A 56,046-nucleotide genomic window follows, 5' to 3' on the forward strand; every position below is an offset into this window, starting at 1 on the left:
GACAGGTCGCCATCATGCAGCGCACCAACAGCTTCCGAGACAAGTTCGAGCGTTACATCGCCAAAGATCGGCAAAACACCCATTTACGCCGAAAGCCGTATACCGCAATCGCCGCAAAGATGGCCCGCACCGTGCACGGGATCATCAAAAGCGGTGAACCTTATCGTCCCTTCTTTGAGGGATGATCGACAGCCGAAGGACCTTTCTCTGTAAGGGCCGTAGAGGCGAGCATCGACCTCGTAGATAATGTTCAGGCCTTCTGCTCAACGACCCGAAGATCTCGTCTTCAGGACGGTGAGAGCCGCAAAAGCGTACTCTGTGTTTGTTATGAGAGAGACATGTTGTTGACCAAAATGCCGAACTGACACACATTCAAACATGCTGGGACGCTTCAGCACGACAATGACCTGATGCCAAATCAGCCAATCATTCCGCGCATAGGACGTTGTCGACCCTGATCGTCCTTGGGTATCCGATCCGTCCACAGACCCGTTCGAGCGTCTGCACGCCGTCTTCACCACGATAGCGGAACCGCGGATCAGCCGCCGGACAAAGGCGCGAGTGCGTATCAACAACCGTCAGGGTTCGGAGCTTCTTACCAAGCGAGAGCTCATCGTGAACAAAGCCCATCGCCCAGATATCGTTTGGCCCGACCGCTTCCTGACGGTCTTCGCGCAGCTTTGCCTTCACCCGCCGTTTCGGATGCTTGTTGCAAAGCTGAAGATCCAACTCGTTATAGATCCTGCGCGTCTTCTTCATGTTGATCATCCAGCCCTCGCATCTCAGCAGCACGTGGACGTTCCGGTAGCCATAGCGCACACGGGTCTCAGCGATCTCTTTGATCCGTCGTTCGACAGCAGCCTGGCCCGTCCACCGGGACTTGAAGTGGTAGGTGGACATGTCGAAGCAGATGGCGACACAGCCCTTCCGGATCGACACGCCCCAAACGACGCAAGTCTCGGTAACGATCTCGCGCAAAAGGCCAGGCTTCAGAGCTTTCGCCGAATGACGTCCTGAAGTATTTATGATTCAGCGTCACGTCCGCCACCATCTTCTTCAGTCGGGTGTTCTCATCCTCGAGCGCCTTCAAACGACACATCTCATCTGGCAGCATACCAACATACTGCTTCTTCCTGTTGAAATACGTCACCTGGCTGATCCCCGCCTTGCGACAGAACTCCGCGAGCAGCGTGCCTTGCCCGCCTTGCTTCAGGGAGAACGCCTTCTGCACCTCCGTGAACTTCGGTGCTTTCTTGCGACTCCGCTCCTCTGCCAGCCAGGGAAACCAAGCGAAATACTCCAGCTTCAAACGACACAGTTTCAGGGTATAGAGCGACGTCTTTGATAGTCGCCCTTTGTCTTCATCGCCCAGCTCACAAATTCCTCCTCAAACTGGGCTTCAGAAGTTTTTCCAAGCATCGCTTTTAGCTTGGCCTCGTCTATCATCTGCTCCGCCAGCATCTTCTCCAGCTTGGCGTTCTCGGCTTCCAGCGTCCTCAATCACCGGGCATCCGACACTTCCATGCGGCCAGCCTGCCGAATGCCGATAGGTTGCTCTGAGATCGCGGATACGATGCCGTTTGGTTTCGAGAAGCTCCGAACAACAAGGGGCTACGCGCCTACATCCCTTGACGGAGACAGCGCAAGAAACCCCTGAAAACCACAAGCCTCGCCATAACCGACGCAATTAGATCTGGCTAACATCCGGCAGATTGAAAGATTGGCGGTGCAAGCCCCCCCACGACCGCTGCCCCAAGGCCTTTCTCTCCACCATCACCTCTGCCGCAGTCATTATCTGCTGGCCATGCGTCCCGGCTTAAGCGACTTAATAAAAAGCAACTCTATTACGGCCGAATTTTCGCAACTGCCTATTTGCAACCTCTAAAGAAATAGAGCGCTGAATATTCGAATAAAGGCACAAACACTCTTCCAAAATTTCCCTAACCTCAATGAGCTCGGAACATTCCGCAGCGGACAGTGGGACAGAGGCCACCATCACACCAAGATCCATTTGCGACTGTTGAAGTCCCCTCATGTCCCCAGACAGCAGAAGCAATCGAATCTCTTCAAGAACGCCTTTTAAGTCATAAGCACTCACTTACTCCACTCCAGATGAACGTAATAATTCAATAAATTCAGACTGCAAACCAATAGACTTAGATTCAACAATCAATTCCGCATATTCCCGCCTCATCAAATAATCAAATTCAGTGCCGAATGATCCGAATTTTTCACCACCTTCATCAAAGCTGGGCCAGGACGCCTTTAATAGCTCCTCAACCAACACAACCTCCAAGTCATGCGCCTTTTTAAGTTCATCTCTCGTATCACGAAATTGCGGGGCTACCAAACTCACACGAAGATCAGTCATCTCACCTCCTAGACTAGTCACTCTGAGGTCAAGAAAGCACTGTACGGTAAAGATTTCGTAACGAAAACACAGTAGCATTGACAAAATTTTGTAGCAGGTATGCAAATGAACCTATTAAACCATGTACACACAATCCCACCGCCTCAAAATCAAAAACGAACAGAGACAAATCAATTGGATTTCTCGCCGCGTAAAGAAGGCGAAAATGAACAAGCATTTGAGAATAGCTTTAATCACGAGGCTGATGGCGTAGAATCTCAAACCCTTGAGGAGACTATGATCGTTACGAATGACGTTACGATATCAAATGATAAAAATTTCCCCCTTGACGACCCAAACAGACTCATTGGGAGCCAGCTTCAAGATGCATTATCTCAAATCGAAAATCTCTCTACAATCCTCGACGATCACCAATATTCCTTTAGTGGCGAATCGGCCAGACTCCAACATGTCCATACACCTAATCTACAGGGCCCATCACTTGACATCACACAGGAAACCCTTGACACCGCCCAGATTGCCTTTCGCCTTCAAAATACCCAAAGCGATCATTTTTTAGAATATCATTTTTCAGAATATATTGAAATCCCAAAGCTAAAGAATCAGCAACCGACTCATATATCACAGGCACTTACTTTACCCCAAACCACTATCATTGGAGAAGTAAACCCTGCACATACTGATCATAAAATGGTCGGAACCACAGATTCTATAGCGGGGACTCGCGCACGAGACGTTCCCCAGTCAAAGTCTGTAATGCAAGCTCAACACTTTGCAGTCGATACCCTGCCTCGCATTAACGAAGATATCCTCAGTAAGCTCAATTATAGTGAGCATTCTAAAAATTCAATAATTCGCTACTCTCGAACTATGGATCCAAAAACACAACATGAGAGACTACCCATCCAAGAATATACAGAAAATTCTCATTTTATTAAAGATGTGGAGTACCCACGCAATTTTCCTGATATCCCAGAATATGATCTAAAAACGGACAGAAACCCACGAAATACGCCCACTGCGAACAGTCTAAGACCCACCAGCAGTACTCAGGATAATGCGCCTTTCAAATTAACGAATACGCATAGCAATGTAGCAGATTTAGAAGTAGAGACTATTACACCCCCCAACTCTCAGAACGCTGACCTAAGCTCCAGAAATATCGAGGTAAATCAAGCTGCTACATCAAAGATAAGAATTTCTCCATTAAAAAATAGCAATACCTCAAATACAGAGCATACAACGAATAAATCCGTAATTGCGCGCCCCATCCAAATCAACAACACAGAAAATTTGAGTGCCTCCATAAAAGCAAGCATAATCCACGACACGGAAGCTAAAAAATCGCAAATTGAGCGTGTCAACTCACCTCAACAGCCGCAAAAGTCATTTGCAGAAAGAATTTTTAATAATAATTCCTCAAAAGACTATTTCGCCGAAATCTCCCCGAATATGTCCAAAAATAGAGGCCATACATACCTTGAGCGCTACGATCAAGAAATATTTGTTGCCATTCCATCCAAGTCGAATAGCAACACAGAAAATGAGCCACCACACAACGAACACAATACTTTCGACTATCGCCTTGCCAATTCAAAGAAAGGGCTTGCCGAACGCAAATCCACTAGCGAGAAGATAATTAAAGAGCATGACCCTTTGTCGTTCAGAAATAAATCTCATCATTACTATAGAAGTGGCCCTACAACCCACTACCAAATCGAAATTGAAGCACAAGATGACACTAGATCCAATACTGTAGAAAAAAATAAAAACCCGACCATTCCTGTGAGCGTCACCGAACTAAAGTTACCAGCGACCAAACCAAGCTCTAGCTTCAAGTCTACAGCATTCAACAAACGCGATGACGCCTTGACAAGTCATGGCGAAAGTTTGCCCAAAAACGCAGACTACCAAACACCTCGAATTCTGACCAAAGAGCTGGCCGCTACTGTATTTGAGGCGCCACAAAGCGTCACGGATAGCCCTCCAGATCAACGGATTACTACACTACCCGATAGCAAAGATCATAACTCCAGTATCTTCAAGGGAGGCTCAGAGCGCGTCCTTGGCGGCAGCACCGCACGCAACATCGATAATGCTAGCTTTCATTTTTCAATAGCCGCAAAGTTCGCGAATGTCGCGGAGAGAAGTTTCCCAGACAATCTTACGATTGCACAAGTACCGCCAAATGAAAACAAAATTGATCAAACTATAAAATCCAAAGAGGAGGCTTCAATTCCAAATAGCCTTAATAGACCACAAACCCTAGTCGACAGCGGCCCCATAACGCTTAGTGAAATAAATACCCCTACAACGAAGTTCGCATTAGCTAAAAGCTTAGCGCACATTGAATCGATACACCCGGAAAAGCCGGGTATCGTCCAAGGCAATAATGCGACTGCTGACCAAAAGCTTTCTCCAAATTTTATCGAGCCATCACAAAAATCTGATCCGCTCAATACCTCTATAGACAAACAGCAATATTCGGACGCCCCCCAAAATAAAGATAATCCTTCGCTCAAATACTATCCTCCTAGAAACCATCAATCGCATCTAGATGGACAAGTTGCACCGCCTCACAATCACAAAATCAACGTTGCCCCGGACACCTACAAGCAAGTGGACAGGAAGGTAGCCTATGCGCTTGATGAGGTACACCGGGAACCATCCAGGTCTTTCGATCAGAACGCGCGTGACGCAAAGCAGATATTAGTCGATCCGCTTAAATCACAAGTACCTCCAAGATCACGTGACAGACAAACGAAAGAAAACCTTGATCAAACAACTCGAGAACCACGACTTGGTAGTACAAAAGTACAACAGCCATCGAAACCAGTAACTGGCCTTATCCAATCTAAGGCCATGCCTGTGTTAGAAAGCGATATCGGACATCATCCGCCATCGCCGCTCAATGCCAGCGAGGCTCAACCGACAGAGGCCAATCTTCCCCCTGAACGACTAGAAAACCGAACCGCATCACTACGTGTAGACAATATGGCCCAAGTGCATCAAAACCAGCTTGTCAAAAATTCCAATACTCCAATTCCTGCGCAAATAGTTGAAGCCATTAAGACGTCTTCCTACAAGAATGTCGAAGTTAAACTTTCTCCAGAAGAACTTGGCGTGGTTCGGCTACAGTTCCATCAAGGAGAAGCAGGCATTCAGGTTCATGTTTTCGCAGAGAAGCCGGAAACGCTAGAGCTGCTGAGGCGAAATATCGATGTATTGTCCCAGAATTTGGCGGACCTAGGCGAAAACCTGACGGGGTTTTCTTTTGGAGACCAAAGAGAGTCGCCAAGAACCAAAACTGATGTCGCGCCTAATATACTGGAAGCTGAGGCAAACACATTGGAAACAGTCTCTCGACCTGGTCAAGCTCGTCACAGTGGCAAAATAGACATCCGCATATAGGAGCAGATATGATAGAGCAAATTTCTACACCATCATCAAGCGTCGCGAACCGTTTGTCTGAATCGCAAGTTGGCAACGATCAGGCTTTAAGCTCCGATTTTGATACATTTATTCGAATGCTAACAGTTCAAGTAGAGAACCAAGACCCCCTCAATCCAATTGACTCGACGGATTATGCCACACAACTAGCGACTTTTTCGTCTGTTGAGCAACAAGTCCTTACAAACGATCTCCTCAAGGACTTGGGCGTCGCTCTTGGCGGTACCGCCCTTCAGCAGGCAGGATCATGGATTGGCCTTGAGGGATTGGTCCGTGCTCCGGCGCAGTTCGATCGGTCTTCGCCAGTGTCTGTTTATCCGGATGTGGTGCAAGACGCCGATACAAGCGTATTGGTGGTCAGAAACAGCGCAGGCGATGTCGTTGAACGAGCCATACTGGAGCCCGATACGGACTTCGTCACATGGGACGGTGTTGATGAGTCAGGGGGTAAACATCCAGCGGACAACTATCGCTTCGAAGTCGAGAGCTATCGTGACGGGGAGTTACTGGATACGACCGTCGCGAAGGTATTCAGCCGTATCGAGGAAGTTCGCAGCGTGAATGGAGAAGTGCTTGTCCGTTTTGCCGATGGCACAGAACGTCCGTCCTCGCTGATTACGGGCCTACGCTCTCCTTCATGATCAGACTTGATGGGCTTCTCAAAATGTCCAGCGAAGTTGCTGCAGGGTCAGTCTAAACAAGCATTGAGAGATCGCGTCAGGCTGTTTCATGGAATGCGCTTGCGGCAAGTATCCTTACGCATTCGATCACCGCTTATCAATAAAGCGGTGATCGATTTATCAAGCAACTTGGCGCTTATCAGCCGATGATCGCGTTCAGCGTTGGTGAGGGACGCATCACATCGGCGGTTTTCTTCGCGTCGGTGTGATAGTATCCGCCAAGATCCGCAGGCTGGCCCTGCACTGCAGCCAACTCCGACAAGATCTCTGCTTCCCGCTCGGTCAAGGCTGTGGCGATTGCCGCAAAATGCTTCGCGAGTTCCACATCCTCGGATTGCTGGCTAAGAGCTTCGGCCCAATAACGCGCAAACCAGTAGTGGCTATCGCGGTTGTCGGGTTCGCCGACCTTGCGCGAAGGCGAACGGCCGTTGTCAAGAATACCCTGGGTCGCCGTATCGACCGCCTCTCCGAGTATCCGGGCGCGGGCGTTTCCGCGCGCATCAGCGAGAAACTTCAAGCTTTCTCCCAATGCACAGAATTCACCGAGGCTGTCCCAACGCAAGTGGTTTTCTTGAACCAATTGCTGCACATGTTTTGGAGCCGACCCACCAGCGCCGGTTTCAAACAACCCGCCCCCCTGCATCAACTTCACGATTGAGAGCATTTTGGCAGATGTGGCCAGTTCGAGAATTGGGAAAAGGTCGGTCAGGTAATCACGCAGAACATTACCCGTGATAGCGATAGAATTCTCTCCCTTTCTGATGGTCTCGAGCGACCGCCGGGTTGCTTCGCGCGGCGCCAGAATCTCAAACTTTTCCGCGACACCCTGCGCTTCGAGGATGGGCTTCACATAAGCGATCAGCTGCGCGTCATGTGCACGGGTTTCATCCAGCCAAAAGATTGCCTCGCACCCTTCCGCGCGCTGACGGTCTATCGCAAGCGCGACCCAGTCTTCGATCGGCGCACGCCGCGTCGAAGCGGAGCGCCAGATATCGCCCTGTTCAACCTTGTGCTGGTGAATGATCGTCCCATCCGCCAGTTCCATGCGCACAACACCGTCCACGGGAACCTCGAATGTGGTCGGATGTGAACCATATTCCTCGGCCTTTTGCGCCATGAGACCAATATTCTGCACCGTTCCAGCTGTGGACGGGTCGAGTTTTCCCGTTTCCTTGAAATAGGAAATCGTCTCGTCATAGATCGGCGCATAGGAATTGTCCGGGATCACACAGGTGGTGTCATGCTCCGCGCCATCTGGCCCCCAGCCCTTGCCGCCAGCACGGATCAGAGCCGGCATGGACGCATCGATGATGACATCGGACGGCACGTGCAGGTTGGTGATGCCCTTATCAGAATTGACCATGTACATCGGCGGTCGCTCTGCCGTAACGGCCTCGATATCGGCAAGGATCTCCGGGTTGCCTTTGACTTGTTCAAGGAGATCGCCAAGGCCGGAGTTCGGATTCACACCCAGCGCTTCCATCGCCGGCCCATGCTTCTCAAAAACAGGGGCCAGCCACGCTTTGACCGCGTGACCAAAGATGATCGGGTCAGAGACCTTCATCATCGTCGCCTTCAGATGCAGCGAGAAGAGCGTGCCGTCGGCCTTGATTGTTTCGATTTCGCGCGCGAGGAACTGGTTCAAGGCCTTGACGGACATGAACGTGGCATCCACAACGGTGCCCGCCGGGAATTCCAATCCATCCTTGAGGACATGCTCAACACCATCGGCTCCGGTCAGCACGATCCGAACCGTCGCCTCGTTCTCCAGCGTCACAGACGTCTCATTCGACCGAAAATCGCCGCTCTCCATTGACGCAACACGGGTCTTGCTGTCCGCGCTCCAATCACCCATGCGATGCGGGTTGGCTTGTGCGAATTTCTTGACCGCGACCGCGGCACGGCGATCCGAGTTGCCTTCGCGCAAGACGGGGTTCACGGCCGAGCCCTTGATGGCATCGTAGCGCGCGCGCACGCTTTTTTCCTCGTCAGACTGCGGGTCTTCGGGATAATCCGGCAGCGCATAGCCCTGCGATTGCAGTTCCTTGATGGCACCGACAAGCTGCGGCACGGAGGCCGATATGTTCGGCAGCTTGATGACGTTTGCTTCGGGAGTCTTGACCAGGGCTCCCAACTCGGCGAGGTCATCGGGCTGGCGTTGATCGGCGCTCAGCCATTCCGGAAACGCCGCGACGATACGGCCCGCGAGCGAAATATCCTTTGTGCCGATCTTCACATCGGCTGCGGCAGCAAAGCTGCTGATCACGGGAAGCAAGGACGCCGACGCCAACTCCGGCGCTTCGTCGACCTTGGTGTAGATGATGTCTGGGGTTTGGCTGTCGGACATGTCGAAGACCCTTTCTTGCGTTTGGCACTCCCTTAGGCCAAATGCGGGCGCGCGTCTATGGCATACATCGGTATACCGTTCGTCATAGTGTCGCGCATGAAGGTTTTTTGAAGCTGAATGACATGATGCCCCCGGCACCGTCGCACCAAGCGCCCGAAAGAATCACGCGTCCCGTCCGTATCGTGTCAGTTACCAAGACGTTCCGCACGGCACGGGTTGCGCGCCGCCCTTCGGGCATGAACGCCTGTGCTCTGCGCCCTCTCAACAAGAGCAAAGCGCGGCCCGCAGGGTCTGCGGGCTTTCGCCTGTTTCCAGACTGATAGCAGATTGAAAGCGTGATCTTCATTAGAACGCCTCTCAAGATTGCGCCCGTTTTTCCTTGCACCGCGTGGACGCGCGTCCCCGGTCAGTTTCGACAGCACCTGACCCCGGTTCCGTGCCGATCCTCTCGCTCACGCCTGCGAACGGCCTTCCGACCGGCATACATCCTTAACACAGGCAGCCGTAATCCCCGTCCCCGACCAGATCCATTGGCGACATTGATCGATCGCGGAACAGATGGCCTATGCCATGCGCCAAGGGCAGCCTGATTGTTCTGCGGCGAGCCGCCGAGCATGAGGACCGCCTTCATGGGATGGCCGCGACACAGGGGCTTTCAGAGCCGCTATTCGTGCGCCGGGCGGCCATGGACCGCCTGGAACACAGGAAAGCCCAGAAGCCCCCGGAACACAGGAAAACGCCCCGACCAGTTGACCGGGGCGCAATCACTCTTGCAAGCGCGGAACAAGCCGCCGGTTCGCCGATCACTCGGCCGGTGTCGAGACCGCTTCAGGGGGGTGCGTGGTGGCAATCCCGACTTTCTCCCGGCGCCCGTCATTGTAGATTGCCTTGATCAGCGCGAGCCCCATCAGAACCATGACCAGCGAAAACGGCAACGCGCCGATCACCATTGCTGTCTGGATCGCACCAAGGCCGCCCGCCACAATCAGACCGCCCACGACAAACGCAAGCGCGGCGCCCCAGAACAAGATATGAGGCCGTGCCTTCGGGCCCTCATCCCCGGCAGCATTGATCGTGTTGATGATGAGAACTGCCGAGTCCGCGGATGTCACGAGATAAGTCAGCAAAAGCACCACGACGATCACAGACATGATCCAGGCGAGGTTTTCACTCAGGATCACGGCCAGCATCGCAAAGAGCTGATCCGATTGTCCTGCGCCGGAAATCGCGCCCGCGGCTTCACCCGAAAGCTCAAGATCGATGGCCGTGCCGCCAACAATCGCGAACCAGATGAAGCACATCAACGATGGCACGATCATCGCGCCCAGCACATATTCCCGAACCGTGCGACCCTTGGAAATCCGCGCAAGGAATACGCCGACAAAGGGCGCAAACGCGATCCACCACGCCCAATAGAAAATCGTCCATCCACCTTGCCAGCCGGCAAGCTGCGTGGCGACTGATCCCTCTTCGCCGTCGGCCCTCCAGACGGTGAGGAAGTTACCGGGGATCGAGATCAGGTAATCGAAGATCCCGATCACGAGCGCCTGCAGGCCGAAGAAGGTCGATCCGAAGATGAGGAAGAAGATCAACACGAAGAAGCTCAGGCCCATGTTCAGGTTTGAGAGCCACTTGATGCCCTTGCCAACGCCTGAAAGGGCAGACAGCGTGGACGCGCCCATGATCACAAGAAGCGCAACGATGATCCCCATGGTTGACGCGCTGACAGAGCCATCCTCTGCCGTGGTCTGTATCCAGTCCCCCACGCCTATCCGGGCGAGGCCGGACACGAACTGCTCCACACCAAAACCCAGCGTCTGAGACACGCCGAGCACTGTGGCCACAACCGCGACCACATCGACGACATGGCCAAGCGTGCCTTCCATGGACCGTCCGAAGATCGGCACCAGCGCCGAACGGATGGTCAGCGGCAGGTTGCGTCGATAGGCATAATACCCAAGCGACAGGCCCACGATTGCGTAGGACGCCCATGCGGCGAGGCCCCAATGCGTGAACGACCAGATATAGGCGTCACGCACATTTCCGGCCGTCGACCCTTCCGTGATCCCCTGAATGGTCGCGGGGTTCGCGGCCCAGTGATACATCGGTTCCGCCGTGGCAAAGGTCAGCATCCCGATCCCGATCCCGGCGCCGAACATCATGGAAAACCATGAGAAGTTCGAAAACTCCGGCGTATCGTCATCAAGCCCCATCTTGAGCCGCCCCGCCGCGGGCCACAGTGCCAGAGCGAGACACAGCAGAACGAAAAACGCCATGACGTAGACATACCAGAAGTTGAACGTGGCGAGGATCGCCGAGTTCAGGCTAGACAGCACCGCGGCCGCCTGATCCGGGAATGCCACAGCCCAGATGATCAGCGCACCGACGATCAACTTGCCGGAAACAGCGACGATCTTGGTGAACCCCTTGTAAAAGCCGCTATCGGCCGTGGGTATGTCGAGATCGGTAATTGGTGGTTTTATTGGCATCGTGGACCTCCCTACTCAATCACCAGCGTGCAACGCGGTGATCGCAGTTTCTGCGTTATGCTTGAGTTTACATTCGTCCTTACCCAGCGACGCTACCTGTCAGCCCGCATCGAGTCTACCGTTTACCAAGATTGAATGGCCCGCCACACGACGGGGCGGACCGCAACACCCGATCATTCTGCAATCCATGGCGGCAACGCGCCTGTCGCGTTGGCCCCCGCCATTCCCGCTGTGACCGCATGACATCGTGGGACCCGTGATCTGACCAAATCCGCACGCCACGCCGAGCAAAGGCGGGGAGCGGCATTGCAGCAGCGTTCATGCGAGCGGAGGATGGCTTTTCAAAATCAAAGACGCGCCGAGAGAGCAACTCCCCCGACGCGCAGAAAATGATATACTCGATGGCCGGCGCCGGACAGACTGACGCGGACTTCGGTCACCGGGAGACTTCGACAGTCACTCAGGCGAGATAGGCCTGGATCGTGGCCCTCGTGCCCTCGGACCAGACCCGTGTCAGAGCATCGGAGAAGGCCTCGCGGAAAACGGCATCCGCGGCAAAATCACCATATGCTTCGAGCCAGGTCTCTGGCGTGTCCTTGGCGGCCAGCGCACGGATCTGCAGCGTTGTCCAATCCGGGTCGTTCGGCTCGATGACCGATCCGTCCTCCCGGTGCCCCGCACACATACGCGCCCAGAGCGCCTCTGCAAGCGCGAGGCCGTTTACGGACTGACCCGCCGCCAGGGCATCCTTGATCGTCGGGTGCAGGAAACCCGCATGCCGTGACAATCCGTCAAACGCGACCCGGCGGGTGGTATCGTGAATCTCGGGATTGGCAAACCGTCCGGAGATCAGGCTGACGTAGTCCAGCGGATCCGTTCCCGGCACCGCGGCGACCTGTGGCGCAATTTCCTCGCGCTGGACACGGTCAAAGAACGCCGAGACATCCGGGTCGGACATGCATTCTGCAATGGTGGTCAGGGAGAGCAGCTCACCGGCATTTGCAAGCAACTGATGACCGGCATTCAGCATGCGGATCTTCATCGCTTCATAGCTATGCACGTCATTGGTAAACGTCGCGCCGATGCGATCCCACTCGGGCCGCCCTGCGCAGAAATCGTCCTCGATCACCCATTGACGATAGTTTTCATGCGTCACCGGAGCGGTGTCCTCAATACCGAGGCTGCGCGCCAGGCTGAGTTCCTGCGGTCCCGTGGCGGGCACGATGCAATCCACCATCGAATTCGGGAACGCCCCTTCTTCGGAAATCCAGCGCGCAAGCTCGGGATCCTGACGCTCAGCGAGGGTCACAACCGCCAGACGCGTGATCGCGCCGTTGCCTTGAAGATTGTCACAGCTTTGCACGGTGAACGGGAGATGCCCTGCCGCGCGACGCGCCCGCAACCCGGCAACAATCGCGCCAAAAGCTGTGCAGGGTGTCTGCGGATTGGCGATATCATGTTGAATATCGGGATGGTTCAAATCGAGGCCCCCATTGGCGGGATCGATGAAATAGCCGCCCTCGGTCACCGTCAGCGACACGATGCGAATGGTCGGGTCGGAGATGCAGGCAATCAACGCCGCATTGTCCGGCTCCACCGGCAAGAAGTCGATCATCGCGCCGGCAACCTCGACGGACATGCCCTTCGGGTCCAGCTCGATCAGGGTCGTCAGGCAATCCTGCGCAAGCAGACGGTCGCGCATCATCGCGTCACCCGCGCGAACGCCCGCACCGATGATGGCCCAGTCATGCGCAAGTCCCTGCTGCATCAGGCGATGCAGGTACCACGCCTGGTGCGCGCGATGGAAGTTGCCCAGACCGATATGAACGATCCCGGGTTTCAGCGCGGCGCGATCGTAGGTCGGACGCAAAACCGTTTCCGGCAGGTCGCCGAGTGTCGCGTTCGACAATGATATGATCGGTTGTGTCTGTGTCATTGGGTTCATCAACTCATCCAGTTCCCGCCATCGACATTGTATGTCTGGGCGACAATGTAATCTGCATCATCGGAGGCCAGAAAAACGGCCATACCCGTTAAATCACGCGCAGTTCCCATGCGTCCGAACGGCACCGCCGCGCCGACTTCGGCTTTCTTCTGGCCCGGTGCCTTGCCTTCGTATTTGGCAAAGAAAGCGTCGACTCCGTCCCAGTGTTCGCCATCGACCACACCGGGTGCGATCGCGTTCACGTTGATCCCGTGCTTGATCAGGTTGAGACCTGCGGATTGAGTCAACGATATCACGGCCGCCTTGGAGGCACAGTAGACCGCCACCAGAGGTTCGCCGCGGCGCCCTGCCTGACTGGCCATATTGATGATCCGCCCCTTGATGCCGCGTTCAATCATATGTCGAGCCACGGCTTGAAGCGTGAAAAGGCAGCCAGCCACGTTTATGTCGAACACGCGCGCATAGTCTGCGCGCGTGATCTCTGTGATCGGAGCCGCGGTAAAGATCGCAGCGTTATTGACCAGGATATCGATCTGTCCGAAAGCGTCGGCGGTGGCACTGACTGCTGTGTCGATGCTCGCCTGGTCCGTAACGTTCATCTCAACGGCCATGGCATCCGGTCCGAGCCGCTCGGCGGCGGCGTGCGCGCGGTCGATATCGATATCGCCAATCGCCACACGCGCGCCCTCCGCCAGATAGGCCTCCGCAAAGGCCAATCCGATCCCCCGGGCTGCGCCCGTGATCAGAGCGGTCTTTCCGGACAACCGTGTCATCCGATGCGCAGCCCGTCAGCGCCGAACTTGTGCATCTCCTCAAGACGTGGCGAGAGGTGGATCGTATCACCGTGGTTGAGCTTCACGTCACCAATGGCCCGCACCGTGAGCGTTTCTGCCAATCCGGTATTGTGGATATGGAAGAACGTGTCCGAGCCAAGATGTTCGGCCACACCAACCGTGCCGTGCCACTCGCCACCGCTTTCGACAACGTCGATATGCTCAGGGCGGACACCGATGGTGTGCGCGCCGTGCTTGGCCGCTTCCGGCCCCTCGACGAAGTTCATTTTCGGCGAGCCGATGAAACCGGCCACGAACTTGTTGCGCGGGGTCCGGTAAAGCTCCAGAGGGCTGCCGACCTGTTCGATCACGCCGGCCTGAAGCACGACGATCTTGTCGGCCATGGTCATCGCCTCGACCTGATCGTGCGTCACATAGATCATCGTTGTATCGAGCTTCTTGTGCAGCTCGGAGATCTCCATGCGCATGCCGACCCGCAGGGCGGCGTCGAGGTTCGACAACGGCTCGTCGAAGAGGAAGGCCGCAGGCTCCCGCACAATGGCCCGCCCGATGGCAACCCGCTGGCGCTGACCACCGGAAAGCTGGCCCGGGCGCCGATCGAGATAGTCGGTCAGGTTAAGAGCCTTTGCGGCCGCCTCGATGCGCCGGTCCTGCTCTGCCTGATCCATGCCCGCCATCTTCATCGGGAAGGCGATGTTCTTGCGCACGGTCATATGCGGATAAAGAGCATAGGACTGGAAAACCATCGCCAGACCACGCTTTGACGGTGGCAAGGCCGTGGCATCGGCATCATCGATCTCGATAAGCCCATCGCTGGTGTCTTCCAGGCCGGCAATCAGTCGAAGCAGCGTGGATTTTCCGCAGCCCGAAGGGCCTACGAAGACCGTGAACTCGCCATCTTCAATCGTCAGATCCAGTGGCGGGATGACCTCTACATCGCCGAAGCGCTTGGTCACTTTTTTGAGTTGGATACGTCCCATTGGTCGAATTCCTTATTTCACAGGATCACTTGACGGCGCCGAAGGTGAGGCCGCGGACGAGTTGTTTCTGGCTGAACCAGCCAAGGATGAGGATCGGCGCGATGGCCATGGTCGAAGCCGCGCTGAGCTTGGCAAAGAAGAGACCTTCCGGGCTGGAGTAGCTGGCGATGAACGCTGTCAGAGGCGCGGCATCCACCGCGGTCAGGTTCAGCGTCCAGAAGGCTTCGTTCCAGGCAAGGATGAAGTTGAGCAAAAGCGTCGACGCAATGCCGGGAACAGCCATCGGTGTCAGGATATAGAGCAGCTCTTCTTTCAGCGATGCGCCATCCATTCTTGCCGCTTCGAGGATATCGACAGGGATTTCCCGGAAGTATGTGTAGAGCATCCAGACGATGATCGGCAGGTTGATGAGCATCAGGATCACCACCAGAGCCGCCCGGTTGTCCAGCACACCCAACTGAATGCACAGCAGATAGATCGGGTAGAGCACGCCCACGGCCGGAAGCATCTTTGTGGAGAGCATCCAGAGCAGGATATCCTTGGTCCGCTTGGATGGCACAAAGGCCATGGACCAGGCGGCCGGAACCGCGATGATGATCCCAAGGACGGTGGACCCGCCAGCGATGATCACCGAGTTCCAGAGAAAGCGCATGTAGTCAGAGCGTTCCTGAACGATGGCATAGTTTTCCAGCGTCCAGTCGAAGTTGAGGAAGATCGGCGGGCTTGCGATAGCTTGTGCTTCGGTCTTGAAGCTCGTCAGGATCGTCCAGAGGATCGGGAAGAAGATCAGGAAACCGATTGCCCAGGCAATGGCGGTGTTCGCGATCTTGCGTTGAGGTGTAACGGCACGGGCCATGGTTGTTTACTCCCTTACCGGTCAAGGTTTTTGCCGACGATGCGCATCAGGAAGATGGCAACGATATTGGCAAGGATGATGGCGTAGACACCGCCCGCAGACCCAAGGCCCACATTCTGGCTTTCCAGCACCCGCTGGAAGATCAGGTATGTGAGGGTCCGTGTGCCGAATGCGCCGCCGGTGGTCACAAAGATTTCGGCGAAGATCGACAACAGGAAGATTGTCTGGATGAGGACCACGATGGTGATCGCGCGGCTCAGATGCGGCAGTGTGATGAACCAGAAGCGCTTGAGTGGCGGGGCTCCGTCCATTTCAGCGGCTTCAAGCTGCTCACCATCGAGCGATTGGATCGCGGTCAGCAAGATAAGCGTTGCGAAGGGCAGCCACTGCCAGGAGACGATCATCACGATCGATTGCAGAGACGCCTCGGACAACCAGGAGACCGGCTCAGCGCCGAAGAAGCGCCAGAGATGAGCGAACAAGCCATTGACCGGGTCCATGAACATGTTCTTCCAGACCAGCGCGGACACGGTCGGCATCACGAAAAACGGTGCGATCACGAGGATACGGACAACGCCTTGGCCCCACATCGGCTGGTCCAGAAGGATCGCCAACAAGATGCCGAAAACGACGGTGATGAGCAGGACGCCGCCGACGATGACAAGTGTCGTGATGACCGAGGGCCAGAAGGCGCTGGAGCTCAGGAAACGCGCGTAGTTATCGAAACCGACCCATTCGAGGCTCGGGAAGAAGGTAAACCAATCCCAGCCACTGTCGATTGAGTCACCGCGAAGAGGCAAGAATTTTTTGAACGAGAAGATCAGCGTCAGCGTGAGAGGCACCAGCATCCAGCCCAAGAGCAGGATTACCGCGGGGGCCATCATCAAACGGGCAGCGCTGCGCGAAGCTTTGGTAGCCATTGCATGCACCTTTCCTGTGGACAGCAGTGCGGATTGGGCACGCTATCGGCGACGGGGAGCGAAGATTTTGCGGGGAGATATCGTAGGGGGGAAGGCGACCCTAAGGGCCGCCTTCCAGATGGGTGCGCTTAGCGGTAGCCAGCGCCTTCCATCACTTCGTTGGTGATTGCCTGGGCTTTCTCAAGTGCTTCCTCGACGGACTGCTGACCGGCGTAGGCTGCGGAGAATTCCTGGCTCACTTCGGTCGCCATGCCGGCGAACTCGGGGATCGCCACGAACTGGATACCGACATAAGGAACCGGATCAACGGTCGGATCGTTAGGATCAGCCGCGTTGATGGAGTCCAGCGTCATCTTGGCGAACGGCACTTCCTGGTATTCCGCCGTCTCGTAGAGCGACGTCCGTGCACCCGGAGGAACGTTTGCCCAACCTTCGTTGGCAGCAACCAGCTCGATGTAGTCCTTGGACGTGGCCCACTCGATGAACTGCTTGGCTTCGGCTTCCTGCTGTGTGCCGGCGGGGATCGCCAGAGCCCATGCCCAGAGCCAGTTGGCGCGCTTCTCGACACCTTCGGAGTTCGGTGCAAGAGCAAAGCCGACCTTGTCGGCAACCGTCGAGTCGTTGGGGTTGGTCACGAAGGATGCCGCAACCGTTGCGTCGATCCACATGCCACACTTGCCCTGCTGGAACAGGTTGAGGTTCTCGTTGAACCCGTTGGTCGCGTAACCTTCGGGGCCGTAGTCGTTCATCAGGTTGACGTAGAAGTTCAGCGCTTCGGCCCACTCGGGCTGATCGAACTGAGCATTCCAGTCTTCGTCGAACCAACGTGCGCCGAAGGAGTTGGCGGTCACGGTGATGAATGCGCCGCCTTCGCCCCAGCCAGCCTTGCCGCGCAGGCAGATGCCGTTGATCTCGTTTTCCGGATCATCCATCGCCGCCGCGGCTTCGCGGATGAACTGCCACGTGGGAGCATCGGGCATTTCCAGGCCGGCAGCTTCCATGAGGTCGGTGCGATACATGATCATCGAGCTTTCGCCGTAGAACGGTGCCGCGTAGAGCGTGCCGTCGTGGCTCAGGCCGTTGCGCATCGCAGGAAGAATGTCGTCCACGTCATATTCTGCGGACAGATCATTCAGCGGGACGAGCCAACCATTGGCGCCCCAGATCGGCGTTTCGTACATGCCGATTGTCATGATGTCGAACTGACCACCTTTGGTCGTCACGTCCGTCGTCACACGCTGGCGAAGCACGTTCTCTTCGAGCGTAACCCACTCGACATTGATGCCCGTTTGCTCGGTGAAGGTGTCCGTGTAGCCCTGCATACGGATCATGTCGCCGTTGTTCACGGTCGCGATGGTGATCGTCTTTGCGTGGCTTTCGGCAAATGCAGCTGTGCCTGCGAGCATTGCGAGTGCGCTCGCCGCACCCAGTGCGGTTCTCATAAACATCCCGGTCCTCCCTGAATTAGATGTCTGTGAAGGACACTAGTGAAGAGTCGGCACGTACGTCAACAAATTTTTTACGCGCGAAAACTTTTTTCTTTACGCGGAATCTCGAAGAACGAGGCGCGCGGGAAAAAGCGTCTCGGACCTGGAGGCCAATTTGCCCCCACTTTCAATCACTTCCAAGAGAGTCGCGACGCTTCGGTCGGCAACGGAGGCGTAGTCATGTGCCGCAGTCGTCAACGACGGACATGTGAACCGCGCGAAAGGATGATCGTCGTTGGATGCAACGCGCAGCTGGCAATCCTCGGTCCGACCTACCCGGATTCCCATCTCGTAGCACGCAGAAAGGACTCCAATCGCAAGGCGATCGTTGCTGCAGAGAATCGCATTGCTTGCCGGCAGGCCGTCGGACAACAGCTTGAGTGCACCTGCGCGTCCGATTTCCTCGAACGACCAGCCCTCACCCTCGATCTTGTGGACGTGCGGCTCAAAGCCAAGTCGCTCCATCATCTGGATATACGCCAGTCTGCGTTTGTTGGCGTTCGGGTTCGCCGGTGTGCGCATCTCGAAAAAGATCGGCGGCTCACCGGTCCGGACCAGGTACTCGACGGTTTGAGAGACAAAACTGAAATTGTCAGAGCCGATAAAGGCCTCGCCGATACCACCGAGATTGCTGTCGAACAATACAGTCGGAACATCGCGGCAAAACTTCTCGATTTCCAGCTTGTCCGAGGAACGCCCAAGCGGCGCGAGCAGAACCCCGGCAGGTTTGAGGGACCGAAGACTGTCCAATACCTCGAGTTCAACATCACTGTTACCATGGGATCCGAAGAGGTTCGGACGATACCCCGCAGCGATGACGTTCTGCTCAAGCGTCCGGGCGATTTCGGCAAAGAACGGGTCAGCCAGGAAGGGAACCACGATACCAATATTCTTGGTCAGCTTCCGGTTCTGGTTGATTGCGTAAATATTTGGCCGATACTCATATTTTCCCAACGCCTCCTCGATCCGGGCGCGCGTTGTTGCCCGGACACTGTCAGGATTGTTGAAGTATTTCGAGACGGTGGGACGAGAAATGCCGCTGAGCGCCGCAAACTCCTCCATATTGCGAATTTTGACCATAGTGCCCCCATGATGCCGACTGAGGGGTCACCGCACAAGTGTTTCCGGCGATAAAATTATACGCGCGATAATTTTTGTAATTTTACAAAAGTTTACACGTGAAAAAGCCTGATTTTTCATCACCTGAGCGGGTGTCAGCCCCGGCGCCGGGGTGCTCGGGGCGTTTGATACGTACCGTTTTCAAGCTCATCGGCGGCCATGGCTGCAGCGGCGAGTGCATTCCGTTGCCCGCCAAAACGTGCAGGTCGCGCTCACCCGCCCGCCGCCCACATCCCGCATGTATCCTAACGCGAGCCTCTCGCCCCTCTCAGCGACGCGATTATCAAGATTTCTCGCAAACTCTCTTCTCCTCTTTTCCTCTGGCCGGTGGAATTGCGACAGAGCATAGTCGCCACGCACACATGCAACCTTGAGCGGGGAGCCTTTTATGCCGAACACGTACTTCGCGCCGAAAGGCGGTCATCCAGGACAAGAACAGCTTCTCACGGACAGGGCCGTCTTCACCGATGCCTATGCCGTGATCCCGAAGGGAACGATGCGCGACATCGTGACCAGCTTTCTGCCATTCTGGGAGAAAACACGCCTTTGGGTCATTGCCCGTCCGATGACGGGCTTCGCCGAGACATTTTCGCAATACATCATGGAAGTGCTGCCCGGCGGGGGCTCCGACCGGCCAGAAACAGATCCGAATGCGCAAGGCGTGCTCTTTGTCGTGGAGGGCGCTGCTACGCTCGAGATTGACGGAGCCCGGCATGACATGACGCCCGGGGGCTATGCCTATCTTCCGCCCGCAAGCCAATGGCGCCTTCATAACACGGGGCAGGAAACGCTGCGATTTCACTGGATCCGCAAAGCCTACCAGGCTGTTGAGGGGCTCGATACGCCGGAGCCCCTCGTGCTGAACGAAAACGACATCGCGCCAACGGAAATGCCCGGGACCGAGGGCAAATGGGCCACCACGCGCTTTGTCGATCCGACCGATCTTCGGCACGACATGCACGTGACCGTCGTCACCTTCGAACCGGGCGCCGTAATCCCGTTCCTCGAAACCCATGTGATGGAACACGGCCTCTACGTGCTGGAAGGCAAAGCAGCCTATCGGCTGAATACCGATTGGGTTGAGGTCGAGGCGGGCGACTTCATGTGGCTGCGCGCTTTCTGCCCACAAGCCTGTTACGCCGGAGGACCTGGGCGGTTCCGTTACCTGCTCTACAAGGACGTGAACCGGCACATGCCGCTCAAGCTCTGAGCCACCCAACCCAGATCATCCGCGCCGAAACCTGGTCAGAGGGAGGGCGCAAGGCCCCCTGTGCCCGCCCCTCAGATGCGGGCATCACGCCGCTGTCCTGACCGTTTGACGCCACGTCCGCGCGAGTTGCCCCACCACCCTCCGGCAAGTCTGCCCTTGCCTGCGCCATGCAAAAAGCCCCGGCTTCGGCAGCCGGGGCTTTCGGTCAGGTTCAGGGCTGTCCGCTCAGAAACGTCCCTTGCCATCCCCGGCCATACCGCCGGAGACCTCTTCGGTGGCTTCATCCGACAGTTCTTCGGGCAGGATAAGGTTGAGAACAATCGCGATGACCGCTGCGGGCAGGATCCCGGAGGTGGCCAGAACCTTGAGCGTTCCGGGCAGGTATTGCAGCGCGTTCGGCTCCAGTTGCAGTCCAAGGCCAAGGCTCAAGGCAATCGCAAAAATCACCATGTTGCGCCGGTTCCATGTCACGTCGGACAGCATCGAGATGCCCGCCGCGACAACCATGCCGAACATTACGATCACACCGCCGCCCAGCACCTCGATCGGAATTGACGAGATCACCGCACCGATCTTCGGCACAAGCCCGCACAGGATCAAAAAGAGCGCGCCGATGGTCACGACCATGCGACTCATCACACCGGTCATGGCAATGAGCCCGACATTCTGGCTGAACGACGTGTTCGGCAGCGCACCAAACAGGCCGGAGATTGCTGTGCCAATACCATCGGCGAAGGTCGCACCCTGAATCTCTTTGTCGGTGGCTTCCCGGCCGGCGCCGCCCTTTGTAATGCCGGACACGTCCCCGACGGTCTCCACCGCCGAGACAAAAGACATCGCACAAAACCCGATGATCGCGGCGACAGAGAATTCAATGCCGAAATGCAGCGGGTTGGGCAGGGCAAAAGACGCAGCGCGCCCGACATTGCCGAGATTGACCTGGCCCAGGACAAAGGCAAGCGCATAACCCACCAAGAGACCGATCAGCACGGCGGAAACGGACAGCATGCCTCGGGCAAAGAATTTCAGCCCCAGCGTGACGATGATTACCGTGCCAGCCATCAACCAGTTCAGACCCGAGCCATATTCCGGCGTCCCGATCGCGGGGACGCCACCAGCGGCATATTGCACGCCCACCTTGACCAGAGCGAGGCCGATCATCGTGACCACCAACCCTGTGACAAGCGGCGGCAGAGCAAAGCGCAACCGGCCGATGAATAGACCCAACACCGCGTGAAAAAGGCCGCCCACAACGATTCCTCCCATGAGAACCGCAATGGCGTCGACACCTTTGCCCGCAACCAGAGGGATCATAATCGGGATGAAGGCGAAACTCGTTCCCTGAACAATCGGAAGCCGGGCACCGACCGGGCCGATCCCAATGGTTTGAAACAAGGTGGCGATGCCCGCAAAAAACATCGACATCTGGATCATGTAGATCATTTCGGGGAAGTCCGGACTGTTCGAACCGAAGCCGAACCCTGCCGCTCCGCAGACGATGATCGCCGGTGTCACGTTGGAGACAAACATTGCCAGAACGTGCTGTATGCCCAGTGGCACCGCCTTCGCTATCGGTGGTGTATAGTCTGGATCGCGCAGCTGCGCCGGCGTTCCGATGGTTGCGTCGGTCATGAAGTGTCCCTCTCTGTTGCGCCCCCATGGCCTTGCGGGATGACGGGCATTTTCTTGTGCTTGTGCGCGAAGGCTCATCTTTGCCCTGCCGCGCGGCCTCCCAAAGGCCTTGCCGCCTGTTCCAAGGCGCTATTCCACGGCGCTATTGCAGAACAGGCCCCTGAACGGCAGGAGGCCGAGAGGTCCGGGCAAGCGCGCATGGCATCCCGGCGACTCTCCGTTCTCCGTTAGCGCTCCGGTTTCTGGACGACGTAAGGATTCTCGAACCAGTGCTCCTCAAGGTTGAGCCCTTCGCCGATGCGGTCGATCACGGCAAACAGGCCAGAGCCGGACAAGGGTGTCAGAACCCCATGCCAGACATTTCGGTGAATATTGATCGCCTGTCCCGGCTTGGTGCAAAACGCCTGCGGTTGACCCGGAACGCCATCCGCATCGGGGGCCACGATCACCAGAAACCCGTCCATCGACATCGGAATGAATGCCTGAGAGCCGAGCGGGTGCCTCTCCATCATGTCCAAGTGGTATGGCAGCGCGCGCAACTCCGCCTGAAACAGGCTGATGCCGGGACGACCGGCGCCAAATTCAAGATGCGCGCGGTCATGGTAACGGCCGCACAAACCCTGATTGATCATCATATCGGGCGTGCCCTCCACATCGAGCACATCGCCAAAAGGCGCAAAGGCCGTTGGCGTGAGCGGCTCGGAGATCAGCACCCGACTCATCCGCCGAACTTCTCGATCAGACGCAGTTCGGCGATGCGCTCGACTTGCCTGCACGCCTCGGCGAACTCCGTGTCGCGGTCGTTCCCGATCCGACGCTGGAAGGCATCGAGGATGGTCGCCTTGCTATTGTCCTTGACGGCAATGATGAAGGGAAACCCATGGCGCGCGACATAGTCGGCATTGAGCTTCTGAAAAGTGGCCCGTTCGTCATCTGTCAGCATATCCAGCCCGGCGCCCGCCTGTTCCGACGTTGACTCCGCGGTCAACCGGCCTGCTGCCGCGAGCTTGCCCGCAAGGTCGGGATGGGCCGTCAGCACGCCAAGCCGCTGTTCCTCCGAGGCGCTGCGGAACACGCGCGCCAGAGCAAGATGCACACCGGATGCGCAGTCATGGGTTGGACCCAGCTCGAGGTCAAAGGCCGCTTCGGCGATCCACGGGCTATGCTCGAAGATGCCACCGTATTCGGCGACAAATTCTGCCTTCTCCATTTCGGACGGGCGCGCAGTTGTGGTCGGTGGATGCGTGGCGGCCCAGTGATCCGCGATTTGTTCGCGCGTCGCAAACCAGACACCTTCGTGCGCCGCCATATGATCAAGCACACGCTTGAGGGCCATCGCGCGCCCCGGCCGCCCGATCAAACGGCAATGCAACCCGATCGAGAGCATTTTTGGCGCCCCCGCCTGCCCCTCCGCATAGAGCATGTCGAAGCTGTCCTTGAGGTAGCTTTCAAACTGGTCACCGTTGGTAAATCCGGCCTGGATCGCGAAGCGCATGTCGTTGCAATCCATGGTATACGGCACGATCAGCTGATCCTTGCCGCCCGCACGCGTCCAATAGGGCAGATCATCGGCATAGCTGTCTGCGATGTAGGCAAACGCGCCTTCCTCGGCCGCAAGGTCGATCGTGTTCATGGAGCACCGCCCCGTATACCAGCCGCGCGGCGGCGCGCCGACCACCTCCGTATGCAAGCGGATCGCCTCCCGGATCTGGGCGCGCTCCTCTTCGACACTCATGTCCTTGTGTTCGATCCATTTCAGACCATGGCTGGCAATTTCCCAACCCGCCGCTTTCATCGCCATCAGCTGCTGCGGGGCACGTGCAAGCGCCGTCGCGACGCCATAGACCGTGATCGGCAGATCCTTAAGCAGACGGTGCACGCGCCAAAAGCCTGCGCGGCTTCCATACTCGTAGATCGTTTCCATGTTCCAGTGCCGCTGCCCCGGCCAAGGCGCGGCGCCGGTGATCTCCGAAAGGAAGGCTTCCGACGCCGCATCCCCGTGCAGGATGTTGTTCTCGCCGCCCTCTTCGTAGTTCAGAACGATCTGGACCGCGATCTTTGCGCCACCGGGCCATTTCGGTTCCGGTGGCTGGGCGCCGTATCCCGTCATGTCTCGTGGATAGCGTGTCACTTGCCCCTCCTCCTTGTTCTTCCCTGCATAAATCATAAAATCCCCGCTGTTTTTCAAAAAAATCCATAAGCAGCTTCCGACAGAGCGGCTTTTACTCGTCAGCGGCATTCGGACTAGATACACACGCAGAACAAGGAGACGCGCAAGATGGCTGGATATTTGACCACACATGTTCTTGATACCGCCCGCGGTTGCCCGGCGAAGGGCATTCGGATCGCGCTGTATCGCGTGTCAGGCAATTCGCACAAAATGATTGCGGAATCGGTGACAAACGATGACGGGCGCACCGACAATCCGATTCTTCCATCGGAATCGTTCAAACCGGGTACGTATGAACTCGTCTTTTTCGCTGGCGATTATCTGCGCGCGACCGGGCAAGGCGAAGGCGACATCCTGTTCCTCGATCAAGTCCCGATCCGCTTCGGCATCTCGGACGCGGACGCGCACTACCACGTGCCCTTGCTGCTGTCGCCCCACGGGATGAGCACCTATCGCGGCAGCTGACCGCGTCGCCCGTGGCGGGCGACCGCCATCACACGCGCTCCTTCTGAACGGCCGTTCCAGTTCGGCTGCACGACGATGCCGGCCGGTCCACGGCCGCGCAGGACGAGCTTTAACCGGGCGGGTCAGCCGCGCAGGTTTCAGAAACCCGGACCAATCGACGGGACCGGCCACAGGGAAGACCGGTCCACCACATCCCCTTTTGGCCTTTGGCGGTTGCGCGGTTCAAAAGAACGAGCCGTATTTCCAGTTATCCGCATCTGGCGTCACCGCGTCGAGATCGTACCCTGAACGCTGAAGACGTTTGGCGATCGCGAGACCGTCCTCAGCTGCCTGATCGACGTATTGACGCCCGAGAGCCTCATTCTGAGGCACACCATGCCCGCGCATCAGATCCAGACCATAGTTAAAGCGACCGACGGGATCCCCGGCCTCGGCGGCCCGGCGATCCCATTCCGCAGCGGCATCGGGGTTGTAGTCGCCGCCAAGCCCGTTGTTCTCAAGTTGGCTCATCCAGGTCATCGCCTTGGTATACCCGGCTTCGGCGCAGCGTCGGGTCAGGTCGCGCGCGAGAACCGGATTGTCGATCTTGGTGACATTGATGCCCAGCGAACAGGTGATGGAATCGATGACACCCATTTCGATCTTGCGCTTGAGCATCTCCTGTCCGGTATCCTGAGGATTGAGAATGCCCAGATCATCTTCGATGGTTGCGCGTGGTTCCGCATGCGCGGTCGGAGCCAACGACATGACCGTGATGATTAATATCCGTCCAAGCATGAGGCCCTCTCTTTCCGGCCAAGGCTACCATGATGCGGTCAGAGCCGTCCTCAAGACCAATGTCTTGGCCGCGTGGAACGTCGCAATGCGTTGGTGTCGCCGCTAACCGGCGATCACGCGCTCGATACGTTCGATCATGAATTCCATGAAAAGGCGGGTTTTCGGATCTTGTTGACGGCGGTGGGTAAAGAGGCACGCCATCTGGATCGGCTCCGGTGGCGTTTCCTGCGCGACAGGGTGCAACCTGCCAGACCGGAGGTGATCGGCGATCTCAAAAACCGGCTTCAACGCGATGCCATGACCGGCCAGCGCCCAGTCAGTCAGCACATCGCCATCATCACACTCGAAGCGCCCCGAAACGGAAAACCGCTTTGGTCCATCTTTGGTGGACAGAAGCCAGCGAAACTCCGTCGCGCCGGGAAAGCGGAGGTTGAGGCATTCATGCCCCTCCGACAGCAGCGCATCCCCGTTTTTCGGCATGCCGCGCCGCGCGATATAGTCCGGTGCCGCACACAATACCCGCGGGACATCGGCGATCTTGCGAATACGCAGGTTACTGTCTTCCGGCTGGCCGAGGAAAAACGAGAGATCGAGCCCTTCGGTGGTCAGATCGACCTTCCGATCCGTCAAGCGCAGCCGAACGCTGACATCGGGGTAGCGCGAAAGGAAATCGGAGATCTGAGGCGCGATGAGACGCCTCCCGACACCCAGAGGTGCGGCCACGTAAAGCGAGCCCTTTGGATTCTCTGTGATGTTCGCGATCTGGGCCTCAGCGCTTTCCACCGCCTCGAGGATGTCCGTCGCCCCGCGATAAAAGGATTTGCCTTGCTCCGTCGGTGTAAGGCTGCGGGTCGTCCTCTGGAACAGCCGCACACCCAGATGCTCTTCGAGTTGCGAAATGCGCGACGAGGTCACCGCAGGGGAAATCCGCAAATCGCGCCCGGCGGCAGACATGCTGCCCAGTTCGTAGACCCTCACAAAGGTTCGGATGTTGTCGAAATAGGACATTGTTCGGAAAATTTTGACACTGCTTGGGTTTCTTCACCGTTAGCAGAATAAACCGCAGCAGACCAGTGCCTCCGACCATCTCCCACCCCGGTTCATGATGCCACACCGCGCCGCGCAAGCATTTCGGACGGCGGAATGGATCACGCCAATGCCGATCCCTTGGCGAGGTCGGTCAGGATCGGGCAATCGGGCCGATCATCGCCGCGGCACGCGCTGACAAGGTGAGAAAGCGTGTTCCGCATTGCCCGAGGCTGGGCAATCTTGTCGTCGATCGCGTCCAGATGCTCCTGCGCAATCGCTTTGACTTACGCACTCTCGCGGGTCTCGTCCTCATAGAGGCTGAGCAACATGCGGCAGTCCTCGATAGAGAAGCCGAGAGCCCGGGCGCGCCCCAGAAAGGTCAGCTTGTGAAGATCCTGCTCCCGGAACGCGCGGTAGCCATTGGCACTGCGCGCGGCACGGATGAGGCCGATCTCCTCGTAATAGCGGATGGTTTTCGGGGGAAGGCCCGCGCGTTCCGCGACCTGCGAGATATTCATGTCCACACGCTCCTATTCGGCGGGTTGCGGGGTCAACGCCGCATCATGGCCAGATATCGCGTCGGGCATGTCAGGCGTGATGCGCCGAAGCCTCAACGCGTTGGTCAGAACCGACACGAAAGACAGCGCCATGGCGCCGGCGGCAAAGATCGGGGACAGCAAAAGCCCGAAAACCGGATAAAGCACGCCTGCCGCCACGGGTATCAGGGCGATGTTGTAGCCAAACGCCCAACCGAGGTTCTGGCGGATATTGGCCATTGTCGCGCGAGAGATGAAGGCCGCGTTCACCACGCCGCGAAGGTCGCCGGACATGAGCACCACATCCGCGCTTTCAATGGCCACATCGGTGCCGATGGCGATTCCCACATCCGCACGGGCGAGCGCCGGCGCATCGTTGATCCCGTCCCCAACAAAAGCGACCTTGCGCCCGCCTTGCGCGAGGGCCTCCAGCGCGGCGACCTTGCCATCGGGCAGAACGCCGGACACGACATGGGCAATTCCGACCTCATCCGCGATGGCACGCGCGGTGGCCTCCTTGTCTCCCGTGATCATGGCCGTCTCGAAGCCTTGCGCCTGCAAGGCGGCAATTGCGGCACGGCTGTTGCGCTTGACCGGATCCGACACCGCGATCACAGCAGCAATCTTGCCATCAACCGCCGCAAACAGCGCCGTGCGACCGCGCGCGGCAAGCGCCGACTCCGCCCCTTGCAGGGTTGTGATCTCGATCCCCTCGCGTGTCATGAACCGGTCCGCACCGACCATGACCCGATGCGCTCCGACCGTGGCCGCGACCCCGTAACCGGTGAGAGAGGAGAAACCCTCCGCCATTGGGACAGCGATGCCTTCGGCTCGTGCGCTCTGCACAATCGCTTCGGCAATCGGGTGCTCGGACTGTGCCTCCACCGACGCGACAAGCGACAAGAGCTCGGCGCGCGCAAACCCCTCGGCCAGAACCACATCCGTCAGAACGGGTCGCCCTTCGGTGACCGTTCCGGTCTTGTCGAAGGCGATCACGTCCATATCCGACAGGGCGTGCAAGGCGGCGCCCTTGCGGAAGAGCACACCCATCTCCGTCGCGCGACCGGTGCCAACCATGATGGAGGTCGGCGTCGCGAGCCCCATGGCGCAGGGACATGCGATAATCAGCACGGAAACCCCCGCAACAAGCGCCATTGTCAGAGCCGGATCAGGGCCGACCACCAGCCACACAAGAACCGTCAGAACTGCCATCGCCATGACAGCCGGAACAAACCAGACCGTCACGCGGTCCACGAGGCTCTGAATTGGCAGTTTGGCGCCCTGCGCTTCCTCGACCATGCGAATGATCTGCGCCGGGGTCGTTTCCGCGCCCACGCGTGTGGCGCGCAATGTCAAGGCGCCGGTGCCATTGACGGTGCCGCCGGTCACTATGGCCCCTTTGGCTTTTGCAACCGCGAGCGGCTCACCCGTAATCATGCTTTCATCGACATTGCTGCTGCCTTCGGACACAAGGCCATCGACCGGAATGCGCTCCCCGGGACTGACAAGCACCATGTCGGACGGCTGCAACGCGCATGTGCCAAGTCAGCCGGATAATCAAGCAGCGTGACCCTGGCGATCAGGTCTGCGGGCCTGAGTGCTCCTTCCGCATATTCGACCGTGGCGGTCTCCGTTGCGAGGTTGACCGACGCTGAAAGCACACCGGGAACAGCCTCAAGGCCCCGTTCCACCCGCCCCGTGCAAGAGGCGCAGGACATGCCGGTGATGACCAGCGTGGCCGTGTTGCGGTGGGTCGGATAACCGAGCGTATCCAGTTCCTTGGCCACGTCCGCGATACGGCCTGCGCTGTCGATGTCGAGACGCGCGCTTTAGGTCGCAAGATTGACAGCCACGCCGGAGACCCCTTCAAGCGCCCCGAGCGCGCGTTCAACCCGTCCGACACAAGACGCGCAGGACATGCCGGTGATGACCAGCGTGGTTTGGAAAGCGTTGGTCATGGCATGGCCTCGTATGGCAGAGCGATGTTGCGCTCTTCATGGGACTTCCAGTCACTGGACGCTAAAGATCACCGGTCCATGAATGCGAAGCGATTGCCTCGCCCAGCCTGTCGCGCCGCAGCGCACGCGCTGTTTCCATGGGAGTTTTTCTGGCCGATGCCCGGATGCGGCCTTTCCATATGGGATGCGGTTGATTGTTCTCATCCACAACGCTGGCAAACCGCGCCGGATACGCCCAGCACGATATCTGCCCATATCCCGTGCGTCGCAGAGATCCGTGTCCCCGGATACCGCCACAAGAGGGCTCGATATGGCGCATGTCCAGCGGCGCCTGCAGGCGCCGCACAGGCGCCGCGCGAGCGCCCGGATCAGGTGTCCGCCGGGGCAAGCGTGACGTCAAACGTCACATGGAGGAAAGGCTCCGTGACCTTCCCGGACAAAACCATCCCGTCGGGGAAATCCGCAGCCGGCCGTTCCACGTAGCGCATGACGAGATCCTTGCGCACACCAAACACCGTGTCTTCGTCGAGATACGGATCATCTTCGGGGAAGATTTCCGTCACAAGCGGCTGAAACCCTTCGGCCTTGACGATGTAGTGCAGGTGGGACGGTCGCCACGGATGCCGTCCGCAGGCGCGCAGGATATCGCCCACCGGCCCGTCAGAAGGAACGGTATATTCGACCGGCTTCACAGTCGTGAACGCATAGCGCCCGTCCTCTCCCACCGTCATGAGGCCGTGGAAGGAATACGTGTCCTGCTCTTCATCCTGACTGGCATAAAGACCGTTCGGTGCGGTCTGCCAGATATCGATCTCCGCACCGGGGATCGGATTGCCCGCGGTATCCTTGATCACGCCTTCGGCCAGAAGCAGCGGTCCGCCATAGTGGCGCTTCATATCGCCCCCCACGGGCAAAGGGGGCGCCCCGGACACATGGAACGGCCCCAGCACCGAAGAACTCGTCGCGTCATCGCGCGAATGCAGCATGTCAATCAGCGACGACAAGCCCAGAACATCGGAGGCCAGCACGAATTCATGCCGGTCTTCGGTCTCAACGGCGGCACAGCCTTCCAGAAACGCGATACCCGTGCGCCATTCTTCGTGGGTGAGGTTTGTCTCACGCGCAAAATCGTGCAGGTGCTTGACGAGCGAGCCCATGATTTCACGCATCCGCGGGTCTGTATCCTCTGCGAGATAGCCCATGAAGACGTCTGTAATATTGTCCTTGGTTACATTCCGCATCGGGTCACTCCTTAGATGAGGGCAAGGCTGAGGATCGGGAACTCGATCAGGATAAACAGCACGATAAGCATGACGAAGGCGAAAGGCAGCGCGCCCATGAACACGTCCTTGAGAGAGATGCGGTCATCGTTGATCGTCGATTTGATGACAAAACAGGAGATCCCCAAAGGCGGCGTCAAAAGGCCAATCTCGGCGCCGACGACGGTGATGATGCCAAACCAGATCAAGGACATGTCCAGCGCTTCGGCCAGTGGCAGGAAAAGCGGCACGACGATGAGAATGATGGAGGCCGTGTCCAGCAGCGTTCCGAGAAACAGCATCAGGAGCACATAGAGCAGCATGATGGTCCAGAACGATGCCGCGCTTCCGGCGAGCATGTCCTCAAGCTGGTTTGGCAATCCGGCCAACCCCAGCATCCGGCTATAGATCGACGCCGCCGTGATCAGGAACAGGATGGCTGCCGTGATATGGCCGGTTTCGAGCAGCGCATCCCAGAACGCCCGCGGCGACATCGTCTTGCGCACAACCGCGATGATCAGAGCCACCAGGGCGCCCGCCGCGCCTGCCTCAACCGCCGTCAGCCAGCCGGTATAAATCCCGCCGAGAACAACGGTAATGAGGCCGAGCGTCGGCAGGGTTTTGGACGCGATCTCGCCTTTGGTCATCCACTCGGTATCGTCGACCACGCGCCCGCCAACGAAGCCGGGGGTGAAGCGACCCATGAACCAGATCGCCGCGACATAGGCGATGGCGAGAAGGATTCCGGGGATCACGCCGGCAAGGAACATGTCACCGACGGATTGCTCTGCCACGAAAGAATAGATGATCAACATGGCAGACGGCGGGATGATCATACCCAGAACAGAGCTGCCCGCGACCACGCCAACCGCAAAGCGGGGGTTGTAAGCCTGTGCCATCATCTGGGGCACGGAAACCTTGGTGAAGACGGATGCAGAGGCGATGGAGGAGCCCGTGACGGCAGCAAATACCGCGTTGGCGCCGACCGTGGCCATGCCTATGCCGCCTTTGACCTTGCGAAACCGCATGGTCATCACTTCGTAGATGTCGCGTCCGAGCCCTGCTTTCGAGACGATCAACCCCATGAAGGTGAAAAGCGGGATCGTTGCGAAACTGTATTCCATCGCACTGTCCCCGACCGCCACCTTGAGCAGGTTCAGAGCCAGCGTGAAATTATCCCGCATCAGCCAGATCGACACAAAGGACACCATGCCCAGCGCGATCGGAATATAGACACCGGAATAGATGAGGAAAACGATTGCGATGACCGAGATCAGGCCGATTTCAATAGGGGTCATTCGGGCGACTCGTCATGTTCAGGGACGCGGACAAGCGCAGGACGATCCTGCGCGGTGATGACTTTGAGGATGAAGATCACGCAGGCAAGCGTGGATCCGATCGTGATCACCAGCTTGACCGGCCACCATGGCAGCGTGAAAAGCCCGGGCACGCCGAAATAATCCTGCGTTTCCCACATATGGAGGAATTCGGGAAAGGTGATATAGGCGATCAGCGCCATGAAGATCGCCGATATCGCATTGATGATCCGGCGCAGTGAGGCTGCGATGCGCGGGCGCCGATTGTGGATTACGTTCAGGAACCCGTCAGATCGGGTCAACCGGTCGACCCGCACCACGTCCGCAAGTTGCAGGAACACGATCAGGACGACCGAGAACTGCACCATCTCGTAGGTGCCTTTGAGTGGCGCGGAGAACATCCCCCGCGCAATCACGTCGACATTCAGGATCACGACCAGCGCGAGCACCACGAGGGTGCCGAGCGCGTTGGCCGCAATTGCAAGGAAATTGGCGACCCGGGACAAGCCGGCAACGGCAGATTTCAGCATGTTTGCGCCCTCTTCCGGATCGCCGATAAGCGTTTATTCAGCAGTCCAGTCACGCACCGGCGTGAAGCCCGCATCAGACAGCTTGCCAAGATAGGCGGCGAGCATTTCGGTGCCGGCTTCGCCTTTGCCGTTCAGCGTTTCAGCCCATTCCTGCGCGATATTCGGCATGGCATTCGCCCAGGCCGCGCGATCTTCTTCCGAAATCTCCACAACGGTGCCACCCTGTTCGACATAGGCGTTGAGAGCGGCTTCGGCGCGGTCCATGGCAATCCCTGCAACATGGTCGCGGTAATCAACGGCGACGGCTTGCAGAACCTCTTTGACCTCGTCTGGCAAGGCTGCCCAGTAGTCGGCGTTCACGGTCACTGTCTTGGAGTTCACGGCGCCAAGGTCTGCCTTGATCATGTAAGGGGCAACTTCGGCGATCTTGAAGGTCGAAGCCGCTTCGGGCCACAGCATGGCGCAATCGACCAGACCGGTCTGGACCATGTTGTAGAAGTCTGTGAGCCCGCCACGCACACCCGCCGCGTCCTTGATGCCTTCGAGATAACGCAGGTTGAGACCGGCGCCGGCAATCTTCTTGCCCTCGAGATCAGCCACCGATGACACCTCGGAAGAACAGAAGACCTGGTAGGTGTCGAGCACCACCCCAGTCGCAAGGTAGACCTGGTTCTGAGCATTGAACTCGTTGTTCATCGCCGGGAATTCGCGGGCGATCTCGTCAACGGCCTTGGCGACGGCCCGGGCATCGGAGGCCACGAAAGGCGTGGAGCCGGATATGCCTTGTGCGGGCAGCTTGGAGGAATGAAAAATCGTGGTGACGATGCCGATATCGCCCAAGCCAAGCTGAACGCCTTCAAGCACGCCGCGCGGCTTTACGATGGAGCCGCCGTAGTTTTCCTGCCAGTTCATCTCGTAATTGCCGGTTTCGGCAAGACGACGGTCAACTTCGGGAATGAAGAAATCCGTGAATTCCTTCACCCAGAGCGCGCGCGCGGGATAGCCGTCAATCACGACTGCGGAGATCGTTTCCTGCGCCACCGCAGGAAGGCTCATCACCGTCGCCAAAGCTGCGCCAAGCAGTCCGTTTCTTGTCAATGCTGTCATGGTTTTCCTCCCAGAAAATGGGCTTTCCGCCCTCATGAATTGTTGGTTCGTCTTGTTTTGTCCGGCGGGCTTCTCCGTGCCGGGACTATTGATCGGCCCTCCAGCCGCACAGGATCATGTCGCCGCAGACAGCCTCCCTTTCGGCGCATTCCACCGCGCCAAACCGTGCGTTGCATTGATCCTGAAACGGGTCGGGACGGGCCCGCTCCGCTTCTGCGTGTGACGCATGCCAGCCACACTGACCGGAGCGACCTGATGAATCAATCGAAGAGACCGCTCGACCGAATGCCGGACACCCGCTGCGGCGATGCGATCGACCATCGCAACACTGGCGCGCGCGAAACCGGTTGCGTTGGCTTCAATCAGGATCGCCAAAGTGTCCTCCTCGCGTCAGGCCATGCTACAGACTTGGTCGAAGGAGAACCGCGGCAGCTTTTGAAACAGCGCGCTTTCATCCGCGTAGCCGATATTGCACAGGAAGTTCGATTTCAGGCTGGTGCCCGCAAAGAACTCCTCGTCCACCACCGCGTTCGCAAAGCCCGACATCGCGCCCACATCAAGCCCCACGGCCCGCGCGGCGATCATGAAATACGCGCCCTGCAACGTGCTGTTGCGGAAGGCGGTGTCGTAAATCATCTTGTCCTTGCCGTCGAACAACGGGCGCCGGTCTTCGTGCGGAAAGAGAAACGGAAGCTCTTTCCAGAAATCGAGATCATAGGCGATGATCGCCGTGACCGGTGCGCCCATCATCTTCTTCACATTGGCAGGCTTGAGAGCCTTGGACAGACGCGCCTTGCCCTCGGCGCTCGTCACGAAGACAAATCGCGCCGGAAGCGTATTCATGCTGGTCGCACCGTTGATCGTGATCTCGTAGATCTCTTCCAGCAGGCTGTGGTCCACCGGTTTGTCCGTCCACGCATAATGCGATCGCGCCCCGCGCAGGATCAGGTCTATCGCCTCATCGGAAAGCCGGTCGATCCGACCACGCAAATCGCGGTGATCTTGCTGTGCCTTTGCGCGCAGCGCCTCGGGATCGTCATTGGTCATTGTCGTCATTGGGCGGCCACCTTCGCAGTGAGGTCTTTTTCGTCAATCACCGGGCTTGCGCAGATACCGATCCCTTCGATCTCGATCTCCACCGTTTCGCCCGGGCGCAACCAGCGCGGGTTCGGCTTCTTGGCATGGCCGACACCCGGCGGCGTCCCCATGGCGATGAGGTCGCCAGGTTCCAGCGTCGTATACTCGGAGACCGTCGCGATCACCGTCGCAACATCCCAGATCATGTTGGCCGTGTTGGAGCTTTGCAGGATCTCGTCGCCGACCCGGCTCTCGATCTTGAGGCCGGACGCACCCGCGGGCACCTCGTCCGGTGTAACCGTGAACGGGCCGATCGCGCCGGTGTCGTCAAAATTCTTGCCCGGCGTCCATTGGTGGGTCTTGCGCTGGTATTCCCGTACCGAGCCATCGTTGAACACCGTGTAACCAAAGACATGCTCAAGTGCGTTTTCTTTGGCTATGTGCCGGCCACCCGTTCCAACGATCAACATCAACTCGGCTTCGTAGTCCAGCGTTTCCGAACAGCTCGGCCGCACCATGGGCTGGCCCGCAGCCATGATCGAATTCCTGCCCCGCATGAAAAGCGCCGGATATTCCGGAATGTCATAGCCGCCTTCCTTGATGTGGTCGGTGTAGTTGAGGCCCATGCAGATGATGGTGCCGGGTTCTGCCACGGGCAGGGCCGGCGTGATCCCGGCGACCGGCTCGCCATGCGCGGTCTCAACCGCTGACACCAGTTCATCCATGAGTTCCGGATGACGAATGAGCCCCATGAGATCAGCCCCTACACCGGGGTGCAGCGCGCTAAGATTGATGGCGGTTTCGCCTCGCACGGCAAAGACTGCGGTGCCCTGCGACGTTTCGCCTACCAAAAATTTCATGATTGCTGTCCTTGTCAATTTTTCTGATTTCTGACTACTATCTACACAGATGTCAATAAATATCGATATTTTGGAGGAAAGCATGGTCGCATGGGCAGATTACAAGGCGCAGGCGAAGGCGCGCGGCGCATTGGCGCTGGAGCTGTTCGTGGCGCACAGCACACCGGCAAAGACACCAGAAGACGTCAAAGCCGCGCTTCCTGACCACCTTGCCTATCAGGCAACGCTGGAGCGGGAAGGGCGCCTCGCCTTTGCCGGGCCGATGTCCGACGAAACCGGAGAACACATGCAGGGCGTCGGACTGATCGTGTACCGGGCAGAAAGCCTCGATGCGGCTCGGGCGCTGGCGGAAGGCGACCCGATGCACAGCAGCGGTGCGCGCAGCTTTGTTTTGCGGCGGTGGATGATAAATGAAGGCTCGTTCACTCTTCAGGTCGGATTATCGACCGGCGGCACAATTCTTCGCTGACCTGCCTGCCCGTCCCCCATGGCGGCAGACGCCAGCCCTATCGCAAGGATCCAGGATCATGAACATGGTGCAGCCTTCGGATAACAAGGAAAAATCTGCAACCCGCGAATGCTATCTCAAACTGCGCGATCTCATTTTGACCGGCGCGATGCCGCCGGGTCAGAAGCTCAAGATCGAAGAACTGCGCGGGCTTCTCAGCACCGGTGCAAGCCCGGTGCGCGAAGCCCTCAGCCTTCTGACCTCGGATATGCTTGTGGAGCGGATCGACCAACGCGGTTTTCGGGCCGCGCCGGTGAGCAAGGCCAATTTCGAGGAAATCCTCATGCTGCGCTGCGCGTTGGAGGATATTGCCCTGCGTGCGTCGCTCGCGAATGCCGATCAGGCCTGGGAAGAGCGGCTTGTGCTGTCGCATCACCACATGAAGCAAACCAAGAAACGCAACCCCGCCGAGTTCGAAACAGCGCACAAAGCCTTTCACATGGCCCTGCTGTCGAATGCCGAGTTGCCGACATTGCTGCATTATTGTTCGCAGCTCTACGACCTGAACATTCGCTATCGCTACCTTGCGGCCGGTGGCGCGAGCTATGGCAAGCGCAGCATCGAAGACGAGCATCAGATCATCCTCGACGCCGCGCTTGAACAGAATGCCGATGCCACTTCGGCTGCGCTGACAAGCCATTACAAGCGGACCGGCGAATATCTCAGCAACCAGATGGAAGCATGACATGCGGCGCAACCGGGTTTTTGGCGACCTCCTGAGCCAGCTCTTCGAGCGCACGGGACAGTTTAGGGGACAGGATGACCGGCGGTCCCTGCCAGAGCTGTGCGAGGCGCTTCTGTCGGCTGAGGGCGAAGTCTCGGGCTATTCGCTCGCTGCCACGCTGCTTGCACGCTATGCGCAGGCAAACGATGCCGACAGGCTGGCCTTTTTCCAATCCCTGAACGCGGATTTCGACATTGACGCGGAGCAGGTCGCGGCGCTCGCCCGGGCTTATGCGGATACGCCGAGCACCGAGACGTTTCGCGCCCTGTCGCAAGCCGCGGAACCTCGCCGCCAGGAGCTGCTGCGGCGGCTCAATCAACCGGTCGGGGCAACCCATGCGCTCGTCGGCATGCGCACCGATCTCCTTCGTCTGCTTCCCGTGCATCCCGATCTCAAGCGCACGGATATCGATTTCATGCACTTGCTGCGCAGCTGGTTCAATCGCGGCTTTCTTGTGCTGCGCGAGATCGATTGGGACACACCTGCCCGCATCCTCGACAAGATCGTGGATTATGAGGCCGTCCATCAGATCGACGATCTGGATGACCTCCGTCGGCGTCTCAACCCGGCAGACCGGCGCTGTTTTGCCTTTTTCCACCCGTCCATGCCCGATGAGCCGCTCATCTTTGTCGAGGTCGCCCTGACCTCGGAGATCCCCGGCTCGATAGCCGCCCTGCTCGAAGAAGAGCGCGACCCGCTTGACCCGGCGGACGCCCGCGCGGCGGTGTTCTATTCCATTTCCAACTGCCAGAAAGGCCTTGCCGGAATCAGCTTTGGCAACCTGCTGATCAAGCAGGTGGTCACAGAACTCTCCGCCACCCTGCCCAGCTTGCAGACCTTCGTGACATTGTCCCCGATCCCTGGCCTGAACGCGTGGTTGAGCACCAAGACGGACGATGCCGAGATCGGTGCCGCCGTGCGATCCGTGCTGTCGGCTGAGAATCCGCGGGACATTCCCGCCGAGCCGCTGAAGGCGCTTGCCGCGCGCTACCTTCTGACGGCAAAGACCGACGCTGGAGCGCCCCTCGACCCCGTTGCCCGGTTCCACCTTGGCAACGGGGCAGAGATCCACGACCTGCATGCTGCCGGCGACCCCTCTCCGAATGGGCTCGCCCTCTCCAGCGGTGCAATGGTGAACTACCTCTACGACCTGCGCCGAACCGAGCGCAATCATGAGGATTTCGCAACCAACGGAACCATAGCCGCCAGCCGCACCGTGCAAACGCTCTCAAGCACGGCGCCCGGCCCGAAATCCAAGGAGTCCGTCGCGTGACCAACACCCTCTATGACGCCCTGATCGCGCCACATGCCGACAATGAGGCAGTTTTTCTGGAATGCGACGACAGCACACGGCTCACCTATGCACGGTTTGTCCGGCGCGCCGCGCAACTGGCGCATGTGTTGACGGAAGCCGGGGTGTCGCCCGGCGACCGCGTCTTGGTGCAAGCGCCCAAACTGAGCGACACAATCGCCCTTTACGCGGCCACCCTGCAGGCCGGTGCCGTCTACTTGCCGCTCAACACGGCCTACACGCAGGCCGAGCTTGCCTATTTCGTGGAGGATGCCGCTCCCACCCTGGTGGTGTGTGATGCGCAAGAGGAAGACGCCATCGCGGAGATCGCCGCGCGTGTGAGCGCAAAGGTGCTGACACTGGCCGGCGACGGCGGCAGCCTCGGGCGCGCCGCGGATGGTCAATTCGAGACCTTCGAAACGGTTGCTCGCGCGCCCGACGATCTGGCCGCGCTGCTCTATACATCGGGCACGACCGGCCGCTCCAAGGGAGCCATGCTGTCACACAAGAACCTGTTGTCGAACGCAGAAGTGCTTACCGAACTGTGGCAAATCACGGCTCGGGACAGGCTGATCCACGCGCTGCCGATCTTTCACACCCATGGCCTGTTCGTGGCTCTGAATACCGCGTTCCTCTCCGGAGCGGAGGTGCGCTTCATGGCCGGCTTCAACCTCGACGCAATCATTGATGCCTTGCCCGACGCCACGCTGATGATGGGCGTCCCGACCTTCTACACCCGTCTGCTCGATGATCTGCGTTTCACGCGGGACCTGACCCGGTCGATGCGGCTTTTCATTTCCGGCTCGGCGCCTCTTCTGGCCGAAACGCATCAGGCGTTCGAAGCGCGAACCGGGCATCGCATTCTGGAACGCTATGGCATGACCGAAACCAACATGATCACCTCAAACCCCTATGACGGGGCGCGCGTGGCCGGGACGGTGGGCTACCCATTGCCCGGCACGGAGCTGCGGATCACCGATCCGGAAACCGGCGCGCTGCTCGACAAGGGCGAGATCGGGATGATCGAAACGCGCGGTGACAACGTGTTTCAGGGGTATTGGAACATGCCGGAGAAAACCGCGGAAGAGCTGCGCGAAGACGGTTTCTTCCTCACCGGTGATCTCGGCATCGAAGCCGAGGATGGGCGGGTGTCCATTGTCGGGCGCGCGAAAGACCTGATCATCTCCGGCGGCTACAACATCTATCCCAAAGAAATCGAAGACGTGCTCAATGACGTCGACGCGGTCGCCGAAAGCGCGGTATTCGGCGTGCCGCACAAGGATTTCGGAGAAAGCGTGATCGCCGCCATCGTTCCGATGCCCGGCAAAACGCCGGATATTGAGGCGCTCAAGGCGGCCGCCCAGGACGCACTCGCGCGGTTCAAACATCCTCGGGACTATGTCGTGCTCGATGCGCTTCCCCGGAACACCATGGGAAAGGTGCAGAAGAACATCCTGCGACAGACCTACGGGAGCTGAGGGCATGACCACGAGCCACCCTGCGTCCAGTTCCGATGTTGTCATCGTCGGTGCCGGCCCGGTGGGCCTGCTGCTTGCCATTCTTCTTGGAAAGGGCGGAAAATCCGTCACAATTGTCGAGAAATGGCCCGATATCTATGACCGCCCGCGGGCTGTCACGATGGATGCGGAGGTCGCGCGAATTCTTGCCACGCTCGGAATTGATTGCGACACGGACCCGGCTTTCGAGAACCACAAAGAGCTCTATTACTGGAAAAACGCCGATCTCGAAGACCTTCAGATCGTCGATTGGGAAAGCCTCGCGCCCTGTGGCTGGCATGTCACCTACTGGTTCAACCAACCCGAACTCGAAGCGCGGCTGATTACGATGGCCAAGACGATCCCCTCCGTCACGCTCTTGCGGGGATGGACTGCCATTGGGCTGACGCAGGACGACGACGGCGCGACGCTCACCATTGAAGACACCGCCACGCAAAGCCTTGTCCGGAGCCTGCGCGGCCAGTTCGTGGTCGGTGCGGATGGGGCAAACAGCTTTGTGCGCGACCAGCTTGATTTGAAGGTAATCGACAAGGGGTATTTCTTTGACTGGCTCATTCTCGACATGGTGCCGCACGGCGATTACCGCACGTCTCCTGCGCAATGGCAGCTATGTGATCCGAAACGGCCAACCACCATCGTACCGGGGGGGCCCGGGCGCCGGCGCTGGGAGTTCATGGTGCTGCCGAGCGAGGACCCGGTCGCGATTGCGCAGCCCGAAAGCGCATGGCGCCTGCTCGAACCGTGGGGGTTGAGTCCCGAAAACGCCACGCTCGAGCGCAGCGCGGTCTACCGGTTCCAAGCCCGCTGGGCGGAGCACTGGGTTTCCGGACGCTGCATGATCGCCGGGGACGCCGCTCACCTGATGCCACCCTTTGCCGGCGAGGGCATGTGCGCCGGTCTGCGTGACGCCGTGGCGCTTGCCTGGCGGCTGTCGGCCATTCTCGATCACACGCTCCCGGTTGATCTCCTGAAGAGCTATGAGAGCGAGCGGATCAGCCACGCACGGCATTACATCCAGTTCAGTCAGGACCTTGGTGAGATCATTTGCATTGTGGATCCGGAGGAGGCCGCGAAACGCGATGCCCGGATGATGGCGGAGCTTGCCGACCGCGACCACAAGCCCATCACGGGCGACCTTGTAAAACTCGGGCCGGGCATCTGGTGCGCCGAGACGCCCAGCGCCGGAGAACTCTCGCCACAAGGCTTGGTGCTCCATAACGGCCGCACCGACCGGTTTGATCAGGCCGTCGGACAGGGGTGGTTCGTTTTGGCGCTGAACCATCCGGACGGGACCGTGCTGAGCCCCGCGCAGGCGGCAATGTTTTCGCGTCTCGGTGGACGCGTGGTGTCTGTTGGTCCGGAGGGCAGCGGATGCGACGTGACAACGCTCGACACCACCTATGCGGACTGGGCCACGGAGACCGGCGCTTCCTATGCCATTCTCCGTCCGGATTTCTACGTTGCGGCGACCGCGCCGGATACCACTGCGCTTGCGGGCTGTCTCTCCCGGCTGTTCGAGGCGCTTGGCCTTGCGGCGCTGCCCGACTGACCTGCATTCATGCGCGACAAGGGCTGAAGGCGACGCTCTTGCGCGGAATCGTTCCCATCGCCGCACAGGAACTTGTGGCAACGCACAAGCGGCAGACCCAACCCGCGCGCCTTTGCGCGGTGCCCTGCGCTTGCGAAACCAGCAGTGTGCGAGGCTTCAGAACCGGAGCATGGGGCGCACCTTCGTCTGCCAGTCATGCACAGACCGGCAGCGCCTCCAGCAGGGGCGCTTCCATCCGGCGGATGTGCATGCCCAAGCCCGAGGGACATCACCGATTTGCATGACGCGCGCGGCGTCTTGCTTGGCGGCTCACCCCCAGATGCGGCCTGTTGCGATCAATCCACCAGATGCGGCGGCATGGTGAGCCCGTTGGCTTCCACTTCGTCCTGATCCCAATACGCGATGTAGATTCCCGGCGGCTCCTTGCCCGCAGCCATCGCGTCAACCTGTTCCGGCGTTCGGGTGATCCGGCTATGGTGCTGCCGTGTCCACGTGAAATGAGCCTCCGCCATGCGGGTCAACACGTCCCCGTGATCGGGACTTTCGCCCAGATCGTGCAGCTCGTCGGGATCGTTGAGCAGATCGAACAGCATCGGCCGCATCGTTTCGACATGGATGTATTTCCAGCGCCCGTCGAACACCATCACCAGCCGCGCATCGCTCTGGTCTATGTCGATCGTTTCGCGGACATCCCGCGTCGAATAATCGTATTCCGAGATGCAATAGCGCCGCCAGGACGTGTCTTGACCATGCAAAAGCGGCGTCAAGGCACGCCCCTCCATGATATGCGGTTTTGCCGGTCCACCAAGGAACTCCTGGAAGGTCGGCGCGAGGTCGATGCCTTCCACCAGCTTGTCACAGGAAGTGCCGCGCGCCTCGTCGGCGGACTCGCGCGGATCGTAGATGATCAGCGGGATGCGGGCGGAGCAGTCGTAAAACAGGTCTTTTTCGCCAAGCCAATGATCGCCCATGTTGTCACCATGGTCGGAACAGAACACGACCATCGTATCCTGCATGCGGCCGCTCTCTTCGAGATAGTCAAAGAGACGTCCCATGTTGTCATCAAGCTCCTTGATCAGCCCCATATAGACCGGCGCCACGAGATCGCGCACCGAGTCACGCTGAAAACTCTTGCAGATACGGGTCTGCGACCATCCCTGCATGAGCGGATGCGTGTGCTCTCCGTCGCGCCGGTTGACCGGTGGCAGGTCGTCCCTGGAATACATCGCGTTATAGGGCGCAGGCGCGAGATAGGGCCAATGCGGCTTGATGTAACTCAGGTGACAGAGCCACGGTTCAGAACCCTGGCTTTCGATGAACTCGATCCCGCGCGTGGTGAGCCAAGCGGTTTCGGAATGTTCCTTGGGCACGCGCGCGGCCAGCGGAGCGCTTTCCAGCAGCCATCCGGATTTCTTCTTGCCATCAGGACCGATGGCGGTGTTTGCCCACTCCTCCCACGGCGTTTCGCCGCCCATGCCGTGATCGCGCAGGTATTGCTCGTAATCCTCGCCGTGACGGTTCTTGTCATTGGCCGCGTTGGTGCCATCGTCACGCACGAACACTTCAAACCCGCATTCGCTCACCAGGGCACCGATGGTGCTTTCCGGATCGATGCCAAGCCGCTTCATGCCCTCTGCGTCCGGCCGCATATGCGTCTTGCCCACAAGCGTGCTGGACACGCCGATCTCGCGCAGATGGTCGCCCAGTGTCGGCTCGCCCACACGCAGCGGAAAGCCATTCCATGTCGCCCCGTGGCTGCGCACGTAGCGACCGGTATAGAAACTCATCCGGCTCGGCCCGCAAATCGGTGACTGCACGTATGCGCGGTCAAACCGGACGCCTCGCCCTGCCAACCGGTCGATATTGGGCGTATCGATATGCGTTGCACCGTAGCAGCTCAGGTAGTCCCATCGCAGCTGATCGGCCATGATCCACAATACATTCATATGACGTCTCTTTCCTTGTCGCATGCTGCGCGGCCACCGGTTGCATCCTGTTCGCGGCCTCCGCCTCCTCGGCCGGTGCCTGTCCGCTTAACGCGGTGCCACATAGAGGTCTTCGGCTTTCAGCGTCTCGATATTCCGGGCTTCGCGGGCCATGGCGCGCTGGACCGCCGGACGCGCCTGCATCGCCGCATGATGCGCGCGGATGTTCGGAAACTCATCGGCGGGAAACCCGACGCCGGTGATCCGCCCCCAGACCCAGAAGAGATATCCGTCCACCACCGACCATGTCTCACCATACCACCACGGACCGTTCTCCAGCCGGGCCTCGATCATCTGCATGACCTTTTTCATGTCCTCGATGCCCATCGGGCGGACGATCTCGAAGGATTGCGCGGCGTCGGGAATGAATTTGAGCGGCATCGCGACCCGGGTTACCAGCGGGTGAACCGTGCCCGCAAAAAACGCGAGGTCCGCGGTTTGCCTGACCCGCTCCAGAGGATCTTCCGTTTCCGGCAAAAGATGCGCCTCGGGGTAGGTCGCGGCCAACCAACTCAGGATCGCGACATTCTCGGTGAGCGGTTCGCCATCGATCAGCAGCGTTGGCACCTTTCCCTTGGGGTTTATCTTGAGGAATTCCGGCGACTTCTGCTGATTGATTTTGACCCGGATCAGCTCGGTCTCGAACGGAACGCCAATCTCTTCGAGCGCGATGGTCGGCACGCGCGCGCAGGTATTCGGGGCAACGAAAAGGGTCAGATCCGGCATTGCGTGGTATCCTTTTCCAGTTATTATCGCCGATACGACAAAAATATCGATAATATTTGAGCTGGTCGGATATAATCATTGAAAATGATCCATGTCACGACCAATCGAACGCACCACCAGGGAGGAAACACCATGTCAGCTAAGGGATGGGCGACGCTTGCCGTCGCCGCATGCATTGCCACAGCGGCTCCGGCGCAAACGCTTCTGACGGCGGAAACCGCCGCTCCGAACACCACGCCGGGCATTTCGATCATCGCATTGTCCGAAGCCGCCGCGCAGAAGGGCGTCGCGGACATTCAGGTTACATCCGGTCAGACGCTCACCAACTCGGTGCAGAACGTCGCCGAAGGCAAGACCGACATCGCCGCCGCGCCCTTCATCCTGCCGTTCTTTCTGTCGCGCGGCGTCGGCCCCTATGCCGGACTTGGCGCCGAGGCGGGCGGCGAACTGGCCAGCCAGCTTGCGGTGCTTTACACCTACCGGATCTCCGTGCAGGGGCTTTTCGCGTATGACAGCTCCAATATCAGCGGCTGGAGCGACCTTGAGGGCAAGACCCTCTACAATGGTCCGCCGCGGGGCGCGGCGCTTTCGAACGCGCGCATCCTGATCCGCACCAATACCGGCCTTGAGGAAGGCACCGGCTACACCGGCATTCAGGTCAACTGGGGTCAGGCCGTCAAGACGATCCAGGACGGGTCTGCCGATGCCTTCGTGCTGCCCATGTCCTTCCCGGATCCGCGGGTCTCGGCCGCGCTGGCCTCTGGAGACATGACGATCTTTTCGATGCCCAAGGACATCCATGAGAGCGAAGGCTTTGCGAATGTCACCAACCTGCCCGGCACGGTCAGCTTCTCGATGCCGGTGGCCGAAATGGGCTATGGCGATGGCGTGACCATTGTCTCCGAAGACGACACGTTCCGCGGGCCGGGCACCGTTGGCGGCGACATCGTCAATGTCTCGATGGATTTTGACATGGCCAAGGCGCTGACCGCTGCCTTCATCGAGAACATCGAGTCGATCTACCACGCAAAGGCTCCCTTCATGCCGGTCACATGGCATGGTGAGACCGACATCGCGTTGACGGATATGTGCGGACCCAACCCCCTGAAGTACCACCCCGGCGCCGTGGCGGCCTGGGAAGAGGCCGGCTACAGCATCCCCGATTGCGCCAAATAATGCCTGTTTGACCGCCGGGTGCGGCCCAGCCGTGCCCGGCACATCCCGAACGGGTGGAGACAGCAATGACCAATGCCCCGACCGACGCGCCGATCCGGCGGAGCTTTTCGCTCCGCCTCCTGTATGGGCTGTCGCTCGCCATGGTGGTGATCGGTCTCATCAATGCGACGCCCGGCATTCCGGGCTATGATGCGTTGATCGGGCGGCTGTCCGGGCAAGACAGCTTCCAGCTGCGCAAGTTTCCATCCGAATGGTTTTACCCGCTTTTCTTTGCCCTGATGATGATCGTCGTTGTGCTCAGGCACTCGATGTGGCGCGACTGGCAGGACCGATCTTATGCGCGTCGCCGCTTTGGTCTCGCGCTCGATAGCGCGATGGTGGTGATGGCGCTGACCATCGCCGTCACCTACATGATCGAGATCGAGTCCATCTGCCTGATCGACCGCATCAACGGCGACCGCGACCGGCTCATTGCCGAAAGCCTCAAGGCGGCGGCTGAGTTCAACGCCCAGTTCGGCCTGCCGGCGCCAACCACGGTCGAAGACCCGCAATGCGTTAACACCACAGGCGGCTGGCTGGTGCTGATCGTCGGGCTCGCCGTGGTGGTATTCCTGTCCTACAACGTCAAGGTCTGGGGTTTGCCGCTCGTGATCGTGGCGATCCTGATCTCCGCCTACACCATTCTCACCGTGTTGGTCTGGTATTTCTACGGTGCGGACGACATCAACAAATATCTCGTGACGAAGCTGGCCGGTGAGCCGCGTATGCTCTCTGACGGACGTCCGCGCGTGCATGATGTTCTGGTCAATAACGCCTCCGGCCTGCTTGGACGGTTCATGGAGATCGTTCTCAATACGATCTTTCCATATCTCGTGCTTGGCTCGCTCTTCGGAAGCTCCGCCGGGGGGCGCTCGCTGATCAAGCTGGCTTTTCGATGGACGCGCCATCTTCGTGGCGGCCCGGCCCATGCCGCCATCGTGTCCTCGGCGATGTTCGGCACGATCTCGGGCGGGCCAATCGTGAACGTGCTGTCGACCGGCGTGCTGACGATCCCGATGATGATCAAACGGGGGTTTTCCAAGGTCTTTGCGGGCGGGGTCGAAGCGGCTGCCTCCTCTGGCGGGTCGATCATGCCACCGGTGATGGGCGTCGCGGCCTTCGTGCTGGCCTCACTCACATCGGTGCCCTACTCAAGCGTGATCGTCGCCGCCATCATCCCGGCAATGGCCTATTTCTTCTGTCTGTTCCTGTCAGCGGTCTTCCAATCGCGCAAGCAGAACATCACCGCCATCGGCGAGATCACCGACGACATGATCCTCGATCGGCAGGATTACCTGAACCTTGTCATGGTCTTCGGTCCAATCCTTTTGATCCTGACCCTCTTGCTGATCCCGAAGGATGCAGTTGGGTGCGGGGTTTTAGGTGGCGTTTTGGGCGCGGACCGCGTGATCACCGATACGGGATGCTCGGTGCAAAGCCTCAGCTGGGTCCTCCAAGCCGTGCAAAACTCCGCTGGGTCCGCCGGTGCGGCGGGCTGGTGGGCCGTCATGCTGCTCATGGTGTTGCTGTTTCTGGACCCCGAAGTGCGCCAGCGCCCACGCAAGATCGTGGATGCCATGTCAGACGCCGGAGTGCTGATCGCGACCCTTTACCTGATGTTCCTTGCCGTCTCGATCATCGACTTTTGCCTGTCCTTTACCGGCTTGCCAGTATTCCTGTCGCTTGACGTGCTGGCGTGGTTGAACGGCATGAATCTTGGCGGCGGCGGGTCCTATTTCTTCCAGATGATCGCGCTTTTGATGACCATGTTTCTGGCTGTCCTGCTTGGCATGGGCATGCCCGCGGTGCCCGCTTATATCAACGCCGCCTTGCTCATGAGCCCGGTGCTCGCGGGGCTCGGCCTGTCGCTCTTCACCGCGCATATGTTCATCTTCTACTTCGCCGTGGCGAGCGCGATCACACCGCCGGTCGCTCTTGCGGCCTTTGCGGCCGCGTCCATCACGCGGGCGGAACCGATGGCAACCGGTTTCTCGGCGGTCAAATCCGGTATCGTGATGTTTGTCGTGCCATTTGTCTTTGCCTTTTACCCGGAGTTGCTGCTGATCGACGAGGCGCTCATCGACCCGCAATCTGCCGGAGGGACGGCGTATCTGGCCGGATATGACGGCGAAAGAGCTTTCGGCGCGCTGGTGCTCTTGTTGGTTCGGCTGATCGTGGCGCTCTACCTGTTGTCCTCCGCGCTTGCGGGGTTTGACCGGAGACCGCTCGCATTCTGGGAAATCGCCCTGCGGCTTGGGCTCGCCGTTCTGATCATGATGCGGCCGGAGGCGCTCTGGATCGGCGCGGCCGTTGCGACCCTTGTGACGGTCGCCCTGCATCGGCGCGCTGCGCGCACGGCTTGAGCCGTGCAAACCGCGCCCGCCACTGGCTGACGCAGGAGAGGTTCATCACCCCAAGGTCAAAGAGCCACGCCTGCATGACAACTGCCCCGCCCCGCACTCGGCTTTAAAGGACATCCATGTGTGGCCAGCGGCGAGGCGTGGGAGCATTGCGCGGGAACGCCGAAGCCCGGCCAGCACGATCTGCGAAACACCGCTCAGAAGCGGCGCGCCGCGCGCGCCCGACAACTTGACGCACTTATTCCGTCCGTAGACACAGGCTTTCAGGCATTGACAGCACGGCAAAATCTTCTTCACGGCGGGCCATCACCTGTTACGCGGCGCCAATGATTGTGCCATCACTGAGCAGGCAAGAATGAGACCGGAGCAGACGATACCATGACGGAGAAACCCCGCGATGCGATGCGCGACAATGGTGCGCAATCCCACGAAGCGTCTGGAAACCGGTTGGATATCAGCGCGTCCCGGCAATTCACGTCTTTTCTTACGGACCATAAAGCCGCCCTGGCTATGACAACCTATCAGGCAGGGATGGTCCTCTTCATCGGCACCAACCCTGAAACCGGCAAATTATGGATCTTCAACCGGCATCTTGAACGCCCCATGGGCATCGCGTCTGACAGGCGCCGCCTCGCCGTAGCCGGGCTGACGAGCATCACGACCTTTATCGATGGTCACAGCGGCACGGCGACAGAGGGACAAGATCCGGTCTACGTCCCCCAGATCGCGCATTTCACCGGGGATCTGGACACACATGACGTCGCATTCGACGAGTCCGGCGATCTTGTTTTCGTCAACACGCTGTTCTCATGTCTGGCAACCACAAGTGAAACCCACAGCTTTCGCCCGCTCTGGAAGCCGCGCTTTATCAGCCGCCTCGCTGCCGAAGATCGGTGTCACCTGAACGGGCTGGCCATGCGCGACGGAAAACCGGCCTTTGTTTCGGCGGTATCGGCAACCGATGTGGCAGATGGATGGCGCGATCATCGCAGGGAGGGAGGCGTGATCATTGACGTGGCCACCTCAGAGATCGTGGGAACCGACCTGTCCATGCCCCATTCGCCGCGCTGGCATCAGGGCAAGCTCTGGCTGCTCAATGCGGGGAGCGGCGAGTTTGGAACGCTGGATCCGGAAAGCGGGACCTTTACACCCGTCGCTTTCTGCCCCGGCTATCTGCGAGGGCTCAACTTCATCGGGCGCTACGCAATTGTCGGCGCATCGGAGCCGCGCGAAAACAAGACTTTCTCCGGGCTGGCGCTGCAGGAGCGTCTCAATCGCGAAAAGGTCTCCGCCCGGTGTGGGTTGTTCATCATCGATACGGAAACCGGCGATGTGGTGCATTGGCTGCGGATCGAGGGGATCGTGAAGGAGCTGTTCGACATCGCCATCATTCCGGAGGCGAGGATGCCACAGATGATCGGGTTCCGGTCCGACGAAATTCGCCGCGTCATCTCTGTTGAAAACGGTTGAGACGCGGCCCGTCACAAGCAGGCACCCGGCCACGGAGCGCGTGCGCCCCGCAGCCGGTACAAACCGCTCACATCACAGCAGGAAGTCTGACGCCGTAACGTGGCCGACGATATAGATTTCGCCATCCGCCACCGCGTCGCCATCCACGTCGAGGCTGGCGATCGTGACCGGATTGCCGAACCGCAGAACGTCGGTCAGCATCAGCTCGCCAGCAGATCCCGTGAAGGCATCCACCACGGTAAACCGCTCATTGGCTTCCGTATTGGCATTCGCATCGATCAGGAAGAGGTTGACGAAATCGCCTTCGGCCGGGTTGAGGTCGCGGATTTCGTCGCGCGCCATCTCGCCGACATTGAGATGGTCGATATCGCGGAACACGAAATTGTCGCGTCCAGAGCCACCCATTGCAATATCGCGCCCTTGTCCGCCCTCGATGAAGTCGTCTCCCGCCCCTCCGACCAGCATGTCGTCGCCGGTGCCGCCCTTGAGCGTATCGGCTCCGTCGCCGCCGAGCATCGTATCACGCCCGGCGAGTCCGAAGATGTGATCGTTGCCAAGGCTGCCTTCAAGCCGGTTGCCGTGATCGTTCGTGCCGTAGATCACGTCATCCGAAGCGGATCCGAACACGTTCTCCACACCGATGATCACGTCTGACCCGGCACCGCCGCTCGCAAAACCATTTTCGAGATTGACGAGGACAGGCGCGAAGATCCCGGAGTACAGCACGGTGTCGAAGTTGGTCCCGCCCTTGAGCGTGTCATCGCCAAGGCCACCGTCAAGCATATCCTGAAGGCGACCGCCGGAGAGGCTGTCATTACCGCCTTCTCCTTCGAGCCGGTTCATCCCTCCGGAGCCGATCAGGGTGTCGCCGAAGGCAGACCCGCGTACCGCCTCGAAGCCAGAGATGACATCGCCGGTTGCCTCGCCACCCGTGGCGCTCTGGAAACCGCTGCCATCGGGGCGGAGGTCGATCCGAACGGCCTCGGCAGAACCGGTATAGAGCAGCGTGTCGAAATCGTCGCCACCGACCAGCGTATCTTCGCCAACCCCACCACGGATCGAGTCATTGCCGCCATCGCCCATCAGCTCGTCATAGCCGCCACCACCGAGGAGCGTGTCATCGTCCTCTTGGCCGGTGATCCGGTCGGCCCCGTTGTCGCCGACCAACCTGTCAGGCTGAGGCGTGCCGGTCTGGACATCCAGCACATCCGCGATGTTCACGCTCAACGTGCCCAGCTGGACATTGGCGATGCCGTCACCCAAAGCCAGGGCAAGAGTTGCGGCGGCTGGCCCGAACACATCCTCCGGCCCGGTGAACTGCACCGCGCTGACATTCTGAAGGTAGGCGTTGAGCGCCGAAACGCTCCCCATCAACGAAAGCAAGCCCGATCCCGAACCCGCGACCGAGACCCCTCCCGAGTCGCTGGCATCAAGCGTGCCGGACGTGGCCGTGATGCTCAGGGTCAGGCTGTCACCATCATCGGGATCCGCAACGGTCAAACCCGAAAGGTCAACAGGGCTCGCGGTGTCTTCGTCTGCGGCGATGGCGCCTGAAACAGCCGATCCGGTCGGTGCTTCATTGACGCCGGTGACCGTGATCGTGACGGTTGCGGTGTCGGTGTATGGCGTGAATTCGGCACGGCCGTAGATCACATATGTCGCGCCGGCATTAGCTATCCCGTTCGCATTCGCGGCAATGGCGCCAATGATCAGATCGTCGAATCCGTCATTGTTGAAGTCGCCGCCGCCCGAAACAGATCGGCCACTTTGGTCGCCTGCCGCCACGCCGTCGATGCGAAAGCCATTGGTTCCGTCGAGCGTGGACAGGTTGAGGCTCGCGCCAAAACCGCTGGATGAGCCGAACACGACATAGCTTTCTCCGGCATAGTTCTCGCCGTCGGGATCGGCCCCGAATGCTCCGATCAACAGATCATCGATGCCATCGCCGTTCATGTCACCGGCAGAAGACACGGACCAACCGCTGAAATCGCTCCCGTCGACCCCGTCGATCCGGAACCCGTCCGTCCCATCAAGATCAGAGAGTTCCGTGCTCGCAGAGAACCCCTGCGTCGAGCCGAAAACCACATAGGTTTTACCGGGGCCCTGACCATTCAACTGACGTGCGCCCACGATGAGATCGTCGATGCCATCGCCGTTGATATCGCCCGCAGAGGCAACCGCGTTACCGGCATAGTCCACGTCGTTGGTGCCGATCAACTCGAACCCGTTTGATCCATCGAGATCCGACACCGAAATCTCCGCGGCGAACGCATCGGTCGAACCGAATACCACGTAGACCTCGCCGTTGCGATACCGGGCACCTGTGCTAACGCCATAGGCACCGATGACAATATCGTCGACACCATCACCATTCAGGTCACCGGCCGACGAAACCGCCTGAGCAAATTCAATATTGAAGGGTATTTTGGCCGCGACGGAAAAGCCGTTTGTTCCGTCAAGCGCATCGACTCCGATTGACGCGGCAAATGGATCCGTGCTGCCAAACACCACATGGGCTTTCGAGAAAACGTCATCAGCGTCATTCGCGAAGCTGTTAAATGCGCCGTAAGGTGTGCCGATGATCACATCGTCGATGCCATCGCCGTTCACGTCGCCCGCGTCGGAGACAGCTGTGCCGCTCCGGCCGTTTGCCACGTCGCCATCAATGCGGAACCCGTTTGTTCCATCCAGGGAGGACGCGGCAAAATCTGCGGCAAAGCCGGTGCTGCTGCCGAAGATGATATAGGTCTCACCGGCCCGGTTGAGGCCCGAGGGGTCGGCACCGTAGGCCCCGACCATCAAATCGGCGATCCCATCCCCGTTGACGTCTCCGGCAGCAGACACTGAAAAGCCAAATTGATCGTCAGCATCCACGCCTCCGATCCGGAAGCCGTTCGTCCCATCGAGCGCGGAAAGCGACAGGCTCGCGCCGACGTCGTCTGTTGTGCCAAAAACCACAAAAGCGTCTCCGGCATCGACACCGATATCGGAGAACGGGTTCGCGTTCAGGGTGCCGATGACGATATCATCGACGCCATCGCCATTCACATCACCCGCGAAAGATACCGAATAGCCGCTAAAATCGCTCGCGGTGGCCCCTTCGATGCGGAAACCGCCGCGCCCATCCAGCGAAGAAAGCGCAAATTCCGAGCCAAACCCGGTGGGTTCAAGCTCACCATCGGTAATGGTATAGGTGAAGCTCTCCGTCGCGGTCGCCCCGTCAGAGAGGTTTTCAAATGCACCGTTGGGATCGTAGTCAAAAGTCCCGTCGGAATTCACGGTCAGCAAGGCACCCGACGCAAGCGTGATTTGCCCGCCGACATTGGTAGCCTCTCCGTTCACAGCCGAAACGGTCAGCGCGCCGCCTTCCGGGTCGATGTCAGCACCGGAGCCGTTGTCGGCAAACAGGCTCGCAGCCGTGACCGCGGTCTGCGCATCGGTGCTCACCACATCATCCTGCGCGACCGGCGCATCCTCGATCGCGGTCACGCTGATGGTGCGCAGCAGGGCGGCACTCGGGTCGGTGCCGTCATTCACGATCACCGAGAGCGTTCTGTCCCCGGTATCCGGATCCTCGGACTCCGCGGTGTAGGTCACGGCACGAAGCGCATCTTGCCATTCGGAAAGTGTTGCGGTTGCCCCGTCAGACGTCAGGGTGAGAACCCCGGAATGGGCATCATAGGCACCAACAATATTGCCTGTTGTCGCTGTCCCGGCAAAACCAAGCACGTCCTCGCCGCTGATGAAGCCTGCCGTGATCGACACCGTTGCCGATGCAAGGGTCGGCGTGTCCACGTCGGAAACCGAAACATCCGTCAAGAAGGAAAGCGGCTCTTGCTCGCGGGCAGCGGCCGGCGCGCCATGGCCGACCAGGACGGGTATGTCATTGTCCGAAGTGACCGCCACATTGAACTGCACGCCGCTTAATGGCCTGTTTTCGAATGTAAAAAGCGGCCCGGCTTGAGAGCCTGACACGAGATCGAGATCGCCGTCTCCCTCCAGATCAATAAAGACCGGGGAACTGAAACCACCTATGTCCAGTCCAGAAAACGGATTATCCGAGCCGGTCAACTGGGTAAAACTGCCCGATGTGCCATCCGTCCCATTCCGCCAGGCCAAAAAGACACCGGATAGGTCTCCAACAACGAGGTCGAGATCCCCATCGCCATCGAAATCGGCGAAAGTGGGGTCGGTATAGCTTGCGGTAGTAGCAACGCCATCGAACGGGTTATCCGCCCCAACAAGCGCGGTGAACGCACCGGGCGCGCCGTCGGTTCCGTTGCGCCAGGATTGGATGCCGTCCCTGATATTTCCTGCAACCAGATCCAGGTCGCCATCTCCGTCGAAATCGAAGAACGCAGGGGCGGTCAGACTTCCGGGAAGTAAGGGAACCGTCCCGTCAAATGGGTTATCGACGCCAAGAAGCTCCGTGAACGGGCCGGTCGCACCATCGGTGCCGTTGCGCCAGCTACTGATTGGCCCGCTATAGGTGCCCACAACGAGATCGAGGTCTCCATCACCATCCAGATCCGTAAAGGTCGGAACCGGGAATCTTCCTGCGTCAATGCCGTCAAACGGATTATCCGCATCTAAAAGCGGAGAGAACGCGCCAGGAGCGCCATCCGTCCCGTTCCTCCAGGATTGCAGAACGCCGTCATATCGTCCGGAAACGAGGTCAAGATCACCGTCCCCATCCAGATCGGCAAAGGCAGGGCGCGAGAATTGTGAGTTAATGAGGCCGTTGAAGGGGTCTGCCGAGCCCGTCAGTTGAAAATACCCCTCCGGCGCACCGGGGAACGGGCCGAAATCCTCGCCCGCCGCATCGGTGACATTCAGAATCAGATCCCGACTCGCAGTCGGTGAGTCGGAGTTGTTGCTGTAGATCAGGTTCTGGATCAGCGCATCCACCGCCACAGAATCAGCGCTCGCGCCAAAGGTGACCGTGAGCGTGGATCCCTGTCCTCCGGACAGAGAGCCGATCGTGCTCCCTTCATATGTCACAGTCGACCCGTCAAAGCCGATTTCCCCGACCCCGGTGCCCTGATCGCGAACCGAGATGGTGTCTTCGGCCAAAAGCCCGTCGATCGTGAGCGTCGCACCGCTGAAATCGTCGTCGGCATCGACGAAGGTCACATCGCTGTCGAGCAGCTGCGGCGTTGTGTTTACGGTGTTTTCCGAGAAGGTGATCAGCGGGTTGAGGCCGGTCAGTGATGGTGCAGACAAAGCGAGGCTCCTTGAAGACCACCGTGGGGAGAGCCGCGCGAGCGACCTTCCGTGTCAGCAGTCAATGTGCACCGGCCGCATTGGTCGCCTTGCGTGGGCACTGGTTACATTCAACAATCGGTAATCAGGTTTTATAGGCATCGCGCATTGTGTCAATTCCTCGAATGTTCAATACGTTTGACAGACGCGCATTAATCCCGTGCCTGTGGCGCACGCGCTGCGCAATCTCGCAGAGAGACAAAAAGAGACATGCCCGCTGACCCGTCCCCAAATGGTGCCAAAGGACCGATCCTTCAGCATTCGGCCGGCTTCCCGGCCTGGCTTGAACAACAGAACTGCAGCCTGGTTCTGTCAACTTATCAGGCTGGCCGCATCATCGTGATCGGGCGAAAAGACAATGGGGCATTACATGCACAAGAGCGACTGATCGACGGATGCAAAGGGCTGTGCAGCCCTGACGGTCATACGCTCTGGGCAAGCGGTTCCCACACGGTCTGGAGATTTCAAAACACGCTTGCGCCCGATCAATTGGCCAAAACCGGGGCGGATCGTGTTTTCACGCCTCTGGAAGGCCGGGTAACGGGCAATATCGATATCCACGAAATGGCGCTCGGCGATCCGGGGCAGTTTGGCGGTGCCAGCGGCAACGCGCCCCTGTTCGTCTCCAGCGCCTTCAATTGCCTCGGGACGATCAGTCAGACGGCAAGCTTTCAGGCCCTGTGGCGACCGCCCTTCATCACGTCCCGGGAAGGCGGTGACCGCTGTCACCTGAACGGGCTCGCAATGGACGGAAAACGCGCAGCCTATGTGAGTATGACAAGCACGGCCGATACCGTTGATGGATGGCGGGAACGGCGACGCGATGGCGGTGTCATCATGGACATGGAAACCACGCGACCCGTTTGCGACGGGCTGTCCATGCCGCATTCGCCGCGTCTCTACGATGGGTCTTTGTGGTTTTTGAATTCCGGTCAGGGGCAGATGTGCAAGATCGACCCAGTCACGGAAACGAAGACGGCCGTGGCCCGATGCCCCGGGTTCGCGCGCGGCTTGGCCTTCATTGGCCGCTACGCCGCAATCGGCCTGTCCAAGCCACGGCGCAACGCGGTGTTCGAAGGTCTTCCTCTCGATGAGGTCTTGGCAGAAACCGACACAAAGCCAGTCTGTGGCGTGCAGATCGTCGATATCGACACCGGCAACGTCGTGCACTGGCTTCGCTTTGTGCATACGATTGAGGAGCTATTTGATGTGTTGATCCTGCCGGGGGTCCGGCAGCCTGAGATCATCGGGTTTCAGGGAGATGCGATTGGATCTCTGGTTGTGGTCTCGGAGGTTTGAGCCATCAGACTGTGGTCCGGTCGGTTCGGATTGCGCGGCTGATGCTGGGCCGCCCGCGGGTCTTTCCGATTTTGGGATTAGCGGGCAGGCCGATATTCTGGAATGCGCCACGGGGATCTGCATCCCGCCTGTAATGTGGTCGCCTCCAAGTCCGGACGTGTCGGAGATCCAAGGCGCCGAAGTGCCGTTGGATCAGCGCCGATCCAAAATGGAGGTCGCGACGCGCTTTTGGGGCATTGCTTCCGACTTCAACCACTGCCGCCCGAACACAAGCCTCGTTGGCCTGACGCCAGCGGAATACGTTAATTCGTCAAAGGAGGACCTAAACCCGAACGGAGCAAACCTAAATTGTCGGACTCTGGGGAAGCAGGTCACTGAGAATGGCAGACGGCCAGCTCAAGGCACTACAAGCCGAACGCGACACGCTGACCCCTGCGCCGATCGAGCTGCCAGAGGATATTCCCGCGCTCTACCGGGAACATGTCGAGGATTTGGTGGGGACACTCGCGGACGAGGCTGTAGGGGGTCCGGCGGCCGACGTGTTGCACACGCTGGTCGAGTCGTGTGACAAGGAGACGGAGTTCCACACGCTGGAGATCTGGGGCAAGCTGTTGGAACTGTTGAGCTTTGGGGACAGCAAAAAGGCCGCGACCCTTTCGGGAGCGGCCTGTTCACTAAAAATGGTTGCGGGAGTAGGATTTGAACCTACGACCTTCAGGTTATGAGCCTGACGAGCTACCGGGCTGCTCCATCCCGCGACAGATGGTTTTGTTTTT

At 58.9% G+C, this 56,046-nt stretch carries 38 protein-coding genes, 1 tRNA gene and 5 pseudogenes; 14 read left to right on the forward strand and 30 right to left on the reverse strand.

Annotated elements, in window-relative coordinates; all coding sequences use genetic code 11:
- A pseudogene (locus tag J1C49_RS16860) lies at positions 1–247 on the forward strand (IS110 family transposase); the annotation flags it as partial.
- A gap of 200 nt (positions 248–447) precedes the next feature.
- On the opposite strand, the pseudogene J1C49_RS16865 reads toward J1C49_RS16860, so the two are convergent.
- The 3 genes and pseudogenes from J1C49_RS16865 to J1C49_RS16875 all read right to left on the reverse strand — a co-directional run.
- A pseudogene (locus tag J1C49_RS16865) lies at positions 448–1,276 on the reverse strand (transposase); the annotation flags it as partial.
- 59 nt (positions 1,277–1,335) lie between these two features.
- Positions 1,336–1,530 (reverse strand): annotated as a pseudogene (locus tag J1C49_RS21980) (IS3 family transposase); the annotation flags it as partial.
- 568 nt (positions 1,531–2,098) lie between these two features.
- Positions 2,099–2,371, reverse strand: a complete 273-nt coding sequence (locus J1C49_RS16875) for a hypothetical protein (protein WP_227447015.1) — start codon at positions 2,369–2,371, stop codon at positions 2,099–2,101.
- Positions 2,372–2,476: 105 nt separating this feature from the next.
- On the opposite strand from J1C49_RS16875, the gene J1C49_RS16880 reads away from it, so the two are divergent.
- The gene (locus tag J1C49_RS16880) at positions 2,477–5,782 is read left to right on the forward strand and encodes a flagellar hook-length control protein FliK (RefSeq protein WP_227447016.1); all 3,306 of its coding nucleotides are present in this window, start codon (positions 2,477–2,479) and stop codon (positions 5,780–5,782) included.
- An 8-nt stretch (positions 5,783–5,790) separates the two neighbouring features.
- On the forward strand, positions 5,791–6,462 hold the full coding sequence (locus tag J1C49_RS16885) for a flagellar hook capping FlgD N-terminal domain-containing protein (protein WP_227447017.1): 672 nt from the start codon (positions 5,791–5,793) through the stop codon (positions 6,460–6,462).
- A 178-nt stretch (positions 6,463–6,640) separates the two neighbouring features.
- On the opposite strand, the gene J1C49_RS16890 is transcribed toward J1C49_RS16885, so the two are convergent.
- From J1C49_RS16890 to J1C49_RS16930, 9 genes are all read right to left on the reverse strand, one after another.
- The gene (locus J1C49_RS16890) at positions 6,641–8,848 is read right to left on the reverse strand and encodes an NADP-dependent isocitrate dehydrogenase (RefSeq protein ID WP_227447018.1); all 2,208 of its coding nucleotides are present in this window, start codon (positions 8,846–8,848) and stop codon (positions 6,641–6,643) included.
- An 803-nt stretch (positions 8,849–9,651) separates the two neighbouring features.
- Positions 9,652–11,337: a BCCT family transporter gene (locus tag J1C49_RS16895; RefSeq protein WP_227447019.1), complete on the reverse strand. Its 1,686-nt coding sequence runs from the start codon at positions 11,335–11,337 to the stop codon at positions 9,652–9,654.
- Positions 11,338–11,797: 460 nt separating this feature from the next.
- Positions 11,798–13,282 carry a mannitol dehydrogenase family protein gene (locus tag J1C49_RS16900; protein ID WP_227447020.1) on the reverse strand — a complete coding sequence of 495 codons (1,485 nt, stop codon included), beginning with the start codon at positions 13,280–13,282 and terminating at the stop codon, positions 11,798–11,800.
- Complete coding sequence (locus tag J1C49_RS16905) at positions 13,282–14,055, reverse strand: L-iditol 2-dehydrogenase (protein WP_227447021.1); 774 nt, start codon at positions 14,053–14,055, stop codon at positions 13,282–13,284. The genes J1C49_RS16900 and J1C49_RS16905 overlap by 1 nt, the downstream gene beginning before the upstream one ends.
- Positions 14,052–15,056: an ABC transporter ATP-binding protein gene (locus J1C49_RS16910; protein ID WP_227447022.1), complete on the reverse strand. Its 1,005-nt coding sequence runs from the start codon at positions 15,054–15,056 to the stop codon at positions 14,052–14,054. The genes J1C49_RS16905 and J1C49_RS16910 overlap by 4 nt, the downstream gene beginning before the upstream one ends.
- 25 nt (positions 15,057–15,081) lie before the next feature.
- Positions 15,082–15,912 carry a carbohydrate ABC transporter permease gene (locus tag J1C49_RS16915; protein ID WP_227447023.1) on the reverse strand — a complete coding sequence of 277 codons (831 nt, stop codon included), beginning with the start codon at positions 15,910–15,912 and terminating at the stop codon, positions 15,082–15,084.
- 14 nt (positions 15,913–15,926) lie between these two features.
- On the reverse strand, positions 15,927–16,832 hold the full coding sequence (locus tag J1C49_RS16920; RefSeq protein WP_227447024.1) for a carbohydrate ABC transporter permease: 906 nt from the start codon (positions 16,830–16,832) through the stop codon (positions 15,927–15,929).
- Positions 16,833–16,960: 128 nt separating this feature from the next.
- Positions 16,961–18,280 (reverse strand): sugar ABC transporter substrate-binding protein, encoded by a 1,320-nt coding sequence (locus J1C49_RS16925; RefSeq protein ID WP_227447025.1) that lies wholly within the window; start codon positions 18,278–18,280, stop codon positions 16,961–16,963.
- A 93-nt stretch (positions 18,281–18,373) separates the two neighbouring features.
- The gene (locus tag J1C49_RS16930; protein WP_227447026.1) at positions 18,374–19,399 is read right to left on the reverse strand and encodes a LacI family DNA-binding transcriptional regulator; all 1,026 of its coding nucleotides are present in this window, start codon (positions 19,397–19,399) and stop codon (positions 18,374–18,376) included.
- A 427-nt stretch (positions 19,400–19,826) separates the two neighbouring features.
- On the opposite strand from J1C49_RS16930, the gene J1C49_RS16935 reads away from it, so the two are divergent.
- Positions 19,827–20,648 carry a bifunctional allantoicase/(S)-ureidoglycine aminohydrolase gene (locus J1C49_RS16935; protein ID WP_227447027.1) on the forward strand — a complete coding sequence of 274 codons (822 nt, stop codon included), beginning with the start codon at positions 19,827–19,829 and terminating at the stop codon, positions 20,646–20,648.
- Positions 20,649–20,873: 225 nt separating this feature from the next.
- Here J1C49_RS16935 and J1C49_RS16940 read toward each other — a convergent pair whose 3' ends face one another.
- The 3 genes from J1C49_RS16940 to puuE all read right to left on the reverse strand — a co-directional run bounded on the left by J1C49_RS16940 (position 20,874) and on the right by puuE (position 24,411).
- Complete coding sequence (locus tag J1C49_RS16940; RefSeq protein WP_227447028.1) at positions 20,874–22,280, reverse strand: uracil-xanthine permease family protein; 1,407 nt, start codon at positions 22,278–22,280, stop codon at positions 20,874–20,876.
- Between the two features lie 227 nt (positions 22,281–22,507).
- Positions 22,508–23,002 (reverse strand): ureidoglycolate lyase, encoded by a 495-nt coding sequence (locus tag J1C49_RS16945; RefSeq protein WP_227447029.1) that lies wholly within the window; start codon positions 23,000–23,002, stop codon positions 22,508–22,510.
- Positions 22,999–24,411: an allantoinase PuuE gene (gene puuE / locus J1C49_RS16950; protein ID WP_227447030.1), complete on the reverse strand. Its 1,413-nt coding sequence runs from the start codon at positions 24,409–24,411 to the stop codon at positions 22,999–23,001. The genes J1C49_RS16945 and puuE overlap by 4 nt, the downstream gene beginning before the upstream one ends.
- A gap of 147 nt (positions 24,412–24,558) precedes the next feature.
- Between puuE and uraH the strand changes: the two genes are divergently transcribed.
- Entirely contained in the window at positions 24,559–24,915 is a 357-nt protein-coding gene (gene uraH, locus J1C49_RS16955) for a hydroxyisourate hydrolase (RefSeq protein WP_227447031.1), read from the forward strand.
- 222 nt (positions 24,916–25,137) lie between these two features.
- Here the strand turns inward: uraH and J1C49_RS16960 are convergent, their stop codons facing one another.
- From J1C49_RS16960 to J1C49_RS17010, 11 genes and pseudogenes are all read right to left on the reverse strand, one after another.
- On the reverse strand, positions 25,138–25,692 hold the full coding sequence (locus J1C49_RS16960; RefSeq protein ID WP_227447032.1) for a tetratricopeptide repeat protein: 555 nt from the start codon (positions 25,690–25,692) through the stop codon (positions 25,138–25,140).
- 102 nt (positions 25,693–25,794) lie between these two features.
- Positions 25,795–26,700, reverse strand: coding sequence for a LysR family transcriptional regulator (locus J1C49_RS16965; protein WP_227447033.1), 906 nt, complete (start codon positions 26,698–26,700; stop codon positions 25,795–25,797).
- A 140-nt stretch (positions 26,701–26,840) separates the two neighbouring features.
- Positions 26,841–27,239 (reverse strand): annotated as a pseudogene (gene cueR, locus J1C49_RS16970) (Cu(I)-responsive transcriptional regulator).
- Between the two features lie 12 nt (positions 27,240–27,251).
- Positions 27,252–29,215: pseudogene (locus J1C49_RS16975) on the reverse strand (heavy metal translocating P-type ATPase).
- 368 nt (positions 29,216–29,583) lie between these two features.
- Entirely contained in the window at positions 29,584–30,456 is an 873-nt protein-coding gene (locus tag J1C49_RS16980) for a dioxygenase (RefSeq protein WP_227447034.1), read from the reverse strand.
- An 11-nt stretch (positions 30,457–30,467) separates the two neighbouring features.
- Positions 30,468–31,772, reverse strand: a complete 1,305-nt coding sequence (locus tag J1C49_RS16985) for a TRAP transporter large permease (RefSeq protein WP_227447035.1) — start codon at positions 31,770–31,772, stop codon at positions 30,468–30,470.
- Positions 31,769–32,320 carry a TRAP transporter small permease subunit gene (locus J1C49_RS16990; RefSeq protein WP_227447036.1) on the reverse strand — a complete coding sequence of 184 codons (552 nt, stop codon included), beginning with the start codon at positions 32,318–32,320 and terminating at the stop codon, positions 31,769–31,771. Before J1C49_RS16990 ends, J1C49_RS16985 begins: the two co-directional genes overlap by 4 nt.
- 33 nt (positions 32,321–32,353) lie before the next feature.
- Positions 32,354–33,427 carry a C4-dicarboxylate TRAP transporter substrate-binding protein gene (locus J1C49_RS16995; RefSeq protein WP_227447037.1) on the reverse strand — a complete coding sequence of 358 codons (1,074 nt, stop codon included), beginning with the start codon at positions 33,425–33,427 and terminating at the stop codon, positions 32,354–32,356.
- 114 nt (positions 33,428–33,541) lie between these two features.
- Entirely contained in the window at positions 33,542–33,802 is a 261-nt protein-coding gene (locus tag J1C49_RS17000; protein ID WP_227447038.1) for a hypothetical protein, read from the reverse strand.
- Positions 33,803–33,817: 15 nt separating this feature from the next.
- Complete coding sequence (locus J1C49_RS17005) at positions 33,818–34,483, reverse strand: malonic semialdehyde reductase (protein ID WP_227447039.1); 666 nt, start codon at positions 34,481–34,483, stop codon at positions 33,818–33,820.
- Positions 34,480–35,364 carry a fumarylacetoacetate hydrolase family protein gene (locus J1C49_RS17010; protein ID WP_227447040.1) on the reverse strand — a complete coding sequence of 295 codons (885 nt, stop codon included), beginning with the start codon at positions 35,362–35,364 and terminating at the stop codon, positions 34,480–34,482. The genes J1C49_RS17005 and J1C49_RS17010 overlap by 4 nt, the downstream gene beginning before the upstream one ends.
- An 82-nt stretch (positions 35,365–35,446) precedes the next feature.
- Here J1C49_RS17010 and J1C49_RS17015 point away from each other — a divergent pair, with 82 nt between their 5' ends.
- From J1C49_RS17015 to J1C49_RS17035, 5 genes are read left to right on the forward strand one after another with little or no spacing between them, the layout of a single operon-like run.
- The gene (locus J1C49_RS17015) at positions 35,447–35,833 is read left to right on the forward strand and encodes a YciI family protein (RefSeq protein ID WP_227447041.1); all 387 of its coding nucleotides are present in this window, start codon (positions 35,447–35,449) and stop codon (positions 35,831–35,833) included.
- Between the two features lie 58 nt (positions 35,834–35,891).
- The gene (locus J1C49_RS17020) at positions 35,892–36,557 is read left to right on the forward strand and encodes a GntR family transcriptional regulator (RefSeq protein ID WP_227447042.1); all 666 of its coding nucleotides are present in this window, start codon (positions 35,892–35,894) and stop codon (positions 36,555–36,557) included.
- A 1-nt stretch (position 36,558) separates the two neighbouring features.
- Entirely contained in the window at positions 36,559–37,869 is a 1,311-nt protein-coding gene (locus tag J1C49_RS17025; protein ID WP_227447043.1) for a malonyl-CoA decarboxylase domain-containing protein, read from the forward strand.
- Positions 37,866–39,365 carry a malonyl-CoA synthase gene (locus tag J1C49_RS17030; RefSeq protein WP_227447044.1) on the forward strand — a complete coding sequence of 500 codons (1,500 nt, stop codon included), beginning with the start codon at positions 37,866–37,868 and terminating at the stop codon, positions 39,363–39,365. The genes J1C49_RS17025 and J1C49_RS17030 overlap by 4 nt, the downstream gene beginning before the upstream one ends.
- Before the next feature lie 4 nt (positions 39,366–39,369).
- Positions 39,370–40,953, forward strand: a complete 1,584-nt coding sequence (locus J1C49_RS17035; protein ID WP_227447045.1) for a bifunctional 3-(3-hydroxy-phenyl)propionate/3-hydroxycinnamic acid hydroxylase — start codon at positions 39,370–39,372, stop codon at positions 40,951–40,953.
- Positions 40,954–41,288: 335 nt separating this feature from the next.
- Here the strand turns inward: J1C49_RS17035 and J1C49_RS17040 are convergent, their stop codons facing one another.
- Positions 41,289–42,899, reverse strand: a complete 1,611-nt coding sequence (locus J1C49_RS17040) for an alkaline phosphatase family protein (protein ID WP_227447046.1) — start codon at positions 42,897–42,899, stop codon at positions 41,289–41,291.
- 87 nt (positions 42,900–42,986) lie between these two features.
- Positions 42,987–43,664, reverse strand: coding sequence for a glutathione S-transferase family protein (locus J1C49_RS17045; protein WP_227447047.1), 678 nt, complete (start codon positions 43,662–43,664; stop codon positions 42,987–42,989).
- Between the two features lie 132 nt (positions 43,665–43,796).
- Here J1C49_RS17045 and J1C49_RS17050 point away from each other — a divergent pair, with 132 nt between their 5' ends.
- The 3 genes from J1C49_RS17050 to J1C49_RS17060 all read left to right on the forward strand — a co-directional run bounded on the left by J1C49_RS17050 (position 43,797) and on the right by J1C49_RS17060 (position 48,709).
- Positions 43,797–44,840, forward strand: a complete 1,044-nt coding sequence (locus J1C49_RS17050) for a TAXI family TRAP transporter solute-binding subunit (RefSeq protein ID WP_227447048.1) — start codon at positions 43,797–43,799, stop codon at positions 44,838–44,840.
- Between the two features lie 65 nt (positions 44,841–44,905).
- On the forward strand, positions 44,906–47,242 hold the full coding sequence (locus J1C49_RS17055; RefSeq protein ID WP_227447049.1) for a TRAP transporter fused permease subunit: 2,337 nt from the start codon (positions 44,906–44,908) through the stop codon (positions 47,240–47,242).
- A 375-nt stretch (positions 47,243–47,617) separates the two neighbouring features.
- Positions 47,618–48,709, forward strand: coding sequence for a TIGR03032 family protein (locus tag J1C49_RS17060; protein WP_227447050.1), 1,092 nt, complete (start codon positions 47,618–47,620; stop codon positions 48,707–48,709).
- Between the two features lie 72 nt (positions 48,710–48,781).
- Here the strand turns inward: J1C49_RS17060 and J1C49_RS17065 are convergent, their stop codons facing one another.
- Positions 48,782–53,932, reverse strand: coding sequence for an FG-GAP-like repeat-containing protein (locus J1C49_RS17065; RefSeq protein ID WP_227447051.1), 5,151 nt, complete (start codon positions 53,930–53,932; stop codon positions 48,782–48,784).
- Between the two features lie 249 nt (positions 53,933–54,181).
- Between J1C49_RS17065 and J1C49_RS17070 the strand changes: the two genes are divergently transcribed.
- The gene (locus J1C49_RS17070; RefSeq protein ID WP_227447052.1) at positions 54,182–55,270 is read left to right on the forward strand and encodes a TIGR03032 family protein; all 1,089 of its coding nucleotides are present in this window, start codon (positions 54,182–54,184) and stop codon (positions 55,268–55,270) included.
- 681 nt (positions 55,271–55,951) lie between these two features.
- Here the strand turns inward: J1C49_RS17070 and J1C49_RS17075 are convergent.
- A tRNA-Met gene (locus J1C49_RS17075) sits at positions 55,952–56,028 on the reverse strand.
- Positions 56,029–56,046: the final 18 nt, after the last annotated feature.

It is taken from the genome of Cognatishimia sp. F0-27, assembly GCF_020667845.1.
In the GTDB taxonomy this organism is placed as follows: domain Bacteria; phylum Pseudomonadota; class Alphaproteobacteria; order Rhodobacterales; family Rhodobacteraceae; genus JAFMPQ01.

Excerpts from the sequence above, each read along its gene's own strand:
- J1C49_RS16940 (WP_227447028.1), bottom strand. The coding sequence starts at position 22,280 with ATGACCGACGCAACCATCGGAACGCCGGCGCAGCTGCGCGATCCAGAC.
- J1C49_RS17020 (WP_227447042.1), top strand. The coding sequence starts at position 35,892 with ATGAACATGGTGCAGCCTTCGGATAACAAGGAAAAATCTGCAACCCGC.
- J1C49_RS16985 (WP_227447035.1), bottom strand. The coding sequence starts at position 31,772 with ATGACCCCTATTGAAATCGGCCTGATCTCGGTCATCGCAATCGTTTTC.
- J1C49_RS16960 (WP_227447032.1), bottom strand. The coding sequence starts at position 25,692 with ATGCTTGGACGGATATTAATCATCACGGTCATGTCGTTGGCTCCGACC.
- J1C49_RS16965 (WP_227447033.1), bottom strand. The coding sequence starts at position 26,700 with ATGTCCTATTTCGACAACATCCGAACCTTTGTGAGGGTCTACGAACTG.
- J1C49_RS16980 (WP_227447034.1), bottom strand. The coding sequence starts at position 30,456 with ATGCGGAATGTAACCAAGGACAATATTACAGACGTCTTCATGGGCTAT.
- J1C49_RS16990 (WP_227447036.1), bottom strand. The coding sequence starts at position 32,320 with ATGCTGAAATCTGCCGTTGCCGGCTTGTCCCGGGTCGCCAATTTCCTT.
- J1C49_RS16885 (WP_227447017.1), top strand. The coding sequence starts at position 5,791 with ATGATAGAGCAAATTTCTACACCATCATCAAGCGTCGCGAACCGTTTG.
- J1C49_RS16920 (WP_227447024.1), bottom strand. The coding sequence starts at position 16,832 with ATGGCTACCAAAGCTTCGCGCAGCGCTGCCCGTTTGATGATGGCCCCC.
- J1C49_RS16935 (WP_227447027.1), top strand. The coding sequence starts at position 19,827 with ATGCCGAACACGTACTTCGCGCCGAAAGGCGGTCATCCAGGACAAGAA.
- J1C49_RS16875 (WP_227447015.1), bottom strand. The coding sequence starts at position 2,371 with ATGACTGATCTTCGTGTGAGTTTGGTAGCCCCGCAATTTCGTGATACG.
- J1C49_RS16930 (WP_227447026.1), bottom strand. The coding sequence starts at position 19,399 with ATGGTCAAAATTCGCAATATGGAGGAGTTTGCGGCGCTCAGCGGCATT.
- J1C49_RS17040 (WP_227447046.1), bottom strand. The coding sequence starts at position 42,899 with ATGAATGTATTGTGGATCATGGCCGATCAGCTGCGATGGGACTACCTG.
- J1C49_RS17025 (WP_227447043.1), top strand. The coding sequence starts at position 36,559 with ATGCGGCGCAACCGGGTTTTTGGCGACCTCCTGAGCCAGCTCTTCGAG.
- J1C49_RS17045 (WP_227447047.1), bottom strand. The coding sequence starts at position 43,664 with ATGCCGGATCTGACCCTTTTCGTTGCCCCGAATACCTGCGCGCGCGTG.
- J1C49_RS16900 (WP_227447020.1), bottom strand. The coding sequence starts at position 13,282 with ATGAACCCAATGACACAGACACAACCGATCATATCATTGTCGAACGCG.
- J1C49_RS17015 (WP_227447041.1), top strand. The coding sequence starts at position 35,447 with ATGGTCGCATGGGCAGATTACAAGGCGCAGGCGAAGGCGCGCGGCGCA.
- J1C49_RS16880 (WP_227447016.1), top strand. The coding sequence starts at position 2,477 with ATGAACCTATTAAACCATGTACACACAATCCCACCGCCTCAAAATCAA.
- J1C49_RS16910 (WP_227447022.1), bottom strand. The coding sequence starts at position 15,056 with ATGGGACGTATCCAACTCAAAAAAGTGACCAAGCGCTTCGGCGATGTA.
- J1C49_RS17055 (WP_227447049.1), top strand. The coding sequence starts at position 44,906 with ATGACCAATGCCCCGACCGACGCGCCGATCCGGCGGAGCTTTTCGCTC.
- J1C49_RS16890 (WP_227447018.1), bottom strand. The coding sequence starts at position 8,848 with ATGTCCGACAGCCAAACCCCAGACATCATCTACACCAAGGTCGACGAA.
- J1C49_RS17070 (WP_227447052.1), top strand. The coding sequence starts at position 54,182 with ATGCCCGCTGACCCGTCCCCAAATGGTGCCAAAGGACCGATCCTTCAG.
- uraH (WP_227447031.1), top strand. The coding sequence starts at position 24,559 with ATGGCTGGATATTTGACCACACATGTTCTTGATACCGCCCGCGGTTGC.
- J1C49_RS16905 (WP_227447021.1), bottom strand. The coding sequence starts at position 14,055 with ATGACACGGTTGTCCGGAAAGACCGCTCTGATCACGGGCGCAGCCCGG.
- J1C49_RS16995 (WP_227447037.1), bottom strand. The coding sequence starts at position 33,427 with ATGACAGCATTGACAAGAAACGGACTGCTTGGCGCAGCTTTGGCGACG.
- J1C49_RS17050 (WP_227447048.1), top strand. The coding sequence starts at position 43,797 with ATGTCAGCTAAGGGATGGGCGACGCTTGCCGTCGCCGCATGCATTGCC.
- J1C49_RS17060 (WP_227447050.1), top strand. The coding sequence starts at position 47,618 with ATGACGGAGAAACCCCGCGATGCGATGCGCGACAATGGTGCGCAATCC.
- J1C49_RS17005 (WP_227447039.1), bottom strand. The coding sequence starts at position 34,483 with ATGACGACAATGACCAATGACGATCCCGAGGCGCTGCGCGCAAAGGCA.
- J1C49_RS16895 (WP_227447019.1), bottom strand. The coding sequence starts at position 11,337 with ATGCCAATAAAACCACCAATTACCGATCTCGACATACCCACGGCCGAT.
- J1C49_RS16925 (WP_227447025.1), bottom strand. The coding sequence starts at position 18,280 with ATGTTTATGAGAACCGCACTGGGTGCGGCGAGCGCACTCGCAATGCTC.
- J1C49_RS16945 (WP_227447029.1), bottom strand. The coding sequence starts at position 23,002 with ATGAGTCGGGTGCTGATCTCCGAGCCGCTCACGCCAACGGCCTTTGCG.
- J1C49_RS17035 (WP_227447045.1), top strand. The coding sequence starts at position 39,370 with ATGACCACGAGCCACCCTGCGTCCAGTTCCGATGTTGTCATCGTCGGT.
- J1C49_RS16915 (WP_227447023.1), bottom strand. The coding sequence starts at position 15,912 with ATGGCCCGTGCCGTTACACCTCAACGCAAGATCGCGAACACCGCCATT.
- J1C49_RS17010 (WP_227447040.1), bottom strand. The coding sequence starts at position 35,364 with ATGAAATTTTTGGTAGGCGAAACGTCGCAGGGCACCGCAGTCTTTGCC.